Source organism: Ruegeria sp. BHSB056 (assembly GCF_059613305.1).
Window position 1 is genome coordinate 1 of record NZ_JBXWSG010000022.1, and the last position, 46,710, is coordinate 46,710.

A 46,710-nucleotide genomic window follows, 5' to 3' on the forward strand; every position below is an offset into this window, starting at 1 on the left:
TGCCGCCAGCCGCAATCAACAGGTAAGGGTTCCCCATTATCCTCGTCCGCGCAGAATATCGCCTAGTTCGCCCTGTGGGCGGTTTCGGGTGAAGGCCAGCAGCATGCCAACGGCAATACCGCCAGCAATCAGGGACGAGCCGCCATAGCTGACGAACGGCAAAGTCATGCCCTTGGCCGGCAGCAGACGTACAGCAACACCCATGTTGATCATCGCCTGAACGCCAAACATGCAGGCCAGACCGGTACCGGCCAGACGAATGAACATGTCGCGTTCGCGCATCAGCCGCAGCAGCGAGCGCACGACGATCAGCGCGTATAGCGCAATGATGATCATGACAAGGATCAGGCCGTATTCCTCGGCCGCGACGGCGATGATGAAATCGGTATGGGCATCGGGCAGCGACCATTTCACCTGCCCCTCCCCCACGCCGACGCCGAACAAGCCGCCCTCGCGGATGGCATTGGTGGCATAGCCCAGCTGGGTGGTCGGATCGACCTCTTGATTCAGAAAGCCGTCGATGCGGCGGGCAAAGTGTTCAGAATTCGAATAGGCCAGCATCCCGCCCAGAACGACAACACCGGCCATGCCCAGCAACAGCAGCATCGGGGCCCCGGCTACGAAATACATAACGCCCCAGCCGAACAGGATCAGGCAGGCCTGACCGAAATCGGGTTGCATCACCAGCATGGCCACAATGGCCATGCAGAGCGCAAAGGACCACAACCGCCCCGGAGGGCCATTGATTTCCTGTGAGGCCGCCAGCAGCCAAGCGGCCACGACGACAAAGCCGGGTTTCAGAAACTCGGACGGTTGCAGCGAGGCAAAGCCCAGCGAATACCAACGCACCGCACCCTTGCCGAAATCCGTTCCAAACACCGGCAGGAAGACCAGAGCGACGAAGGCCCCCAGAAAACCCAGAACGGCCAGACGCCGCACCAAGGTTGGAGACATCATCGAAGTCAGCAGCATCGCGATCAGCGCCAATCCGCCGAACAAGGCCTGACGCTCGACATAATGGAAGGGGTCGAACCCGTTGCGACCGGCCAGTGGCGGCGAAGAGGCCAGCCCCAGCAACAGCCCGATGGTAAACAGGATCAGAACGCAGGACATCGTCCAGCGATCGATAGTACGCCACCACTTCGGTAGAATCGGTTCTCCGCGCTGGTCCTGGACCGCGCCATACACCATCTCAGTCATGAGATACCGCCACTCTCTGCCTCGTTAACGCCCCGTTTTCGGGGTCTGGCTACGAGTCTACATGCAATTTGGCGATCAGGCCAGCCTGTTCGCGGGCAAATCGGGATTTCCCGCGCAAGACCCGCGCCGCAGACCCAGACCGCCTGTCAACCGTGTTGCGACGGCCATCGGGCGGGAGGCGGCGGGCTGTCAGACTTTGGTCAGCAGCAGCGGCACATCCAGCAGCCCCGCCACACCGAACAGTTCGGCCCTGGGGGGAGGCGTGTAACCGTTGATCGCATCAGCTTGCAGGGTTCCTGCGGCCGAGGACCAATACCAGTGGGCATTATTGAAACGCGTTGCAGATGTTTCGAGGTTCTTGAAGATGGCTTTGATCTGCACCCCATTGAGAACATTGGGCGACTTTCGTTGCATCATCGCGATTGCCCCGGCAACAAGGGCCGAAGCCCCCGAAGTGCCGCCGAATTCGGTATACAGACCAGCAGGATCGTCCACGGCCTTTTTTCGGGTTTCGACAGCCGCGGCAAGGCTGCCTTCGACATAACCCCGCGGGCCCGGCACATCCAAGGTCACCAACCGTTGAGGCGCGAATTCGACAATCGGGATCGCGTCACCACTGCCGTCGCGTTTCAGGTGATGTTTCGGGTTTTCCATATGGAAGTCAGTGGCCGAGGCTGCATCACGGTCCAGACGAATTTGATAGCGGTTGTAGATCTCACCGTCATCCGAGGGGGCGGACACGGTCAGATCAGCAGAGTGGTTCGAATACCCGGACCGGGTGCCATTGTAGTTGACGGCCCCCACCGAGATGATCCCGTTGGTTGGATCACCGGACAGGCTGGCAGGGTAAATCAATTCACTTCGACCGTCATTGCCAGCGGCACAGACCACCGGAATTCTCGTGCTGACCCATTTGATGATCTTGTCCAGCGCCGACCATGCCACCGAGATGTCGCGCGCGTCGCCGTCGGGTTCGTCGCGCCTCGTCTCGTGCAGGCGCGTCTTTTCGTGCGAGTCCAGACCCGGATAGAACGGCTCGGTGCCAGTGGCAGGGCGAAATCGATATCCCGGCCAGTGGTCCGGGTTCGCGGCATCGCGCGGAAACAGGATGACATGCGCGCCTTTGTGGAGGGCATAAAGAAACGCCGCAATCAATTCTTCCGGGCTGGGCGAGATAGACGTCGTGATCGGAATAATCCTGCTTTTGGGATCAACCCCATAATACGCCGCGATATTGCCGGTATTGCCGAATTGGTCGGTTGCAAAGCTGGTTCCGCAGGCCAGCCCGGCACAGCTGGTGCCGTGCCCGGCATAGCGATCGTCATAGGCATCGATGTAACGCTTGACGCCAAAACCCGACCTCAGCCCGGCAATCACCCGCCGTTCCTGAGAGGTCAGGCCCGGAATGCCCAAGGGGTCCTGAATGCCCGACAGATGTTGTACCTGCTCTTCGATATGCTCGGCCCCTGCCCCAACGGCAGACCGGTCGATGTATTTGACGCCGAATGGGTGGCTGGCCAGATCAAGGGCGTCGTCCCGAATGACCCTGTCCGCCGGAACCGGTCCGATATCCGGCGCTTTCAGGTTCGGGTGATGCGGGGCCACGCCCATGTCGATCAGGGCGATTTTCGCCTCGTCCAGAGCAGGACCTGTGAAATCCCAGATCGCGATATCGATTTCCGGGCAGGTCTCTCCGTCGGCGGGTGGGGGCGCCTTGACGGTCAAGGCTTTGATCGCGACCAGATGCCAGAGATAGTAATAGCGTGCGTAGTCTTCGTTTCCTGCGGTCATTTCGTCACCTCGCGTTGATCCTTAGCCCAGCCATTCGTCTTGTGCTTCGTCCATCAGTTCGTCCAGAACCTCGGTCAGGTAAGCCACGGTTTTTCTGGCCAGACTTCGCCCGGCGGCTGTGTCGCTTGGGTAATGCAGACCGGCCCATTCGCGGTTTTCAGCAATCCGCTGGGCGCGGTGGAACAAAGCGACAGTGCCCGGATGTTCGGGGATCAGCCGCGAGAACAGTTCGGCAATTGCGAAGGATTGGTAGGAATGGTTCGAGGGGTAAGCCGCATGAAAAGGCACCGGGATAAAGGGCCGGATCAGCGGCTGGATGATATTGGGTCTGGGCCGACTGAAGCGGTTCTTGTAGGTCAGGCCAATCTCATTCGTCAGTTCCAGCAGGATCGTCATCAGCGCACGTGTCGCATCAAAGCCACCCTGCTCGTCAATGCCCAGCGGGCTGAGATAGTCATCAATACCAAAGCCAGCCTGCGCCACGATTTCCTCGCGCCGTGTCGCCTGATTTGACCATTTGAGCCGACCTTGCAGGATCAGCAAGTATTCGGTTTCCTTCATGCTTTCGTCAGGGCCCGGGGGCGGCAGAAGGTCGATGTTTTCCCAGACCTTGCCCAGCAGACCGGATGCGGGCAGCATTCCGATCCGGCACAGATCGCGCATCTCGCGCCAGCCGAAGGAAGCATCACTACCGCCAAAGTCAAAATCGCTGCGGTTCCGGTTGCGATTGCGATTTCTGTTTCGGTTGCGGTTTCTGTTGCGATTGCGGTTTCTGTTGCGATTCCTGTTTCGATTCAATGCAAACGCCGAAGATGCGCTCATCGCTACAGACGCCGCGCCGAGGGCAGAACGTTTCCCGATCTCATCGTCTTTTGCATCTTTTACGCGGCTGTCGGATCTGAAGGGATCAATGAACTCTTCGTTCTCCATGAAATCAGTAAGGTCGCGCAGTTTCCTATTATCCACCAAATCGGGATTCAGTTCATGGATAACATTGAGGTATTCAATAAAGGTTTTCCGCTGCGCGTCGTAAATGAAGTTGTCCAGCGCTGATCGGTTCTCTCCCGATGTGGTGCTGAGGCCTCTGGAGTTTCTGGCAAGGTTCATCAATCTGATTACTTTGCACGAGATCAGCTCACCACGTCGGACCATCATGCCAAAACCGTTGAGCGTGGAAACGTAAGACATAAGTAAACCCCCTACTTTTACCCCTGCTTCAAGCGTGTTGCGGCAATCCGATCCTGGACAGGCCGCTTTCCATCAGTTGCGCGCTGAACCGTGTTGGCACCGGGAACCGGTCCTGCTGGATGCAGGCCAGCGACATGTCCGGTTCCAGATTGGTCAGCCGCTGCAAGGCGAACTCGCCTCGCTGCTGGTCACCTGCGTGCCCGTAAGCCGCAGCCAGATAGCGCATGACGGTCTTGAACTGCGGTTGAACCTCCATCACGGATTCGCCGAACCTGATGGATTTCTCGAACTCGCCATTGACCAGCGCGGCGACACATCCTGCCCCGTCAAACAGATGCCGGTACGGGCTGTGCCGTCCGATAAGCCGTGCCTTCTGCGCAGCTTCCACTGCCAGCGCCGGACGATCCGTGTAGCAATAGAGCATGGCGGCGGAATCCCAGCTCATCGCACGATACGGGCTGAGCTCGAGCGCACGGTCGACCAGATCCTGCGCCACCGAAAACTCTCGGAACACGTAGGAATGCACGTGGGCGACAAGGCCCAGAACAGTGCCGTTATCCGGGTCAGCCTCGACAGCGCGGCGGGCCAGATCGCGCGCCTGCGCTTCCAGTGTAGCATCCCAGGTTCCGTACCGTTCGCCGACCTTGAATGTTGTGACATAAGCCAGCCACGCAAGGTAGACCGGCTTGGGATCAAGCTCGTAAGCCGCCAGAATATCCGCCTCGAGCTGGTCCAGCCCCGGCCCAGTCATCGTCAGCAGGTGATGCACGGCGGCAACGGCGGTTTTCGCCGCGTGATGGGAGGCCGGGTCGCGCATGTGACGCCCGTTCAGCAAAGCCGTCAGCAAAGCGTCGGTGGCATAGCTGATGAACGATGTCAGACCCGAGCAGTTTTGCCCCAGAAAGTCACCCTGATCGGCCACCACATTCTGGCTCCAGATCACTTTTCTGTCTTCTGACCGCATTGCGGTGGCGGACACTTGCAACATGCTGCCACAGGTCGAAGCGCGACACTGAAGGAAAAGATCAGGTCCAGCCGACAGTGGTTCCTTTGGAAGCGCGACCTGCGGCACCCGGTAATCCTGAACCTCGAGCGCTTCGGTTTCGGTAAGGGATTTGGACAGCTGTTCCGCGACGATGTTGGACACGAATGTCGCGGTTTCGGAACTGCCACCGACATCCGGAGACAACAGACCTATCACGAAATTCGGGCGCGGTATGGAGAACGACATCTGCTCGGACCGGAAGGCCGTTGGTTTGGTGGGAACGGGAACCGGCTGTGCTTTTCCATCCTTCTCATAGGGGACGTCGATGGTTGCGCGGGCCACTTTGAACAGCTCAAGCGAGGCACCGATATTTTTGAGATTGGGCCGCCCGATCGAGTTGAACAGGAAATCCTGCCGCCCGCGCAGCGCATTACGCACAACGCTTGAGACCAGAACCTCGCCGGATGAGCCGACGCTTTCGATCCGGGCCGCCGTATTCACAGCGTCACCGATGATCTGCTGGTCAACCTCGAACGTGTCGCCCAGATGTATCCCAATTCGATACCCTTTGGCGTATCGGTCGGGGGCATGGGTCAGGATATCCTGCACCCCCAGCGCAGTTTCGACAGCGGCACGCGCGCTTGGAAAAACGGCGCACAGCCCGTCACCGGTCAGGCCGGTCACCCGGCCCCGAAAGCTGTTAACCAGATCGCTGACGCAGTTCAGATCGCGGCGGATTCTGGCCAGTGTTTCAAGCTCGGCCTCGCGGACGGCGGCAGAGTAATCACATGCATCAAGGAACAGGATCGCCCTGAGCCGCGCCTTGGGAAGGTCGCTTGGATTGTTCAAATTCAGAGTAATACCCATGATCGTGTCTCGGAACTCTTTAACTTGTTGAAATGTGCCACCCCGAAAACAGGCGGGCTGGCACGCATCAGAGGCGTGTTGTGATTGCAAATGCAGCCGACGGGTGTGAATGGCGCTGCATTGCGCGGGGCGGGCCACGGGCCTGAATGGAAATCACGAGGCATTAATCGGCCCGCTGATGAGATTTGGTTTCTAAAATGCGTTAAGTTCAAAATAATAAGGGTTATTGTATTGTTTTAGTGAACTTCCGTCGACATATTTTTATTTTTGAACATATTTTTCGGTGTAATTTGGCCAATTTACCCGGCACCTGTGGCGCTTGGTACTTGGCGGGAAAGACGGGCTGATGCGGCAAGACTTCCCGTTAGGAGTGCGCGAGGGCTGATCCCGGCCAAGCACTTGGTATTGAACCGGCCCGATACTTTTGAACCAAGCGGATGGCCCGACACAGTTGCGGCTAACTGACACCGGAAATCGATTCTCCAAAAAGTATCCGAACGTTGTAATGCATTCACCGTTTCTGCCAGACATGCCTGCCACCACCCTGTTCGGTGGCCCCACTTGTGGTGGGATCAGGTGCCTTGCACAACCTGAACGGTGCCGCATTTTGACCGGACCCGGGCATGGCTTTCTGCGATCTGCACCCTTCCAGCCCCGCCCCGCGACGCGCGCGCAAAATCCCGACAACCAGCCCAAACCGGCCCCCGTGCAAGGGTGTCACCGCCCGCAGGCCCCGATTTTCCGGGAATCATTCACCTGACAACTAAATCCTTTGCCTCGGGCCCGATGCGCCGGGTTTCACCCTTGTCATCGCCGAAAATCCACGCCAAGGGCGGTGCATGAGGTTCGATACGATTATATTGGGTGCCGGAGCGGCAGGAATGATGTGCGCGGCCCGTTGCGGTGGGCGGGTGCTGGTGATCGACCACGCCAAGGCGCCGGGCGAGAAAATCCGCATCTCGGGCGGAGGGCGGTGCAATTTCACCAATATGTATGCGGGGCCGGACAATTTCCTGTCGCAAAACCCGCATTTTTGCAAATCCGCGCTGGCGCGGTTTACGCAGTGGGATTTTGTCGATCTGGTGAACCGGCACGGCATCAAATGGCATGAGAAAACGCTGGGGCAGTTGTTCTGTGATGGCTCCTCAAAGCAGATCATCCAGATGTTGCTGGACGAGATGAGCCGCGCCGGCGCCGAGCTTTGGGTGCAGACCGCGCTGCGTGATCTGCGCAAGGAGGACGCCGGATTCGCGCTGGAGGTCGAGCGTGAGGGGCAGCGCCTGCATCTGACCTGTGCCAATCTGGTGCTCGCCACGGGAGGCAAATCCATCCCCAAGATGGGCGCGACCGGGCTGGCCTATGACATTGCCCGACAGTTTGGCTTGCGGGTGACCGACACCCGTGCGGCGCTGGTGCCGTTCACCTTTTCGGATGGCCGGTTCAAGGACCTGTCCGGTGTTTCCCTGCCCGTGCGGCTGTCGAATGACCGCACAAGTTTTGACGAAGCGCTGTTGTTCACCCATCGCGGCCTCAGCGGGCCGTCCGTTTTGCAGCTGTCCTCTTATTGGCGCGAAGGTGAGGAGATCGGCGTGAACCTGATCCCCGAACTGCCCCTGTTCGATCTGCTGCGCGCGCAACGGCAAAACGCTGGGCGCAGGGCGCTGACAACGGAACTGGCGCGGCATCTGCCGTCCCGGTTGGTTGAATACCTGAGCCAAGTCATCCCGATGTCCGGCAATCTGGCTGATCAGTCGGACGCGAAGCTGTCTGAACTGGTCGAGGCCCTGTCTGACTGGCGGCTGGTACCGTCGGGAACCGAAGGGTATCGCACCGCCGAGGTCACACTGGGCGGAATAGATACCGATGATCTGTCGTCGAAAACGATGGAGGCCAAGGTTGTCCCTGGCCTCTATGCGATTGGCGAAGCGGTGGATGTCACCGGGTGGCTGGGCGGCTACAACTTTCAATGGGCGTGGTCATCAGGCCATGCCGCAGGTGTCGCCATTGCCGCCAAGAATTAACCTACGACGTTATACCCGCGACCGCGCATGCAGTTGCGCACGATCACTTCCTGGTTCTGGGTGTTGCTGATCGCGCTGGCACCCACACCGACCAGAGCACCGGCGGCCGCCGCACGGCCCAGATCGCTGGCGCTGTTGTCGATGATCGCTGTGGTTGCCGCCGCACCAGCCGCGCCGATGGCGGCAGCGCCCGCGGTGTTGCTGTCCAGCGTCGGGCGAGACCGGGCCAGCGCCTGACAATTGGCCAGATCGGACTGGTAGTTCGGACCCACAGGCCCGTCGATGATAGGAACATAATTCGCCCCGCTATTGGCGCAGGCCCCGGCCAGCGCAACGACGGGAAGGATGGAGAGAATTTTGCGTGCAGACATTTCCGCTTCCTCTTTCTTGAACTGGAGGTGACGCAACCTCAATTCCAACAAAGTGTCAATCTGATTGAAAAATGTCCACATCGACCGGCGGTCTGTTGCAGGTGCGGCCTTAGCACAGCCGTTTTTGCACCTGCGCCGTGAAGTCGTCGCCACGCTGTTCGAAATTGTCATATTGATCGAAACTTGCCGCGGCCGGGGCCAGCAGAACGGTCTCGCCCGCCTGCGCATCCTCCATAGCCTGCGCCACTGCCGCCTCCATCGTGGTACAAACCTGTGCGTCGGACGTCAGCTGCATCGCAAAGCCAGCTGCCTCACGGCCGATGACATAGGCTTTGATCACCTGATCCGCTGCTGCGTTCAGGGCTGCGACACCGCCTTCTTTCTCAAGCCCGCCACAGATCCAGCGGATATTTTTGAACGCCATAAGCGCTTTCAGGGCGCTGTCGACATTGGTCGCCTTGGAGTCGTTGACATAGATAACTCCGCCCGCCTCGGCGATGATCTGGCTGCGGTGGGGCAGGCCCGGGAACGCGTGCAGCGCATCCTCGATCACGCGCGGCGCAAGGCCCAGCGACCGGCAGGCCGCATAAGCCGCGCAGGCGTTCTGGTGGTTATGGGCACCGGGAAGGCCCTTGATCGCGCGCAGGTCGATGGACCCGGCCTGCCGCCCCTTGCGGTATTCCGACAAAAACCCCTTGCGCGCGAAGACCTGCCATCCCGGCCCGGTCAGCTTTCGCGTTACCGAGATACGAATTACGCGGTCATCCGCTGGCCCTTCGGCCAGCTGGCCAGCAAGAAAGGCGCCTTCGGTTTCATCGATGCCGACGATCACACGGTCCGGGCCGCCTTCGGCAAAGAGGCGCCGTTTGGCCGCGAAATATCCCCCCATGCCGCCGTGGCGGTCCAGATGGTCGGGCGACAGATTGGTAAACACCGCCACATCCGGGGTCAGCGCACGGGCCAGTTCCGTCTGATAGCTGGAAAGTTCCAGCACCACGACCGAGCCATCACCGCCCGGACCGATATCCAGAACCCCGCGCCCGATATTTCCGGCCAGCTGCGCCTCGCGCCCGGCCTCGGTCAGGATGTGATGGATCAGCGCCGCGGTAGTGGATTTCCCGTTCGAGCCGGTGACGGCGATGACACGTGGCGGAGTGTCATAATTGCTCCATTCCGGCCCCGCAAAAGAGCGGAAGAACAGCCCGATGTCATTGTCGACCGGCACGCCTGCACCCAAGGCTGCGGCAACCACGGGGTTGGGTTCGGGATAAAGATGCGGAATGCCCGGTGAAACGATGAGCGTGGCAATCGTGTCAAACGCCCCCTGTTTGCGCAGGTCGGCACAGGAGAACCCTTCGCCCTCGGCGTTGGCGCGGGCTGTGGGGTTGTCATCCCAGCAGACCGGTTCCGCCCCGCCTGCGCGCAAGGCGCGTGCGGTTGCCAGACCGGACCGGCCCAATCCCAGAACCGCAACTTTCTGCCCTGAAAAGCCTTTGACCGGGATCATTCTACACACCTTCTTTGATTTGGATTTGGAGGCCACACTGCACTGAAGAAAATCACAATGACAAGGGGCGTGTCAGGCTTGCGCTGTGGCGCGAGCCGGGCCCAACAGGTGGCAGGAGGGCCGCAGGCCCACCGAACCTGGCGGGAGCCTTACCGCACCTTCAGCGTTGCCAGACCGATCATCGCCAGGATCAGCGAGATGATCCAGAAGCGGATGACGATGGTCGGCTCGGCCCAGCCCTTTTTCTCATAATGATGATGGATCGGGGCCATCAGGAAGACCCGCTTGCCGGTGCGTTTGAAGTAGAGGACCTGAATGATCACGCTCAGCGCCTCGACCACGAACAGGCCGCCAACAACGGCCAGAACCAGCTCGTGCTTGGTGGCCACGGCAATGGCACCCAGCGCGCCGCCCAGCGCCAGCGATCCGGTGTCGCCCATGAAGACCGCCGCCGGGGGGGCGTTGTACCAAAGGAACCCCAGACCCGCACCAAAGAGCGCTGAGGTAAAGATAAAGATCTCACCGGTGCCGGGCACGTAATGCACATCGAGATATTCGGTAAAGTCGACGCGGCCCACGGCATAGGCGATCACGCCCAGCGTCGAGGCGGCGATCATCGCTGGCATGATGGCCAGCCCGTCCAGACCGTCGGTCAGGTTTACTGCGTTGGCGGCCCCTACGATCACGACAATCGCAAACGGAATATAAAAGATGCCCAGATTGACCAGCGTGTCCTTGAATACGGGTACAGCCAGCTGGTTCTGCAACGCTTCGGGGTGGTGCAACGTCGCCCAAAGCGAAGCCAGCACGGCAATAATCACGCCCAATGCGAGGCGCATCCGCCCCGGTACGCCCTTGGTGTTCTGTTTCGACACCTTGGCATAATCGTCCGCGAACCCGATGGCCGCATAAGACAGGGTCACGAAAAGCACCATCCAGACATAAGGGTTATCCAAACGTGCCCAGACAAGGGTCGAGGTTACAAGAGCCCCGACAATCAGCAAACCGCCCATTGTTGGCGTGCCTGCCTTGGAAAAATGCCCCTCGGGGCCATCATTGCGGATCGGCTGGCCCTTGCCCTGCTTTCTGCGCAGCACGTTGATCAGCGGTTTTCCGAAGATGAACCCAAAGATCAGTGCCGTCATGAAGGCACCGCCTGCGCGGAAGGTGATATACCGGAAGAGGTTCCAGAAATCCCCGCCATCCGACAGGGCGGTCAACCAGTACAGCATGACAATACCTTTCTCACACGAGGCGCACGGGCGTGATCACCCATCAAGCGCGCCCCCTTGCCCCATTTTGCGCAGACCGTCAACAATCGAGGCCAATCCCATGCTGAGGGAGCCCTTGGCCAGCACAGTATCGCCATCCCTGACCAGCGAAGGCAACCGTTCGGCCATCTCGGTGCTGGTTTCAGACCAGAGGCCGCGTTTTGCCGGGGGCAGCGCGTGGTGCAGTGCCCGCATCAACGGGCCGATACAATGCACCTGATCAACATGTGCCATCGCTTTGGCATCGGCCATGGCGGCGTGCATCGCCTCTTCCTGCACGCCCAGCTCTTTCATATCGCCCAGAAAGGCGATGCGGCGTTTGCCTTGTGAGGCGGCGAGCACATCCAGCGCGGCCTCCATCGAGGTCGGGTTGGCGTTATAGCTGTCATCCAGCAGTTCGATCTGCCCGCCGCCGGGCAGAGGAATGCTTTCCCGAACGCCACGCCCCTTGACCGGGGACCATGCACGCAGCCCCGCGATAGCGTCATCCAGATCGACACCCAGTTCAACGCAGGCTGCCAAAGCCCCCAGCGCGTTCATGGCGAAATGCGTACCGGCAGAGTTCACCGCAAAGCGGAGTACCTGATCACCAACGGCAGCTTCGGCAATCACGGTGTTCGCCCCCTGCTGAACGTCGGTCAGCCGGTAATCCGTTGCGCCTTGGCCGAAATCCACGATCCCGGCCCCCTGCCCAAGTGCCGTTTGGCGCAGGATGTCCGCGTGGTCGATATCTGCGTTGACGATTGCCGCGCCACCGGGTTCGAGCCCTTCAAAGATCGCTGCTTTTTCATGGGCGATGCCAGCCACATTCTCGAAGGCTTCCAGATGCACCGCCGCCACGGTTGTAACCAGCGCCACATGCGGGCGGGCCTGTCGGGCCAGCGGGGCAATCTCGCCCGGATGATTCATGCCAATCTCGATCACCGCGAATTCAGTGTCGCGCGGCATCCGTGCAAGGGTCAGCGGAACGCCCCAGTGGTTGTTGTAACTGGCCACGCTGGCATGGGTTTTGCCTTGCGTTTCAAGGATCACGGCCAGCATTTCCTTGGTCGACGTCTTACCGACACTGCCGGTCACCCCTACCACACGTGCATTCGTTCTGGCGCGTGCTGCCTGCCCCAAAGCCTCGAGCGCCGCCTGCACATCATCAACGATCAGCAGTGGTGCGTCTGGCGATACGTTGTCGGGAATTTGCGAGACCAAAGCCGCGCTCGCGCCTTTCTCAAGCGCTTGGGCAACGAACTCATGCCCGTCCCGTACCGCTTTCAGCGCAACAAACAGATCACCGGGTTGAAGGGTGCGCGTGTCGATGGAGACACCATCAGCGGTCCAGTCGGTCGTGACCCGTCCACCCGTTGCCTGAGCGGCCTCGGATGCTGTCCAGAGCGTCATGCGACCCTCCCGTCCAGCGCGGCGACGGAAATGCTGGCCTGTTCGGCATCATCGAAGGGCAGCACCTGATCGCCAACGACCTGCCCGGTTTCGTGGCCCTTGCCCGCAATCAGCAGTGCGTCGCCGGGTTGCAGGGCATCGATGCCGCGCAGAATGGCTTCGGCGCGGTCGCCGACCTCGGTCACGCTGACGTCGCCCGCTGCCTCGAGCGCACCTGCCATGACAGCGGCGCGTATGGCGGCGGGGTCTTCGCTGCGTGGGTTGTCGTCGGTGACGAAAACCATATCTGCGTGGTTGGCAGCTGCCTTTCCCATCAGCGGGCGTTTCGTGGCATCGCGGTCGCCGCCCGCGCCGACAATGGCGATCAAACGACCCATCACATGCGGACGCAGCGCCTTGAGAGCGGTGGCCACGGCGTCGGGGGTGTGCGCGTAATCCACAAAAACCGTCGCGCCGTTTTCGCGGGTTGCGGCCAGCTGCATACGCCCGCGCACGGTGGTCAGATGCGGCAGCGTTTCAAAAACCCGTTCGGGGCTGTCGCCCGCGGCAATCACCAGCCCGCAAGCCAGCAGGATGTTTTCGGCCTGGAACCCGCCGATCAGGTTCAGGCGGGTCTGGAAGGTCCGGCCCTGCCACGCAAATCGCAGATCCTGCCCGGTGGCATCGAACCGCTGGTTGATCAGGCACAGATCGGCGTCGCCCAACCCGACGGTCAGCACCGATTGACCGCGCGCCTGGGCGATCCGGCGGACCCGAGACCCCTTGGGATCGCTCAGATTGATGACCGCGGTGCCATCCTGCGGCAGAACCCGGTCGAACAACCCAGCCTTGGCTGCGAAATACGCTTCAAAAGTCTCGTGGTAATCCAGATGGTCCTGCGTGAAGTTCGAAAACCCGGCAGCGGTCAGGTGCACGCCATCCAGGCGGCGCTGTTCGAGGCCGTGGGACGAGGCCTCCATTGCGGCGTGGGTCACACCGTTTTCGGCGGCATCCGCCAGACAGCGATGCAGGGTGATCGGCTCGGGCGTGGTATGGGCCAGCGGTGCGGTCCATGCCCCTTCGACCCCGGTTGTTCCAAGATTGACGGCCGCGTGGCCCAGTTCGGTCCAGATCTGGCGCACAAAGGTGGCAACCGAGGTTTTTCCGTTGGTTCCGGTGACCGCGACAATGGTCTGCGGCATCGCGCCGAACCACAACGCGGCGGCCCCGGCCAGCGCCTGACGCGGGTCTTCGACAACCACCAGCGCCGCATCCGACGCTGCAAGATCAGCTGCTGCGATTTTCGCCCCTTCGGCATCGGTCAGGATGGCGGCGGCCCCCATGCGCAGGGCGTATTGGATGAACGTGCCGCCATGAACCCGCGTGCCGGGAAGGGCTGCAAACAGGAAACCGTCTTTCACCTCACGGCTGTCAACGGCCAGACCGGTGATCTCGGGGTTTACCCCGCCTCGTGCGGTCAGGGCCAGTTGGCTGAGTTTCTTTGTCCTTGTGCCCATGACCCACCTCTTGCCGGACAGCCTAGTTTGAGGTCAGCGTTATAGCAGCGCCCGCCTCAGGCTCAAGCCGGGGACGCAAGCCCAGCAGAGGTGCCACGCGACCAATAAGTTCGGCAGCTACAGGCACCGCGGTCCAGCCTGCGGTGCGGCGTTTTTCGCCGTATGCCACGATTGAGGGTTCATCCAGCGTGACGATCAGCACATATTTCGGATCATAAGCCGGGAAGATCGTTGCGAAAGTAGCGATGACCTTGTCTTCGTAATACCCGCCGCGCGGTTTGGGCTTGTCTGCCGTGCCGGTCTTTCCAGCCACGTCATACCCTTTCACCTCGCCAAAGCTGGCAGTGCCATCCGTCACCACCTTGCGCAACATTTTCTGCGCCTGACGCGCGGTTCCCTGCGACATCACACGGGGGCCGTATTGCGGGCCGTTCTGGCGCAGGATGGTCGGGCTGACATAGTGCCCACCGTTGGCAATCGCGGCATATCCCGCCGCCAGATGCATCGGGCTGGTTGACAGGCCATGGCCGTAGGAAATGGTTACGGTGCTCAGCTCGCCCCATTTCTTTGGCTTCAGCGGCACACCTCCCGTGGCCTCGACAATCTCAAACGGGGTCGGGTCGAACATGCCGAGCGCATTCAGAAAATCCTGCTGCCGCTGCGCGCCGATCTGCAACGCCAGACGCCCGGTGCCACGGTTCGAGCTGTGGACGATCACATCCGCCACGCTGATCTTGCCGTAATTCTTGCCGTTGAACTCTCCGATCGGGAAGCGCCCGATCTTCATCGGGCCGGATGTATCGATGATGGTGTTCGAGTTTACCAGCCCAAGTTCAACCGCCTGCGCGGCGGTGAAAATCTTGAAGACCGATCCCAGCTCGTACACACCCTGCACATAGCGGTTGAACAGCGGGCTGTCCGAGGGATCAAACCCCGAGGTCGGCGGGCGTGGGCGATCATTGGGATCGAATGAGGGCAGCGAGGCGGCGGATAAAACCTCGCCCGTATGCGCATTCATCAGAACCGCCGACGCACCCTTGGCGTTCATGATCTTCATACCGCCATAGAGCACCTGTTCGACCGCGGCCTGAATGGTCAGGTCCAGCGACAGTTGCAGCGGCTTGTTGCCATTGGCCGGGTCGCGCAGATAGTCGTCAAACTGCTTTTCCACCCCGGCCACACCGATCACCTCGGCGGCGCTGACGCCCTCGCGGCCAAAACCGGACCCGCCGAGGATATGCGCGGCCAACTTGCCATTGGGATAGAGGCGCATCTCGCGCGGGCCAAACAGGATGCCGGGATCACCGATGTCGTGAACGGCCTGTTTCTGTTCGGGCGAAATGCGTTTCTTGATCCACAGGAACTTGCGCTTGCCAGTGAAATCCTTGACCAGACGCTCTTTATCCAGATCGGGGAAGATCGCGACCAGCTGATCCGCTGCCGCAATCGGATCGATCATCAGTGGCGGCTGCGCGTAGACGGAATAGGTATCCAGATTGGTGGCCAGAATGCGCCCTTCGCGGTCGACGATATTGGCGCGCTGCATGGCAATCGCGGCCCCCGGCGCATTGGCCAGTGGCTCCTGCACCTCGGACGTTGCCAACATGCCCATGCGGACGCCAACCACCGAGAATGCGCAGAAGAAGAACAGCCCCAGCACCAGCAGACGCCCTTCGGCGCGGGCGCGGGCGCGGTCTTTCATGTCTTCGTGACGTTTGCGGATATTTTCACGCTCGATCGCCTTTGGGTTTTCGCCACGGGCGCGGGCGTCAAGGATACGGGCCAGTGGACGAAGGGGCGTGCGTGTCATGGGATCTGCACCTCGCCCAAGGCCTGAATGTCGGTGATGGCCTGCAATTCAATCGGGTCAACGATGGGCAGGTCCGGGTCTTCGGCAAAGGCGATCTGATCGGCGCGCCCGAACTGTTCGGCCCGCAGAGGTAGCAGACCAAGGCGTTCAAAATTCAGGTCCGCCAGCTCTCGCAGCCGGTCGGGGCGGTTCAAATAAGCCCATTCGGCGTTCAGGACCGCCAGCCGCACCTGCGCCATGCCGATCTCGCGTTGCAGGGATTGCGTTTCCTTCACCACCTGTTGGGTGCGATAATTCTCCTGATAGGCCCAAAGCGCCAATCCGAACACGGACAGAGCAGTCAACACATACAAAACACTCTTCATCTTGCCCTTCCCCCAAGTTGAGGCATTCCAATGGCGCGGGCCTCAATTTCCCCCGCCGGAGCATCGGTGCGGATCGCGACACGCAGCTTGGCCGAGCGCGCGCGCGGGTTTTCCTGCAATTCCTGTTCGTCGGGTCCTACGGCCTTGCGGGTCTTCAGCGTGAATTGCGGCTGGTCCTGTTCCATCTCGGGCGCATAGCGGTTCGCACGCCCTGTTTTGCCCGCGCGCGACTGAAAGAACCGTTTGACCATCCGGTCCTCGATGGAATGGAAGGTGACAACAGCCAGCTGCCCACCGGGTTTCAGCGCACGTTCGGCGGCCATAAGGCCCTGAAACAGCTCTTCATATTCGGCATTCACCGCGATCCGCAGACCCTGAAAACTGCGCGTTGCGGGATGCGATTGCCCCGGTTTCGGGCGCGGCAGACAGGATTCGACAATCTCGGCCAGACGCAGGGTGGTTGTGATCGGCGCCTCGGTTCGCGCCCGGACAATCGCCTTGGCAATCCGGCGGCTGGCGCGTTCTTCGCCATAGTGGAACAGGATATCGGCCAGTTGCGCCTCGGTCGCCGTGTTTACCAGATCGGCGGCGCTTTCGCCTTGCTGGCTCATCCGCATATCCAGCGGACCGTCCTTCATGAAAGAAAACCCGCGCTCGGCCTGATCCAACTGCATCGAGGACACGCCAAGATCCAGTACAACGCCATCCAGATCCTGCGCGTATTCGTCCATGCGTGAGAATACGCCGGGCTGCATCACCAGCCGGTCGCCGTAATCCTGCGCCCAATCTGCCGCCATTTCAAAGGCCAGCGGGTCACGGTCTACACCGATGACCTTGTGTGCCCCGGCCTCCAACAGCCCGCGCGTATAGCCGCCCGCGCCAAACGTGCCGTCCAGCCAGATGCCCGTGACCGGCGCAACCGCAGCCAGCAAGGGGCGCAGCAGAACGGGGATATGTGGTTTTTCAGATGAGGACGCAGCGCCGGCCATGCCGTTACGCATCCCCGGTGCCGTCTAGGAACTGCATCGGATCAAAATCGTCCGGCAGATCATCCATCCATTCTTCGGTCTTGGCCAGTTCCTCGACCTCGTAGGTCTCGGGCTTCCAGATCTGAAAGGTGTCGCCTGCGGCAATAAAGAACGCCTCGCCTTCGAGACCGATCTTGCTGCGCAGCTTGGCGGGCAGCACAAGGCGCCCGGTTTCGTCCACGTTGGTCGGGAAGGACTGACCATGGAACATGCGCTGCAACATCCGCCGCTGCATCGAGCCGCGCGGCAGGGCATCGATCTTGGCATCAACCTCGTCAATCGCCTGCATGGTATAACATTCAAGGAACTTGCGGCGGTGGTCGCCATAGACAATCACCAGTTCGGGGTTGTCACCGGGCTGCCAGTTGGGATCGGACGATTCAAGCACACGGCGAAACGAGGCCGGGATCGATACCCTGCCCTTCGTATCCACCTTATGGTGGCTTTCACCTCTAAACCTGCGCGCCAAGACGACTGTCCCTTTCGCTTGCGCCCCACCTTGAATTCACGTTCCCCCCGGATGAAAAACGGCGGGTTGATCTGCTGCCACTGATCAACCCGCCGCATTGACCCGCTTTGCGGGATGTCCAGCTGCGCGCGCCACCTGGGGGGATGTCTGCTCGCCCGCGCGCCGGATCTCTTGGTTGATGAAAGCGAGATGCCTGTATGAAACCTGAATATTTTTGGTCGGGGTCGTTTGGTGCCCCTGCTGCCTCGTCCTCATCGGATGTATAAGGGATGACATGGGAATTCATGGAAATCAATAGGAATTTTGCGCAACGTGTCATGAGGAACACGGCCAGACTGGATTGTCACTGAAGGATTCGAGCTTCGTGACACCAGTTTTAGCGGGTGGCGAATAACACACCCCTATATATTGGGAAATTCATCGGTCGAAATTTTTCCCGCGATTTCCCAAGAATTTTGCCCACTTTTCTTTTGGACTGGAAATATTGGCCTCAAATGCACAATCAGCCCTTCGAATCGTTCAGAATTTCGGGTCGTTTTCCAGCAATCTCCCCCACGCGACCACATCGCCCCATGATTTCCCACGCGCGATTCACCCAAGCCTTGTCAACATCGGAACGGATATGTTTTGCCCAATTTCCCGCCGAGTGCGCTCAATTCAGAGGCAGGCCATCGGGAAGGGCCAGATGCCGCCGACAAAGCTGACCTAGGGTCGACCCCATATTTTCAAGGCGCATCGCGGCAAGAAGAAAAAACTGAGCCAATCTATGCATTTGCTGCATAGCAGCATTGATGTCGTGACCTATTGTGCAATTGCAGCATTTGCCTATCTTCAATCTCAAGTAAGGGCCGGACGATACCGGCAAGACAAAAAGATACGGATGATGAGCATGGCAGTCGCAAGCACGCATACAGCAGTAAAGAACGCACCGGCGTTTGGTTTTGGCGCAGTTCTGGAAAACGCAAAGACCCGGTTCGTACGCTATCGCCTGTACCGCCAGACCGTCAATGAACTGTCCGCTCTGTCGAACCGCGAGCTGGCCGATCTTGGCCTGCACCGCTCGATGATCCGCCGTGTTGCGCTGCAGGCGGCAAACGAACAAACCGCGCGGTAAGCGCGAAACGCATACTGAGATCAGGCCCTTCCTCCTCCCTTAGGGTCTGTAATCAGCGGCAACGTCTTCCTCCTCCCTGACGTTGCCGCACCTTATACCGGCCTCAACCTGCCGGACACGGATACATCGGGGCGTCCTCCTCCCTGCCTTGATGTTGAAAGCGCGCGGCGATGTCTTCCTCCTCCCTGACATCGCCGCGTCTTCCTCATACCGGGTTCAAACCCGGGCTCGCATACATCAGGGCTCTCCTCCTCCCTGCTCTGATGTTGACAAGACGGCGGTTCCCTCTCCTCCTCCCTGGGAACCGCCGTTTTTTGTTTTTCGGACACTGGTGTAGGATGGCGTCCTGACTTCTGATGCGGAGGATGCCATGGCCGCCTATTTCATTGCACAGATCAACATTCACGACCCGGACGGGTACCAGGCCTATCTGGCGGGTTTCATGCCGATCTTCGACCGCCACGGCGGTCGCCTGCTGACGGTCTCATCCAAACCGGTCGAACGGATCGAAGGCGATTGGCCCGAATGCGGGATTGTGTTGATGGAGTTTCCGGATCTTGCAGCAGCGAAAGCCTGGAAGGACGACCCGGATTACATTGTGCTGGCGAAGATCCGACAGGCCACCGCAACCACCAATCTGGTTCTGGTCGACGGGATATGACGGTTCAGAACGGGACGTCATCCTTGTTGGTCAGAAAACGCGAGACCACTTTCTTGATACCCGCCTTGTCAAAATCGACCTCGACCTTGTCGCCTTCGATCCCGATCACCGCGCCATAGCCGAATTTCTGGTGAAACACCCGCTCGCCCAGCGTGAAACTGGCCAGTGCGGTGGCGTCGATCACCGTATTGCGGCTTTCGCGGGGTTGCGACATGCCATATTGGCCCTGCCGCGCCTGCAGCCGCCTCCAACCCGGCGAGTTATACACGTTGGCTTCGGCCGCGCGGGTTTCTATGCCCGCCGTCTGATGACCGCCGCCATAAAGACCCGGAGGTGTCAGCACATCGACATGGTCCTCGGGCAACTCGTCAATGAAGCGCGAGGCCATTGAGTTCTGCCATTGCCCAAATACCCGCCTGTTGGCGGCGAAGGAAATCGTACAAACCTCTTCGGCACGGGTGATGCCGACATAGGCCAGACGGCGTTCTTCCTCGAGCCCCTTGAGGCCGGTTTCGTCCATCGACCGTTGCGAGGGGAACAGCCCGTCTTCCCAGCCTGGCAGGAAGACGACGGGAAACTCCAGCCCCTTGGCCGCGTGCAGGGTCATGATCGAGACCTTGGCCCCGTCACCGTCCTGTTCATTGTCCATGACTAGGCTGACATGTTCCAGAAACCCTTGCAGGTTTTCGAAATTATCCAGTTGGTTGACCAGTTCCTTGAGGTTTTCCAGACGCCCCGGCGCTTCGGGGGTCTTGTCGTTCTGCCAAAGGGCCGTGTAGCCGGATTCGTCGAGGATGATCTGGGCCAGCTCGATATGGGTATGCTCGGGCGCGCCATAGCGGATCGGCGAAACCCCATCATCGATAACCGTGTCATCATCGACCTCGATCCGGGGACCGCGTGTCATCGCATTCCACCGGGCCAACCCGTCGATCAATTCGCGCAGGGCTTTGCCGCCCTTGCCCTTAATCAGCCCGTTTTCGACTGCAATCCGCGCACCTTCGACCAGAGACACGCCATTCTCACGCGCCACAATCTGAATGGTCTGCTGCGCCTTGTCGCCCAATCCGCGTTTCGGCGTATTCACGATCCGCTCGAAGGCCAGATCATCTTCGGGGCTGACCACCAGCCGGAAATAGGCCATGGCATCGCGGATCTCCATCCGCTCGTAGAAACGCGGGCCGCCGATCACCTTGTAGGGCAGACCGATGGTCAGGAACCGGTCCTCGAACGCGCGCATCTGGTGGCTGGCGCGGACGAGAATCGCCATCTCATCAAGGTTCATCGGACGGATACCGCGCGTCCCGCCCTGCATGGCGTCGATTTCCTCGCCGATCCAGCGGGCCTCTTCCTCGCCATCCCAATGACCGATCAGGTTGACCTTGTGGCCGTCTTTGGCATCGGTCCAAAGTTCTTTACCCAAACGGCTTTCGTTCCCCCGAATGACGTTCGATGCAGCCGCCAGAATATGCGGAGTCGAGCGATAGTTCTGCTCCAGCCGCACCACATAGGCTCCGGGAAAGTCCTTTTCGAACCGCAGGATGTTGCCGACCTCGGCCCCGCGCCAGCCATAGATCGACTGATCGTCATCGCCCACGCAGCAGATGTTCTTGTGCCCCCCGGCCAGCAGGCGCAACCACAGGTATTGGGCGACGTTGGTATCCTGATACTCATCCACAAGGATGTAGCGGAACCAGCGCTGGTATTGCTCCAGAACATCCGGGTGGGTCTGGAAAATCGTGACCATGTGCAGCAGCAGGTCGCCAAAATCCACCGCATTCAGCTCGCGCAGGCGGGTCTGGTACTGAGCGTAAAGCTCAATGCCCTTGTTGTTATAGGCCCCGGCATCCGCCACAGGCACCTTGTCGGGCGTCAGCGCCCGGTTTTTCCAGTCATCGATAATTCCCGCCAGCATCCGCGCGGGCCAGCGTTTGTCGTCGATGTTGGCAGCCCGAACCAGTTGCTTGAGCAGGCGCAGCTGATCGTCGCTATCCAGAATGGTGAAGTTCGATTTCAGATCGACCAGTTCCGCGTGGCGGCGCAGCAATTTGACGCAAATGGAATGGAAGGTGCCCAGCCATGGCATCCCCTCGGCGGGCTGGCCAAGCAGGCGGCCCACTCGTTCCTTCATCTCGCGCGCGGCCTTGTTGGTGAAGGTCACCGACAGAATCTCGTTCGGGCGCGCGCGCGCCGTGTTGAGCAGATGCGCAATCCGGGCCGTCAGCGCCTTGGTCTTGCCGGTCCCCGCCCCGGCCAACATCAGAACCGGGCCGTCCAGACGTTCGACCGCGTCACGTTGCGCCGGGTTCAGCTCATCCAGATAGGGCGAAGGGCGCACGGCCATAGCCCGCGCCGACAGCGATGCGCCTTCGAAGGCGTCCATTTCGTCAAAACTGCTCATGACCCCAAACTACGCCGGATAGAGGCCGAGGGAAAGAGTTTGTTCACGGCTTGTTCGCAAGGATTTTTCACGTCTTTTTGCATTCAATTCTAAACAAAGATGCCGCTGCCCTGTGGGGCTGTTAACCCTCTGTCAAGTCCTGGCCCGGATGCTGACCCCAATGCTGCGGGAGTGGAACAGATGGAAGCGAAGGAACTGACGGGCGGGTCGTCACGGCTGAAACTTGTGGGCGTTACCCTGATTCTGATCGCGCTGACAGCGGCAGCGGGATGGGGCATCTATGCGGCCCCTGCCCCGGTTGTGGACCGCATGTTGGAATCGGATTTGCGAAAAGACGCCATGCAGCTAAGCCGTCAGGTCGAAAGCCATCTGGACGATCTGGATGCAACGTTTCGGTACCATGAGCTGCACGAGCATGACGCGGAATTCCTGATGCTGCTGCCCGAAACCTCGGACATCTACCGGTTCAAACTGTTTGATGCGTCCGGTCAGGTGTTCTGGTCGACCCGTGCCAGCGATGTGGGGGCCGTGAATACAAAACCGTACTTCCAGTCGGTCGTCGCCGCCGGAAGCATTTATTACAATCACGCGGAAAAACCCGCGGCAGAGGTTGACTCGATCGACAATGACCCAGCCGGACATGCAAGCCCAAACACCAGACATGTGGCCGAGGTTTATACACCAATCGTCAGGGACGGCGTTTTCCTTGGCGCTATCGAATTTTATTCGGACATCACCAATGTCAGAACCCTGTTCATCACGCGCGTGCGCCTGTCGCTGGCGTTGCTGAGCAGTGTCGCATTGCTGGCGCTGACCACGGTCATCCTGATTGTCCACCGCACCAACCGCCGTCAGATGCGTGATCTACACAAGCGCGCCGTGAAAGAACGCGAACTGATGGGAGAGCAGCTTCGCCTGGCGCGCGAGGTGCGCCTGCTGGGCGAGTTGAACGAGTGGCTGCAATCAAGCCGCTCACTGGATGAGCTTTTCGACATGGTGGCGCGCTTTATGACCCATATCCTGCCCGAGGCCGAGGGAAGCGTGTACGTCTATTCCAACTCGCGCGATGTGCTGGACGGATGTGCCAGCTGGAACGGGGGAACGCATAAATCTCATATCCATCCGGAAGGATGCTGGGGTTTGAGGCGCGGCCGGACTTACGAGTTCGGTGCATCCGAGATCGATTTTGTCTGCGAACATGCCGAACCGCATGACGGGCGGCCCTATTTCTGTTTTCCCATTCTGGCCCACGGGGAAACCGTTGGTCTGTTGCATCTGCGCGCGGCTGAGGGGCGCGAGGCCTGTTTCCATAAAAGCCGCAAACTGGCGCAGCTGTGCGCCGAACAGATCAGCATGGCAATCGCCAATGTCCGTATGCGCGATCAACTGCATGACCAATCGGTGCGCGACCCGCTGACCGGGCTGTTCAACCGCCGCCACATGACCGAGACATTGCGCAAGGCCATCAGCCGTAGCCAGCAGACCGGCGCCGCGCTGAGCCTGATTGCCGTGGACGTCGATCACTTCAAGAAATTCAACGACACGCATGGTCATGACGCCGGAGACATGGTGTTGCGCGCGGTCGGCGCGGCGCTGGAACAGGGCTGCGACCGGGACGAGATCGCCTGCCGCATCGGCGGTGAGGAATTCATGCTGATCCTGCCCGACAACAGCCCCGAAGATGCCATGACCCGGGCCGAGCAGTTACGCCAGTCGGTCGAGGCGGTCATTGTCCGCTATGGCGAAAAGGCCCTGCCCCGTATCACAATCTCGGTCGGGGTCGCGCATTACCCCGCCCACGGCACCATGCCGCAGGATCTGATGCGTGCCGCGGATGATGCGCTGTATGTCGCCAAGGACAAGGGGCGCAATCAGGTTCACGTCGCCGCCGGAGCGCTGGAGCAGGCCGGGCGCGTTCCCGCAACGGATAAACGCCCATCGCCGGAAGCCGCTTGAAAACCTTGCCGAATCGCCCCGCAGGTCGGATCAAACCTTATGGACCTGCACAGCACTTATCCCGGTATTCCCGATCTGAAACGCCGCGCACGCCGTCGGCTGCCGCACTTCGTATGGGAATACATCGACAGTGGCACCGGGATAGAAACGGCGCGGCATCGCAATCGAAAGGCGCTGGATGATGTCCGTCTGAGCCCCTCGATCCTGCATGGGGAGCTTGAATTCGATACGTCAGTGAAAATCCTGGGCGGCACCTGTCCTTTGCCCTTCGGTATTGCGCCGATCGGGATGTCCGGGCTTGTCTGGCCTGATGCAGAGCGGTTGCTGGCACAGGCCGCCGCCAAGGCAGGCATTCCCTATTCGCTATCGACGGTGGCCAGTCAGAGCCCCGAAGACCTGGCCCCCTATCTGGGCGAGAACGCGTGGTTCCAGCTGTACCCGCCAAGGGACCCAGAAATTCGCATGGACATGCTGAACCGGGCGCGCGGGGCCGGATTTCGAACTCTGGTTCTGACCGCTGACGTCCCTGTCGCCTCGCGCAGGGAGCGGCAGACGCGCTCGGGCCTGCGGCAGCCGCCGAAACTGACACCGCGCCTGCTGGCACAGATCGCCCAAAGACCTGCATGGGCCCTGGGCATGCTGCGCAGCGGCGTTCCGCACATGCGCACACTGGACAAGTATATCGATGACCCTGGTGATCTGCCGCCGACGGCCCATGTCGGATACCTGCTGCGGACCTCGCCGGATCTGGATTACGTCAAATGGCTGCGCGATCATTGGGATGGACCGTTCGTCGTGAAAGGCATCCTGCGCCCCGAGGACACGGACAGGCTGGAACAGGTGGGTGTGGACGCCCTGTGGGTGTCGAATCACGGGGGCCGACAGTTCGACGCGGCCCCGGCCAGCATCGAGGTTCTTCCCGCAATCCGGAGCGCGACCCGCCTGCCGCTGATTTTCGACAGCGGTGTCGAAGGCGGGCTGGATATCCTGCGTGCGCTGTCGCTGGGCGCGGACTTTGTCATGCTGGGGCGTGCTTTTTTGTACGGTCTTGCGGCACTTGGCGCCAAAGGCCCTGCTCATGTGATCGATATCCTGAGGCAGGATCTGCACGCGAATATGGGCCAGATGGGACTGGCCGATCTGTGTCAGTTTGAGACGAAACGCTAAATTATTGATGCTGCAACGCGGCATCCCTATAAGTGTGCCGAGGCCAAAGGGCGTTTGCGAGCGATAACATGCCGGTTCTACCCAGAAGAACGGATGTACCTGTGCGTATTCTCCGCCCAATAAGACGCCCAAACACCAAAGACCGGGACCTGATATGACAGACTTCAACAAGATCCTGATCGCCAATCGCGGCGAGATTGCCATCCGCGTCATGCGCGCAGCAAACGAGATGGGCAAACGCACCGTCGCTGTTTACGCTGAAGAAGACAAACTGGGCCTGCACAGGTTCAAGGCGGATGAGGCCTATCAGATTGGCGAGGGCATGGGTCCGGTCGCGGCGTACCTGTCAATTGACGAGATCATCCGCGTGGCCAAGCATTGCGGCGCGGACGCGATCCATCCGGGCTATGGCCTGCTGTCCGAAAACCCGGATTTCGTGGATGCCTGTGTCAAGAACGGCATCACCTTCATCGGCCCCCGGGCCGAGACCATGCGCGCATTGGGTGACAAGGCCAGCGCGCGGCGCGTGGCCATCGCGGCCGGTGTGCCTGTCATTCCGGCCACCGAGGTCCTGGGTGATGACATGGACGCGATCCGCAAGGAGGCCGCCGAGATCGGATACCCGCTGATGCTCAAGGCGTCCTGGGGTGGCGGCGGACGCGGGATGCGCCCGATCCAGTCGGAGGATGAGCTGGAAGAAAAGGTTCTGGAAGGCCGCCGCGAGGCTGAGGCCGCCTTTGGCAATGGCGAAGGCTATCTGGAAAAGATGATCACCCGTGCCCGCCATGTCGAGGTGCAGATTCTGGGCGACAAGCATGGTGAGATTTATCACCTTTATGAACGCGACTGTTCAGTCCAGCGCCGGAACCAGAAGGTCGTCGAACGTGCACCTGCCCCTTACCTGAGCGAAGAACAGCGCGCTGAGATTTGCGAACTGGGCCGCAAGATCTGCGCCCATGTGAATTACGAATGCGCGGGCACTGTCGAGTTCCTGATGGATATGGAGACCGGAAAATTCTACTTCATCGAGGTGAATCCCCGGGTCCAGGTCGAACACACGGTCACCGAAGAAGTCACCGGGATCGACATCGTTCAGGCGCAGATCCTGATCGCCGAGGGCAAAACGTTGGCCGAAGCCACCGGCGCCGCCAGCCAGGCCGAGGTGCATCTGAACGGTCACGCGCTGCAAACACGGATCACCACAGAAGACCCGCAGAACAACTTCATCCCCGACTATGGCCGGATCACCGCTTATCGCTCGGCCACGGGCATGGGCATTCGTCTGGATGGCGGCACGGCCTATGCGGGCGGTGTCATTACGCGGTATTACGACTCGCTTCTGACAAAGGTCACCGCCTGGGCGCCGACGCCCGAGAAGGCGATCAGCCGGATGGACCGCGCCCTGCGCGAGTTCCGTATTCGCGGCGTCAGCACCAATATCGATTTCGTCATCAACCTGCTGAAGCACCCGACTTTCCTGTCGAATGAATACACCACCAAATTCATCGACACGACGCCGGATCTGTTTGCCTTCAAGCGCCGCCGCGACCGGGGCACCAAGGTTCTGACCTATATCGCCGATATCACGGTGAATGGTCATCCCGAAACCAAGGACCGCCCCGAGCCGCGCGCCGACCTGAAAGTCGCCAAGCCCCCCGCGCAGAAGGCCGAGCCGCGGATGGGCACGCGCAACCTGCTGGAGCAGAAAGGCCCGCAGGCCGTGGCGGACTGGATGAAAGCGCAGCGGCAGCTGCTGATCACCGACACAACCATGCGCGACGGGCACCAGTCGCTGTTGGCGACCCGGATGCGGTCGATCGACATGATCAAAGTGGCGCCGACCTATGCCGCGAACCTGCCGCAGCTGTTCTCGGTCGAGTGCTGGGGCGGTGCGACGTTCGACGTGGCCTACCGGTTCCTGCAGGAATGCCCATGGCAGCGTCTGCGCGACCTGCGCGAGGCAATGCCGAACCTGATGACACAGATGCTGCTGCGGGGCGCAAACGGGGTTGGTTACACCAATTATCCCGACAACGTGGTGCAGGAGTTCGTGCGCCAGGCATCGAAGAACATCGACGTCTTCCGCGTCTTCGACTCGCTGAACTGGGTCGAGAACATGCGCGTTGCGATGGATGCTGTTATCGACAGCGGCAAGATCTGCGAGGGTACCGTTTGTTACACTGGCGATATTCTGGACCCTGACCGCGCCAAATATAACCTGAAATACTATGTCGGAATGGCCAAAGAGTTGCGCGACGCAGGCGCGCATGTTCTGGGTCTGAAGGATATGGCGGGCCTGTTGAAACCTGCCTCGGCCAAGATTCTGATCCGGGCGCTGAAGGAAGAGGTTGGACTGCCGATCCACTTCCACACCCATGACACGGCCGGTATCGCCAGCGCGACCATCCTTGCCGCCTCTGAGGCGGGCGTGGACGCGGTGGATTGCGCGATGGACAGCTTCAGCGGCAACACGTCCCAGGCAACGCTGGGCACCGTGGTCGAGGCGCTGCGCCATACCGACCGTGACACCGGGCTGGACATCAAGGCGATCCGCGAGATCAGCGATTACTTCGAGGCTGTGCGCGGTCAATATGCGGCCTTCGAATCAAGCCTGCAGGCCCCGGCGTCCGAGGTGTATCTGCACGAAATGCCGGGTGGTCAGTTCACCAACCTCAAGGCGCAGGCGCGCAGCCTGGGTCTGGAAGAGCGCTGGCACGAGGTCGCGCAGATGTACGCCGATGTGAACCAGATGTTCGGCGATATCGTAAAGGTAACGCCCTCGTCGAAGGTTGTTGGCGATATGGCCCTGATGATGGTCAGTCAGGGACTGACCCGCGAGCAGGTCGAGGATCCGGCGACAGATGTGGCCTTCCCCGACTCGGTCGTCGACATGATGCGCGGCAATCTGGGTCAGCCTCCGGGCGGCTTCCCGAACACCATCATCAAGAAGGTGCTGAAAGACGAGGTTCCCAACACGCAGAGACCCGGCAAGGATGTGCCCCCGGTCGACCTTGAAGCCACCCGCGCCGAGCTGTCCAAGCAGTTGGAAGGCAAAGAGGTCGATGACGAGGATCTGAACGGGTACCTGATGTATCCCAAGGTGTTTCTGGATTACATGGGCCGTCACCGGATTTACGGCCCGGTCCGCACCCTGCCCACGCGCACCTTCTTTTACGGTATGGAGCCCGGCGAAGAGATCACGGCCGAAATCGACCCCGGCAAGACGCTGGAAATCCGGTGTCAGGCTATCGGCGAGACGGATGAAAAAGGCGAGGTCAAAGTGTTCTTCGAACTCAACGGCCAGCCGCGTGTGATCCGGGTGCCGAACCGGATGGTCACATCAACCACTCAGGCGCGCCCCAAGGCCGAGGTCGGCAACCCCGATCATGTCGGTGCGCCGATGCCCGGTGTTGTGGCCACAGTCACTGTGACCGCGGGCCAGCAGGTCAAGGAAGGTGACATGCTGCTGACCATCGAGGCGATGAAGATGGAAACCGGCATCCACGCCGAGCGTGATGCGACCGTCAAAGCCGTGCACATCCAACCCGGCGGCCAGATTGACGCAAAGGACCTTCTGATCGAACTGGAATAAGCCATAAAACAATCTAATGTTCATCAGGCCGTGTGGGAGACCACACGGCCTTTTCTATGATTGAGCGGAGACCCATTATGCTTGCAATCACCCCGATCTATGCGGCCCTGATCGCAATTCTCTACGTCGCACTCAGCGTCAAAGTGATCCTGCAACGACGCAGCGACAAAATCTCGGTCGGGGACGGCGGCAGCAAGCTAATGATCAAGGCGATACGGACACACTCGAACTGCGCCGAATACGCCCCGATTTCCCTGCTGCTGATTGCTATGGTCGAGTTGCAGGGCGCGGCCGGGGTTTTGGTCCATCTGCTGGGGCTGATGTTGCTGGCGGGGCGTCTTTTGCATGCGTACGGATTTGGACGGACGCCACAGATCGTCATCCTGCGGCAGGCCGGCATGAGCCTGACATTCCTCGCCATTCTGGGTGCGGCCTTGGCAAACCTAATACTGGCGCTTTAGGCCGTCTGGCGGGTGTTACCCTGCCAGAACGGTTGTTTCGATCTGCGGTGCGCCCAGCAGAACCGGTGTGAACCGGTCATGTTCATGCCGGTCCGGTTTCAGGATGGCAGCGCCGATCAGAATCATCGCGGCAAGCATCACGATCTTCAGGTCTGCAACGGATATCATGACGGCACCTCCTGCCTGTGTTTTGTTGATTTGAGTTACGGGTTGAACGGGTCACGGGCCGGATTCCGTCGAAAAGATTTTTCCCGCTTTTTGTGTTTTTCCGCTTGCAGCCCCGCGTGGGAATTTATACATCCCTCCTCACTCAACGGCGCGGGCGTAGCTCAGGGGTAGAGCATAACCTTGCCAAGGTTAGGGTCGGGCGTTCGAATCGCCTCGCCCGCTCCATTGAGAGGTCTTCGGACCACATATGTATCTGATGCGGGCGTAGCTCAGGGGTAGAGCATAACCTTGCCAAGGTTAGGGTCGGGCGTTCGAATCGCCTCGCCCGCTCCAGATACCAAACCTTCCGAACATGCTGGTTCTTCTGCCCCCGTTGCGGCATTCTGAATGCAATTTGCAACACGGGATGTTCGCATGTCTGATTATGTTATCCGCCCCTTGACCGCTGATGAGTTGCAGGAGGCTGTGGATTGGGCCGGGCGTGAGGGGTGGAATCCGGGCCACCACGATGCCTTGTGTTTTCGCAGTACTGACCCTTACGGGTTCCTGGGCGGTTTTCTGGATGGCGAAATGATCGCGTCTGTCTCGGCGGTGAATTATGACGATGATTTTGCCTTTTTGGGCTTCTACATCGTCAAGCCGGAATACAGGCACCATGGTCACGGGCTTGAGATTGCGCAGCATGCGCTGGCCCATTGCACCGGGCGCAACATGGGTCTTGATGGCGTGGTCGAGCAGCAGGACAACTACCGGAAATCCGGATTCGCCTTTGCCTATAACAACTACCGCTTTTCGGGGCGGGTTGCAGATATCCTGCGCGCGCTGGCACCGACCGCTGGTGTTGACGTGCTGAGCACGGTTTCTGATGCGTTAAGGGACTATGACCGTCAGCTTTTCCCAGCCCGGCGCGATGCGTTCCTGCATGGTTGGCTGAGCGCAAGCGGCCATGTGTCCCGCGTGTTTTCCGAAGACGGGCAGATCAAAGGCTATGCCACGCTGCGCCCCTGTCAGACTGGATACAAGGTCGGGCCGCTGTTTGCGGACCGCACCGACATTGCCGAAGCGCTGCTTGCAAGCGTGTTAAAGGCTCTGCCCGAAGATCAAAGCGGGCAAGAGGTGTTCATCGACATGCCACAACCCAACAACGCCGCCTTTGCATTGGCCGACAGGCTGGGGCTTGTGAAAGTGTTCGAAACGGCCCGGATGTATTCCGGCGATCAGCCGGATATCGACCTGAGCCGCATCTATGGCGTGACAACGTTTGAGTTGGGTTAGAACGCCTTGAACGTCATCGTCGTCAGCGAGCGTTCGATATCGGGAATCACCAGCAGGTGTTCGTTGATGAAATGGCCCACATCCTCGGTTTCGGGGATGTAGAGCTTGAGCATCAGATCAAACTCACCGCTGGTGGAGTAAAGCTCTGAATGTATTTCGCGCAGGGCGATTTCCTCGGCGACCTTGTAGGTGGTGCCGGGTTTGCAGCGGATCTGGATGAATACGCAGGTGGACATGGCTTGGCCCTGTTGGTTCATGTTGTCTGCAAGCTGACATGGTGCCGGGCCGGGTGCAATCCCTTGCAACAGTTTGCAGCGATTGCAACGCATGGTCTGGATCAACCCGCCCCACCCCGTCTATAAGCGCGCCTGTAGCAAAAGGATTTCGCCCATGCGCACCGCTTCGATCAGCCGCAAAACCGCCGAAACCGATATTTCGGTCGAGGTCAATCTGGACGGCACCGGCACCTATGACAATCAGACCGGCGTCGGGTTCTTTGACCATATGCTGGACCAGCTGGCGCGCCACTCGTTGATCGACATGACGATCCGCGCCAAGGGTGACTATCACATCGACGATCACCACACGGTCGAGGATACCGGCATCGCGCTGGGGCAGGCTTTGACACAGGCCCTGGGCGACAAGAAGGGTATCCGGCGCTATGGCGAATGCCATCTTCCGATGGATGACGCGCAGGTGCGCTGTGCGCTGGACCTGTCGGGCCGCCCGTTCCTGATCTGGAATGTCGATCTGCCGACGCAAAAGATCGGAGCGTTCGACACCGAACTGGTGCGCGAGTTTTTTCAGGCGCTCAGCACCCATGGCGGCATCACCCTGCATATCGACCAACTGCACGGCTTCAACAGCCACCACATCGCCGAGGCCGCGTTCAAGGCTGTTGCGCGCGCGTTGCGCGACGCCGTCGAAACCGATCCGCGCAAGGCGGATGCGATTCCGTCGACCAAGGGCGCGCTGTAAATGCTGACAGCCATCATCGACTATGAAAGCGGCAATCTGCATTCAGCGGAAAAGGCGTTTCAGCGCATGGCGCAAGAAGTCGGCGCAGGTGACGTTGTTGTCACCTCGGACGCGGATGTGGTTGCGCGTGCGGACCGACTGGTTCTGCCCGGAGATGGTGCCTTCCCGGCCTGTGCTGCCGAGCTGCGCGGCCACAAGGGTATTTATGACGCGATGGTCGAAGCGGTCGAACAGAAGGGCCGCCCGTTTCTGGGCATCTGCGTTGGCATGCAACTGATGGCAACCAAAGGCCATGAATACACCGAGACCGATGGTCTGGGCTGGGTGGCAGGCGATGTTGTTCGAATCGAACCGTCAGATGCCGCTTTGAAAGTGCCGCATATGGGCTGGAACGATCTGGTTCTGGAAAGCGATCACCCGATCTTTGCCGGGGTGAAATCAGGCGATCACACCTATTTCGTCCATTCCTACCATTTTCGCGTGTCCGACCCGGCGCAGCGATTGGCTTATGTGGAATACGGGCAGGACGTCACGGCCGTGATTGGCCGCGACACGATGGTTGGGATGCAGTTTCACCCCGAAAAAAGCCAGGATGTTGGCCTGCGTATGCTGGGCAACTTCCTGACCTGGAAGCCCTGAGGCTTACTGAACCCGCGTCCAGGTTTGCCCGCGACAGATCAGACCGCCCGCCACGCAGCCCTTGACGGTCAGCGCATTCTGGCCGTCCAGAGACATTTTCGAGTTGTAGGTTTTGTCCCGGTCGGGGGCCCAGATCTTACCGCTGTCATAGCTGCCGCCCCCTTCGGGGACCATGTCCCAGATGATCTTTTTGCCAAGGTTCTCATATTCCAGCTGCTGGTTGCCATCCGCGTCAAACGCGCTGTCGATGGTGCCGCAGATCGCACTGCCGCATTCGGAAATCGTCACATGCAGATAGCCACCCGTGTCGCCCGGCGCGGTTTTCCACAGGCCGTCAACCGGATCGTCTGCAAAAGCAGCTGTAGCAAGCAACATCAAGCCCGCTGAAAGAGTAGAAGTCTTCATGATTTTCTCCCTGTTTTGTGGGCAGTCTGACCCGCTAATGGGCGGCGGGCAAGAATGACCCAGCGTCGCGTTGCATCCCCTGCCCTGCTTGTGCGATATCCCGCGCGTGTAACAGTGATATAGGGCCGCCCGACATGATCCTCTACCCCGCCATCGACCTCAAAGACGGCCAGGCCGTACGCCTGCTGCGTGGTGAAATGGACAAGGCCACCGTGTTCAACGAAGACCCGGCCGCTCAGGCCCGTGCCTTTGTCGAGGCGGGGTGCGAATGGCTGCATCTGGTCGACCTGAACGGTGCATTCGCAGGCGAGCCGGTCAACGCAGCACCGGTTGAGGCAATTCTGAAAGCGTGCAAGGTGCCTGCGCAACTGGGTGGTGGCATCCGCGACATGGCCACGATCGAAACATGGATCGAGAAGGGGCTGGCGCGGGTCATTTTGGGCACTGTCGCTGTCGAAAATCCAGATCTGGTGCGCGAAGCAGCCAAAGCCTTTCCCGGCAAGGTCGCTGTCGGCATCGACGCACGCAATGGCATGGTGGCCACCAAGGGCTGGGCCGAAGAGACCAATGTTCAGGTCACCGATCTGGCCCGTAGTTTCGAAGACGCGGGCGTTGCGGCAATCATCTACACCGATATCAATCGCGACGGTGCCATGCAGGGCCCGAACATCGAAGCGACCGCTGCCCTGGCACAGGCCGTTTCCATCCCTGTGATCGCCTCGGGCGGTGTCAGTTCGCTGGACGACCTGATCGCCCTTCGCGATTGCGGCGTTGCGCTGAACGGCGCGATTTCAGGCCGGGCGCTTTATGATGGCGCAATTGACCTGGCCGAGGCCATCCGCGCCCTGTCGTGATCGGTTATTGCGCGGCTGCGGCGGTCAGCTTGGCCAGCGCACCGCGCATCTTTTTGATGACCGGTGATTTGTCGACATCGTTCAGGTCGTCCAATGTCTCTTTCGGGTCTTCATAGATCAGCCAGACCTGGCCATTGGAGTCTTCGTACGCCTGCACCTTGAGAGGCAGAAACAGCCCGGCGCGCGGATCGATCTGCATGGCTGGCGTACCCAGCGCCGGGTTGCCGAAGATCAGCACCTGATTGGCAGGAATGGACGTACCGATCTTTTCCGCCCCGGCCGCGTGGTCGATGCGGGCGAACACGGTTGCACCTGCATTTCCGACGGCGGCTTCCAGCGCGTCCAGCGCCTCGGCCACGGATTTGTCGGTTTGAACCTTGATCAGATCATCTGCCATTGCGGTCAGCGCGCCTCCGATTGAAAAAACACAAGCCAGTATCAGTCTACGCATATCGATATTCCTTCTGTGAAATTCACCCCAGTTTTCACAGAATTGAGACCTCTCACAATCACAAGTCTGGCATCGGCAGGGCTTTGCCGCTAGAGGTGCGCCCATAAAGGATATCCTATGCTGAAAACCCGGATCATTCCCTGCCTTGATGTTGCCGATGGCCGAGTGGTCAAAGGCGTGAATTTCGTGGGACTGCGCGATGCAGGCGACCCGGTGGAATCGGCCAAGGCCTATGATGCTGCCGGAGCGGACGAGATCTGCTTTCTCGACATTCACGCGACCCACGAGAATCGCGGCACCATGTTCGATGTGGTGCAGCGTACGGCGGAACAGTGTTTCGTGCCGCTGACCGTGGGCGGTGGGGTGCGAACAAAAGACGATGTGCGCGCCTTGCTGCTGGCGGGGGCGGACAAGGTCAGCTTCAACTCGGCCGCGGTTGCCAATCCGGATGTGATTGCCGAAGCGGCAGATCAGTTCGGCAGTCAGTGCATTGTCTGCGCCATCGACGCCAAGACCGTCAGCCCCGGCAAGTGGGAGATCTTTACCCATGGTGGGCGCAAACCCACCGGCATTGATGCGGTTGCCTTTGCAAGAACCGTGGTCTCCAAGGGGGCCGGTGAAATCCTGCTGACCTCGATGGACCGCGACGGCACCAAATCCGGGTTCAACCTGCCGCTGACCCGCGCCATTTCCGACGCGGTGGATGTGCCCGTGATCGCCTCGGGCGGTGTTGGTACTTTGGACCATCTGGTCGAGGGCGTCACCAAGGGCGGTGCAAGCGCCGTGTTGGCGGCATCGATTTTCCATTTCGGCGAATACACCATCCGCGAGGCCAAGGAACATATGGCCGCCGCTGGCATCCCCATGAGGCTGACATGAGCATCTTGCATGATCTGGCCGCCACGATCGAGGCACGCAAGGGGGCTGATCCCGAAGGCAGCTGGACGGCCAAGCTGCTTGCGAAAGGCCCTGAGAAATGCGCCGAGAAATTCGGTGAGGAGGCCATAGAGGCCATCATCGAAGCCGTAAAAGGGGATCAGGTTAAGCTGACCTCGGAAGCGGCGGACGTGTTGTATCACCTTCTGGTCATGCTGGCCGCGCGGGACGTGGCGCTGGATGATGTTCTGGCCGAGCTGGACCGCCGTCAGGGCACCAGTGGTGTCGCTGAAAAAGCTGCCCGCCCCAAAGGGTAAGGTCCGGGTTCCGCACTGGCTCCTGGGCCGTTATACTCGGATGCCAGACTGTCAGGGCGAAGGCGCGATATGATCCGAATTTTGATGCTTGTGGCAACCTTTGCCATCGTCGCTGGCTGCGCCGCGCCGCCGCGCTCGACCGGGGATGAGGTACAGCGGCTCGCCACGGAGATTCAGGGCCTTGGCCCGGATATCGACCCTGAGGAGGCCCGACGCGCGGCGGGAATTGCCTACGCCTATACCGCTCAGCTGGTCGAGGAATACCAGATCACGGACCCGCCCCTGATCCATAACATGAAGGTCAACAAAGGCCTGCGCCCGCGTGGGCTGTGCTGGCACTGGGCCGAGGATATCGAACGGCGGCTGAAACAGGAAAACTTCCGGACGCTGGAGCTGCACCGTGCCATAGCAAACGCGGACAACCCGACGCGGATCGACCACAGCACCGCAATCATCAGCCGTAAAGGCGCGACGCTGTATGATGGCGTCGTACTGGACCCGTGGCGTTATGGCGGCGTGTTGTTCTGGTCTCCGCTGGTCGAGGATACCCGTTATAACTGGGTCCCGCGCGACGTGGTGCTGGAAAAGCGGCGGAAGGAACAGGTGGCGCGGCTGAAACCTTACGTCCCCGCCAAACCCTAAAGCTTGGACGAAATGATCCCGGTCGAAAATCCGCCCATGCGCAATTCGCCAAACAGGCGCTGATATTCGATCTTGGGGCAGCGGTTCATCACCACATCCACGCCACGGGCCTGGGCCTTTGCCGCCGCTTCAGGGTGTTCCACGCCAATCTGCATCCAGATCGTACCAAGCGACGGAAACGCATCCAGCGCCTCGTCCACAATAGGTGGCACAGCCTCGGACCGCCGGAAAATATCCACCATGTCCACAGGCTCGGAGATCTCTGACAGGTTGCCGCGAACCGTCTGACCAAACAGGTCTTTGCCCGCGTGGCCCGGATTGACGGGAATCACCTTGAAGCCTTTCAGCGACAAATAGCGCGCCACGTAATAGCTGGGTCGCACCGGGTTCATGGAAACACCGACAACGGCCACCGTCTTGGTGCGTTGCAAAATGGCCTTGAGGTACTGATCGGAATAGTCTGGCATGCCCTATCCTTAACAGGGTTCCAAAAAGAAAAAAGCGCCCAAGAATGCTTGGGCGCCAGTTGTTGGAACGAGGGACAGTGAAATGACCCGCGGCAGTTCCGTTCCGCGGTCACTGTGACATTTAAGCATGACTTGATTAAAAAAAAGAGGGCGGGCGTATTTTTGTGATGACTTTTCACAATTTTCTGAAGGTTGCCTACTTTCCGTAGAGAATTGCGGGCCAGTTTTCCTCTGCCATCGCAATGTAACCTGCCCGATCCTGCTGCCAGATTTCCTCGACCTCGGGCGAATGCGTCAGATAAAGGCGCCCGTCGACCACCTGCCACGCTTTGGGATCCGTGCTTTTCAGCACGCCCATCGCCATCCCGTACGAGCAATAGCCACCGAACTGCGGCGCAAAAGCGCGCGGATTGCCTTCGAAGAGCTCACGATTTGCTTGCGATTTGAAATGCCACCGGGCACCCTTCCACATGACCGCATTTTCGGGCACCCCTTTTAAGGGCGCGTCGCTGTCAAAAAAGGACACAGGATCATACCCCGCCAACGCCACACCGTCAGTGGCGTAATACACGGGGTTGTCCTGCGCTAATACGGCAGGGGCAAGCAACACAGTGCTCAGCGAGCAAAGAAGAGTACGTCGGTTCAGCATCGTCATATGGGAATCTGCACATTCAAGACCATCAAAATGCAACTTTTGGCGCTTTTCGAAACCCCTGTTGACAAGGATGTGAACGCGTGCCCGCCAGTTGAAACTTAGTCAAAGATGTCTTCGATCACGTCCCAGGCTTCGTCGAACACGCGCGCCAGCATGGTCTTCTTCCTCTTTTTGCGCTTTGTTTTCCGCGGGGCGGCATGAGACACAGCTACGCGCACCGGTTCGGGTTTAAGTACTTTCCGAGCGGGCAGCATCTTCAGGTTGTGCAGCGGCGCTCCGCAGCTGGAGCAGCTAAGCTCGTGCCGTTCCTTGCCTTTCAGGATCAGGGCAGCCCGGGTGCCGCAATAGCAGCAGGTCGCGATTTTGGCAGGGCCGGGAATGACGCTCTCCTTTTTTCAGGGTCGCGATGCATATAAGGCGATTGCCGCGGCATTTGAGACGTTCAGCGAACCAAATCCCCCGGCTGCGTCAATTTTAACCAACTGATCCACGGTTTCCTTTGTCTTCTGCCGCAAGCCCGGACCTTCCGCACCCAGCACAAGCGCGACGGGGCGGTCCCCGCCAGTGCCCAACGCGCCTTCGATTGTCACATCGGCTTCTCCGTCCAGCCCAAGGACCAGAAAGCCCATGCTCTGAAGCTCGACAATCGCGTCCGCAAGGTTGCGCACCCGCAGATAAGGCTGCCGCTCAAGCGCGCCGCTGGCGGTTTTTGCCAGTGCTCCGGTCTCGGGTGCGGAGTGGTGGCGTGTGCCGATCACCGCACTGGCCCCCAGAACTTCGGCCGAGCGCAGAATCGCCCCGACATTGTGCGGGTCTGTGACCCGGTCCAGCAGAATGACGCGAGGGTTTTCGCGACCGATGCAGTTATCGGCCAGACTGCCCCATTCCAACGGCTTGACCTCCAGCGCTGCGCCCTGATGCACGGATCCAGCATCGATGGGCGCAGAAAACTTGCGCGGGTCGACCATCTCGGCCTCGATCCCCGCAAATTCAATAGCTTCCGCCAGTTTGTCACACGCATTCCGCGTCACCATCAGGCGTAGTTTTTGCCGTTTAGGGTTCATCAGCGCATCGCGAACCGCGTGCAGGCCAAACAGCCAGACTGTTTCCGCAGCAGCTGCTTTGCGCGCCTGTTCCTTTTCGACGACCCATTTGGGTTTCTTCATTTTACGGGCCTCCGGGCCGGGAATTCGGTTTCCTGCGCCAAAGGGAAATTTTCCTGTTGACGCTCCTTTGGTGCGCTAGTAATCACGCCTCCACGTCAGGTGCAACGCCTGACAGTGGGCGACAGGCCGCAAGGTGTGGCAGGGGACTGTAACTCCCTCGCGGAGACGCACGCCTGGTTCGATTCCAGGGTCGCCCACCACTCTCATAAACATCAGAAAACATGGTGAAAAACTTCCGCTGCGGGATTTCCCGTTTCGGGCTCGTGGTCAACCACGGTACTCATCGGGTACTCAAGTTGGTACTCATATCCGGTGATTTGTTCGCCAGCCGTTCCTTTTACCAAGCTTGAAAAAAATATTTTCCCCTGTAGCCTGACCTTCTTTACTGGGGGAAATTGCTATGAAACTGATTATTGCGGCTCTGGCCGTGTGCTTTGCGAGCGCGGCCAATGCGCTGACCGTTACTTTCGACCATAATAACTTGGGGTTCAATCCGGCCACCGGAGGTCAATTCGGGGAAAGTCAGGGCTTCCTCTATGATTTCAGCTATCTCTATCTGTACGACAATCACCTCGCCCTGCACGATGATAGCGGGATCACCACGTCAACGATCAAGGCGCAGAACGGGACGCGATTTTCCGTTCAATCAGCCGATGTACGTGGGTTTAGCAGGGTATTCATGACGGGAAGCGATCCAAACCCCGCAGATCCGTTTGGGCCATGGCTGACAGCAGGCACAGCACCACCGGTCACACTGGTATTCCAAGGCATTCGGGGCGGCAGTATTGTGGCTACGCAGTCTGTCTCAGCCACTCAGTGGGTGTCGCCCTGGAGTACGCTTGCATTTTCTCCAGGGTTTACAGCGATTGATCAACTATCCCTTACGCTGAGCTTGCCAAACGCGATTAAGCATCAGGTCACATCCGGGGCCAACACCGTTTGGTGCCAGCAATATTGTGGGGAGTTTTGGGTCGACAATCTAGTCGTCGCACCGGTCCCCCTGCCGGCAAGCGGACTGCTTTTGATCGGGGCCGTTCTGGGCCTGTTCGGGTACCGCAGGCTTAAGACAACCTAGTTGAACCCAACACTAATAATAGCGGCGCTGATTGTTGGTCAGCGCCGTTTCTTTGTCTCTTAACCAACTGTTTCGAAGGTTCTATTCCGCCGCTGGGCGCAGTTCTGAGACCTTGTTGAACCACGCCTCGATTGCATCCAGATCCGCCGGGAGGGCTTCCGCTGCGCCTTCGGCGAAGGTGTTGAACTTTTCGGCGTTCAGCCCGTTCACGCCGACCAGCACCGGAATATCCAGCGCCAGTGCTTCGCCGATTACGGGGCGAAAACCGCGCCCATCGGATTCATGCTTGCCGAATTTGTTGATAATCAACAGGTCCGGTGCGTTCGCAAGCGAGGCGGTCACATACCCAACCGCCTGTTCCAGCGCTGCGGGGTCCAGACGGCAGCCGCGCGACTGCGTGCCCAGCGATTGCGAGATACGGATGGTTTCCCCATCCGGCAACACGCGGACATCCATGTCGCATTTGCTGCTGTCGGTACATTCCGTGTTCGTTTGCACGACACCGGCCAGTTTCGCGCCAGACGCCAGCAGACGTTCAGCAACAGCGCTGAGCAGGCGATCCGTCGCGCCGCGGTCGGTGGTGGTGACATAGGCCAGATGCATCTTGGACCTCTTGTAATTCGATTGTGACGTTTCAAATAGCACGCAAGGTGCTGCCCGACCACTCCCCCAGTCAAGGCAGCGGCGACAGACCGATCACAGGTGCGTGCAGGTGAAGAAGAACCGCATAAGCGGCCAGTGCGGTTAGCCAGATCCAAGGGCGTGGCCATGGACGCGGAAAGCGCAGTGAGAACCGCGCCGTATTTCGCGACAACCGGACCCATTCAAAGCCAATCTCACGCGATTTTCGCCTGTCGATCAGGGCCATGCCCATAACAGAAAATCCGGCAAACAGGCCGAACAGGATCACATGTGACAGGCTTCCATTGGCCAGAAGATGCGCCAAGGACCACAATAGCAGCGCAGCAAGGATCGGGTGGCGAGTGGAGCGCAGAATACCGGGGTGTTCGGGGTCAAAAGGCCTTTTGCCCATCCCACCGAAAGAAAACGGGTTCTGGATCGCAAGCCCGGACACAGCCAGCCAGCACACCACGGGCATGATCAGTATTGGCACCCAGCGCAAGACTGCGAACGGCGGGATGACCTCGACATAGGGGGCGTTTGCAGCGGCGACAATCAGCCAGGCCAGCACGGCCAAAGACAGAAGTGAATAGGCCGAGAAATACCCCCGGCGCCCGAGTGTGCCGATCAGCCATCCCCGCACGGTGGGCCGTACAGGAATTGCATGGCTGAGCAGGAAAACGATGAGTGCTGCAAGAAATAGGCCCCAACCAGTCATGATATTCTCCAAACGTGTTGGGGTCGGTCTAGACTGGGAGGACAGCGACTTCCTTGCCCGAAATCAAGTTGGGTCGCAGGGGCGGACGCACCGCCCCTGCGCTGTATTACAGCCCAAGCGCCGCGCGGCGTTCTTCGGCAAAGCCCTGCACGATGCGGTCGGCAATCAGTGCCAGAATCGCCATCGCGGCCCCGGCCGAAATACCAAGCCCCACATCCGCCTGGCCCAGCGCCAGATAGATCGACTGGCCCAGACCGGTGGTCCCGATCAGTGCCGCGATGACCAGCATGGCAAAGGCATAAAGGATGGTCTGGTTCAGCCCCAGCAGGATGGTCGGGGCCGCATAAGGTGCCCGCACATCGCGCATGATCTGCCACTCGGTCGCACCGCTTGAAATTGCGGCCTCCATCATCTCATCCGGTGTATTGACCAGCCCGTGCCGCGTGTAGCGGATCATCGGGACAATCGCATAGGCACAGATGGCCAGAAAGGCCGAGAACTCGCCAATCTGGAACACCATCAGCACCGGGATCAGGAACACGAAAAGGGGGATCGTCTGCAACATGTCGCAGATCGGGCGAACCACGTTCCACACAGGCTGCCATACCGCGCTGGCAAGGCCGATCAGCACACCTGCCAAAGCGCAGGTAAACACCGCTGCACCGCTGAGATAAAGCGACAGCAGCGCCCTTTCCCACAGGCCTGAGACGAGGATGGTGCAGAGCAACCCCACGCAGAGCGCGGCCAAGCGCCAGCCCCCGGCGACCCACCCCAGCGCAGCAGCGCCGGTCAGGACAAAGGGCCACGGCAGGTTCGCGATACCGGTTTCCAGCATTCCGATCAGGATCATAACAACCAGCCCGCCAGTCAGCTGCCCGCGCAACGCCATCAAAAGCGCAATCCCGGCACCGGCTGCGAACAGAACATAGCTCATGCTAGACGTCCACTGGAAACCCCATGTGAAGGGCAGCACCGCCTGATCCAACCCGATCCGCAGCGGCAGCAGAACATAGAACAGCGAGTTGTTCTTGAGCGCGTCCAGCCACTGGCCGTTGGCCTGCGTGAATGCGGTCAGGCCGCTGTCCACGGCTTCGGCCATCGGGTCCAGCAGGGTCAGTTCCGCAGGGTTTGGCAACCACGCCCAGAAGGCCGCCGTGAAGACAACAGCAAAGCCCAGCATCGCCCAGACAACACGGCTGTCATAGCGTTTACGCTCGGTCGCCAAAGTACCGCTCATCCGGTCGATCACAACGGCAAAGACCACGATAACCAGACCCGCCATCAGCGATTCGCCAAACTGCGCCTTGCGCATGGTCAGCAGAACCTCCCAGCCGATATCGTTGAACCCACCGATGACGGCGGCGATGATAACCATCGACAGAGCAGCCATCAGACATTGGTTCACACCGACCATGATCTGAGTGGTGGCGGCAGGGATTTCGACCTGGAATAGCTGCTGGAACCGCGTACCGCCGGACATGATGGCCGCCTCTTTGATCTCGGGCTCTACCCGTTCCAACCCCAGCATCACGTTGCGCGCCATGGGCGGTGCGGCATAGATGGCCGAAGCAATCAGACCAACAACAGGACCAAATCCAAACAGCAGCAGCAGCGGTGTCAGATAGGCAAAGGTCGGCACCGTCTGCATGATGTCCAGCACGGCCTGTACAAAGGTTTTCACCTTTGGCACTTCGTTGGCGAGGATGCCGATGCCGCCCCCAATGACCAACGCCACAGGGACAGAGACGGCAACAAGCGCCAGCGTATTCATGCTTTCGGCCCAATAGCCCGAGGCCAAAACAAAGCTGAGGCCCAGAAAGCCAAGTGCGGCCATGGACAAGCCGCCCAGATACCAGCCCAGTGCGGTCACGATCCCGATCAGGATGGGCCATGGCGTTTTGCCCAGCACGAAATTCGCCCAGTTCATTGGGTGGGTCATCAGGTCCGAAAACAGCCGCATTGCCGGTTTGATCAGGTTCAGAAACCAGTCCAGAAACGCGCCAACCCATTGGGTTGCAGGCAATTCCCACGCGGCGGGCCACTTGACCAGCCACGGGGCGACACCTTCGAGCGCAAGGCAAACTGCACCGACGACAACCGTTATCAGGGCGGCCTTCGCACCTGCCGTCAACTGCGCACCACGCCGTGCCGGAAGGTCGGTTATGGCGGTCATGTCTCGTCCACCTGAAGAGCTGCGGCCAGATCGGACGGATGCACCGTGCCGACGACATTGCCTGCCTCATCCCGTACGGGCACAGGTTCATACAGCTCCATGCAATGCGCAAGGGCTGCGTCCAGCGTCATCGAGGTGGTGAGGCCGGGATCATCCGGGCCATATTCCGCCTCGCTCCGCATGACCGAGGCGACCTTGGCGTGCTGACCTTTGGCGACATCCTTCGAGAATTCGCGCACGTAATCATCCACCGGGCGCAACACGATATCTGTGGGCGTTCCGATCTGAACAATCTTGCCGTCGCGCATGATGGCGATGCGGTCGGCCAGCTTCAGCGCCTCTTGAATGTCATGGGTGATGAAGACGATGGATTTCTTCAGTGTCGCCTGAATGCGCAGGAATTCATCCTGCAACTGGCGGCGGATCAATGGGTCGAGGGCCGAGAACGGTTCATCCAGAAACCAGATATCGGGATTTACGGCAAGACTGCGGGCAATGCCCACACGCTGCCGCTGCCCGCCGGAAAGCTGTCGCGGGAAGCTGTCTTCGCGCCCTTCCAGACCGACCAGCGAGATCACTTCCTGCGCGCGGTCCAGCCGTTCCTTTTTGCCCACGCCCTGAACGCGCAGAGGATATGCGACGTTTTCAGCAACGGTCATGTGGGGGAACAGGCCGAAATGCTGGAACACCATGCCCAGTTTTTTGCGGCGCAACTCTGTCAGCGCCTTCTTTGAGGCTCCGATGACGTTTTCGCCGTCCACCCGAATCTCGCCGCCCGTGCCGGGCAGCAGCTGCGAGATGCAGCGGATCAGCGTGGATTTGCCCGAGCCCGACAGGCCCATGATGACAAAAAGCTCGCCCTCCTGAACCTCAAAATTGGCATCCTGAACAGCGGGGATCAGCCCCTGTTCGCGAAGGGCGGCGGCAGCCTTGTCGGCGTCATTCCCTGACCGAGACAGCGCGTCGGTCAGGGCTTTGTCAGCGCCGGGGCCAAACACCTGCCAGAGATTCCGGCAGGCGATGGCTGGCATGGTCGTGTCCGTCACTTACGCGGGCTCACTGGGTTGCCGCGTCAACAACCGGACGCCATTTGCCTTCGTTTTCAGCCATCCATGCGGCGACAACTTCTTCGACCTTTCCACCGTCAACGTCGATCGCGCCCATCATCGGCTGCTGGTCTTCAACCGCCAGCTGATAATTGGTCAGGATTTCAAAGGCTGCTGGCCATTTCTCCTCCATTCCGCTCCAGCCAGCTTTGAAGATGCGCGAGGGCGAGAAGTCGCAGTCATTGACAGCGTTCGGATTCGGGCCCCAGGCCGGATCACTAAAGCACGCCTCTTCACCGGCGGGCAGTTCAACGAATTGAACGTCGTAGGCCGACATCGCCCAATGCGGCTGCCAGAAGGTTATCAGCAGTGGCGATTTGCGTTCGGTCGAGGCGCGCAATTCCGCGATCAGCGCCCCTTCGGACCCTGCTGGTACGGCTTTGAACGGCAATTCCAGACCGGTCATGCGATCCGCGCCTGGAGTACCCCAATCGGCCGGGTAGTCGACCAGACGACCACCGGGCAGAGTTTCCGCCGTCGCAAAGACCTGCGCGCAATCTTTCAGCGCTTCCCATGCGGGCAGGCCCGGGCACAGATCGGCCACATGCGCCGGGTATGCGATGCCTTCCTTGGCATCCAGACCCAGATCACCGATTTCGACCACAGTACCTTCACCGATTTTCTTGGCGTATTCATCGGAAACGTTGGAAGACCAGATTTCCAGTGTCGCGTCGATGTCGCCATCGGCCAGCGCCTGGAACTGGTTCATCATACCCGCGGTCACATATTCGACGTTGTACCCGGCTGCCTTGAGCATCTCACCCGCCACATGCGTGGTCACGTGCTGGCCGGTCCATTCGTTGATCGCCAGTTTGATCGGTTCATCCACGGCACCCATATCCGCCGCCTGCGCTGCGCCTGCAACGCTCAGAGCCATTAGGCTTACACTTAGTTTTTTCATGGACTTAACTCCCTGTCATATTTGTTTTGCCCATCCCGGCAAGGTTTTCCCCGCCGGTCTTTCTGTCTGATGACAATGCCATGCCGCAGCATGCACAAATTTGGCTGGAAAAGAACAGTGATCCGTTTCCAAATTGTGGAAAAGATCTTGCTGCCAGTTTGTTTCCCCCTCCCGGCTCTCTTTATGCATCCAACCCGGCTTGCCCTTGTTCCATTTCGCTAAGACGGGACGTTGACTGACGAGTCAATCAGAAAACATTTTGCCACCTTTTGTCGAGAACTTCTTTCAAAAATCCGCATTTTTCTGCGAATCCGATTATTCGGGGGACTGCATCAAATCTGGGAGAGGTCAGATTTTTCGTTGCCAAACAAGAACAAAAGATAAACATTCAATGTCGGGCAACATCAAGGTTAGACAGATGCGAACGTTTGACGAAATCTTTGAAATCGCAGCCGCGCGCCACGGCGGTCCAGAAGCACTGGACGCAAAACTGAGCAAACCGAAAACCCCCGCGGAACTGGCAGCGATGCCTGAGGACCGCTGGCTGTCGGTCATCACGAAATGCATCTTTCAGGCCGGTTTCAACTGGAAAGTCATCGAAAACAAATGGGACGGGTTCGAAACAGCCTTTGACAGGTTCGACGTGGGGCGATGCGCGTTCATGGATGATGAGAAGTTTGACACCCTGTTGCAGGATACGCGCATCGTCAGGAATGGAACCAAGATCGCGGCTGTACGGGATAACGCTGCGTTCCTGCTTGAGCTGCGCGAGGAAGGCGGCGTGGGTAAAGTGCTGGGCGGCTGGCCATCTGATGACTACGTCAATCTTCTGGCCATGTTGGCCAAACGCGGGGCCCGACTGGGCGGCGCTTCGGCGCAATACGCGATGCGGTTTGCCGGGCGGGACAGTTTCATTCTGTCCCAGGATGTCACCGCCCGCCTGATTGCCGAAGGTGTGATCGACAAGCCTGCCACCTCGAAGAAAGCGATGGAGGCGGTTCAGAACGCCTTTAATACATGGATGGGTCAGTCCGGGCGATCATTAACGGAAATCAGCCGGGTTCTGGCCATGAGTCTGTGAAAACGGTTTGCGGAATACCCGCAGCGGAATAAGATTCAACTTATGGTTCTGCGTTTATTCTTTGCTTCTCTTTTGTTGCTGGCCGCCTGCGGTCGAGAGTTGACCGAGCAGGAGCGCGATTTTGCGGAGACCATCCAGGGGGGAACCCTGAATCTGGATCACATCCGTCTGGTCGAAGGTGCCCCGGTTACCAACGTGACGTATTTCCGCGAAGAACGCCCGCGACTGGCCTGCCGCGAGCGCATTCTGCCCCCGGTGGACCCCGGGCCGGTGACGGGCAAACCTGCCGCCGTGGCCCTGTTCAACAAAGTCTATTTTACCCGCGACTGGTATCTGGAGGACTATATGTCCGACTTTCCGGATCAGATGAACCTGCTGGCCGCGATGCTTTTGGCCCATGAGCTGACGCATGTCTGGCAATGGCAGAATCGCCGGACCACCGGTTACCACCCCCTGCGCGCTGCGGCGGAACATGGGGGCCGGAGGGATCCGTATCTGTTCGACCTCGAAACCTCTCCGGATTTTCTGACCTACGGGTTCGAACAGCAGGGCGCAATCGTAGAGGAATACGTGTGCTGTCGCGCGCTGGCCCCTCAGGCCAAGCGCACCAAAAGACTGCATGACATGCTGGGTGCCCATTTTGATCTGTCACCCTTGCCGGAACAGGGGCGCGAGCGCCCGGTCCTGATCCCGTGGAGCGAAGCCAGGATCGAGGGGATTTGCAGTTAGTTCCGGGCGCGCTGCAGGGTTTCCAGATATGCCACCAGATCAACGATCGGCTGGCTGGTCAGGATCGGCTGACCTTCCGGTGTTTTCATGGATGTGTCCTGCCCGTCGAAATAAGGGCCATAGACCGGCATCGGGCTGCCATGGCTGACCAGCGGGTCCCTGCCGTCGATGCGGGCAACAACGCGGGCGGTCGGAAACACCCCGCTTTCGCCGGACAATGCGGTCAGATCGGACGGCTGAACAACCAGCACGCTGGCCATCGGCCCCTGCCCCGTTGCGTCAATCCCGTGACAGGTCGCA

General features: G+C 59.8%; 44 protein-coding genes and 3 tRNA genes. 20 read left to right on the forward strand and 27 right to left on the reverse strand.

The features are described 5' to 3' along the window. Positions 1-36 precede the first annotated feature (36 nt). The 4 genes from ftsW to AC2FND_RS07905 all read right to left on the reverse strand — a co-directional run bounded on the left by ftsW (position 37) and on the right by AC2FND_RS07905 (position 6,031). A complete protein-coding gene (ftsW, locus tag AC2FND_RS07890; protein WP_209504524.1) occupies positions 37-1,200 on the reverse strand; it encodes a putative lipid II flippase FtsW in 1,164 nt (387 codons plus the stop codon). Between the two features lie 189 nt (positions 1,201-1,389). After that, positions 1,390-2,991, reverse strand: coding sequence for a S8 family serine peptidase (locus AC2FND_RS07895; RefSeq protein WP_496768978.1), 1,602 nt, complete (start codon positions 2,989-2,991; stop codon positions 1,390-1,392). Between the two features lie 21 nt (positions 2,992-3,012). Continuing rightward, entirely contained in the window at positions 3,013-4,179 is a 1,167-nt protein-coding gene (locus tag AC2FND_RS07900) for a phosphatase PAP2 family protein (protein WP_496768980.1), read from the reverse strand. A gap of 28 nt (positions 4,180-4,207) precedes the next feature. Beyond that, positions 4,208-6,031 (reverse strand): adenylate/guanylate cyclase domain-containing protein, encoded by a 1,824-nt coding sequence (locus tag AC2FND_RS07905; RefSeq protein WP_496768982.1) that lies wholly within the window; start codon positions 6,029-6,031, stop codon positions 4,208-4,210. 839 nt (positions 6,032-6,870) lie between these two features. On the opposite strand from AC2FND_RS07905, the gene AC2FND_RS07910 reads away from it, so the two are divergent. Further along, positions 6,871-8,052, forward strand: coding sequence for a BaiN/RdsA family NAD(P)/FAD-dependent oxidoreductase (locus AC2FND_RS07910; protein ID WP_496768984.1), 1,182 nt, complete (start codon positions 6,871-6,873; stop codon positions 8,050-8,052). Here AC2FND_RS07910 and AC2FND_RS07915 read toward each other — a convergent pair. The 9 genes from AC2FND_RS07915 to mraZ all read right to left on the reverse strand — a co-directional run bounded on the left by AC2FND_RS07915 (position 8,049) and on the right by mraZ (position 17,761). Beyond that, on the reverse strand, positions 8,049-8,423 hold the full coding sequence (locus AC2FND_RS07915; protein ID WP_480475937.1) for a glycine zipper family protein: 375 nt from the start codon (positions 8,421-8,423) through the stop codon (positions 8,049-8,051). The two genes, AC2FND_RS07910 and AC2FND_RS07915, sit on opposite strands and share 4 nt — an antisense overlap. Before the next feature lie 109 nt (positions 8,424-8,532). Beyond that, on the reverse strand, positions 8,533-9,930 hold the full coding sequence (gene murD / locus AC2FND_RS07920) for a UDP-N-acetylmuramoyl-L-alanine--D-glutamate ligase (RefSeq protein ID WP_496768985.1): 1,398 nt from the start codon (positions 9,928-9,930) through the stop codon (positions 8,533-8,535). Between the two features lie 149 nt (positions 9,931-10,079). Then, positions 10,080-11,162, reverse strand: coding sequence for a phospho-N-acetylmuramoyl-pentapeptide-transferase (gene mraY, locus AC2FND_RS07925; protein ID WP_267363338.1), 1,083 nt, complete (start codon positions 11,160-11,162; stop codon positions 10,080-10,082). A gap of 36 nt (positions 11,163-11,198) precedes the next feature. Continuing rightward, positions 11,199-12,593, reverse strand: a complete 1,395-nt coding sequence (locus AC2FND_RS07930) for a UDP-N-acetylmuramoyl-tripeptide--D-alanyl-D-alanine ligase (protein WP_496768987.1) — start codon at positions 12,591-12,593, stop codon at positions 11,199-11,201. Beyond that, positions 12,590-14,089 carry a UDP-N-acetylmuramoyl-L-alanyl-D-glutamate--2,6-diaminopimelate ligase gene (locus AC2FND_RS07935; protein ID WP_496768988.1) on the reverse strand — a complete coding sequence of 500 codons (1,500 nt, stop codon included), beginning with the start codon at positions 14,087-14,089 and terminating at the stop codon, positions 12,590-12,592. The genes AC2FND_RS07930 and AC2FND_RS07935 overlap by 4 nt, the downstream gene beginning before the upstream one ends. Positions 14,090-14,111: 22 nt before the next feature. After that, complete coding sequence (locus AC2FND_RS07940; RefSeq protein WP_480486299.1) at positions 14,112-15,899, reverse strand: peptidoglycan D,D-transpeptidase FtsI family protein; 1,788 nt, start codon at positions 15,897-15,899, stop codon at positions 14,112-14,114. Further along, positions 15,896-16,264 (reverse strand): cell division protein FtsL, encoded by a 369-nt coding sequence (ftsL, locus tag AC2FND_RS07945; RefSeq protein ID WP_209504535.1) that lies wholly within the window; start codon positions 16,262-16,264, stop codon positions 15,896-15,898. Before ftsL ends, AC2FND_RS07940 begins: the two co-directional genes overlap by 4 nt. Beyond that, the gene (gene rsmH / locus AC2FND_RS07950) at positions 16,261-17,253 is read right to left on the reverse strand and encodes a 16S rRNA (cytosine(1402)-N(4))-methyltransferase RsmH (RefSeq protein ID WP_496768991.1); all 993 of its coding nucleotides are present in this window, start codon (positions 17,251-17,253) and stop codon (positions 16,261-16,263) included. Before rsmH ends, ftsL begins: the two co-directional genes overlap by 4 nt. A 4-nt stretch (positions 17,254-17,257) precedes the next feature. Beyond that, positions 17,258-17,761 (reverse strand): division/cell wall cluster transcriptional repressor MraZ, encoded by a 504-nt coding sequence (gene mraZ / locus AC2FND_RS07955; RefSeq protein WP_209504537.1) that lies wholly within the window; start codon positions 17,759-17,761, stop codon positions 17,258-17,260. 889 nt (positions 17,762-18,650) lie between these two features. Here mraZ and AC2FND_RS07960 point away from each other — a divergent pair. Both AC2FND_RS07960 and AC2FND_RS07965 read left to right on the forward strand, forming a co-directional pair. Further along, positions 18,651-18,875: a DUF1127 domain-containing protein gene (locus AC2FND_RS07960; protein WP_209504538.1), complete on the forward strand. Its 225-nt coding sequence runs from the start codon at positions 18,651-18,653 to the stop codon at positions 18,873-18,875. A 370-nt stretch (positions 18,876-19,245) separates the two neighbouring features. Continuing rightward, a complete protein-coding gene (locus AC2FND_RS07965) occupies positions 19,246-19,536 on the forward strand; it encodes a DUF1330 domain-containing protein (protein WP_496768993.1) in 291 nt (96 codons plus the stop codon). Positions 19,537-19,540: 4 nt separating this feature from the next. Here AC2FND_RS07965 and AC2FND_RS07970 read toward each other — a convergent pair whose 3' ends face one another. After that, the gene (locus AC2FND_RS07970; RefSeq protein WP_496768995.1) at positions 19,541-21,937 is read right to left on the reverse strand and encodes an ATP-dependent helicase; all 2,397 of its coding nucleotides are present in this window, start codon (positions 21,935-21,937) and stop codon (positions 19,541-19,543) included. Between the two features lie 180 nt (positions 21,938-22,117). Between AC2FND_RS07970 and AC2FND_RS07975 the strand changes: the two genes are divergently transcribed. The 4 genes from AC2FND_RS07975 (at position 22,118) to AC2FND_RS07990 (ending at position 29,113) form a co-directional block, all read left to right on the forward strand. Next, on the forward strand, positions 22,118-23,893 hold the full coding sequence (locus AC2FND_RS07975; RefSeq protein WP_496768997.1) for a sensor domain-containing diguanylate cyclase: 1,776 nt from the start codon (positions 22,118-22,120) through the stop codon (positions 23,891-23,893). Positions 23,894-23,932: 39 nt separating this feature from the next. Then, entirely contained in the window at positions 23,933-25,060 is a 1,128-nt protein-coding gene (locus AC2FND_RS07980; protein ID WP_496768999.1) for an alpha-hydroxy acid oxidase, read from the forward strand. A gap of 154 nt (positions 25,061-25,214) precedes the next feature. Next, on the forward strand, positions 25,215-28,652 hold the full coding sequence (locus tag AC2FND_RS07985) for a pyruvate carboxylase (RefSeq protein WP_496769001.1): 3,438 nt from the start codon (positions 25,215-25,217) through the stop codon (positions 28,650-28,652). Positions 28,653-28,729: 77 nt separating this feature from the next. Then, positions 28,730-29,113 (forward strand): MAPEG family protein, encoded by a 384-nt coding sequence (locus AC2FND_RS07990; RefSeq protein ID WP_496769003.1) that lies wholly within the window; start codon positions 28,730-28,732, stop codon positions 29,111-29,113. Positions 29,114-29,128: 15 nt separating this feature from the next. On the opposite strand, the gene AC2FND_RS07995 is transcribed toward AC2FND_RS07990, so the two are convergent. Beyond that, a complete protein-coding gene (locus AC2FND_RS07995; RefSeq protein WP_209597812.1) occupies positions 29,129-29,281 on the reverse strand; it encodes a hypothetical protein in 153 nt (50 codons plus the stop codon). A 150-nt stretch (positions 29,282-29,431) separates the two neighbouring features. Here AC2FND_RS07995 and AC2FND_RS08000 point away from each other — a divergent pair. The 3 genes from AC2FND_RS08000 (at position 29,432) to AC2FND_RS08010 (ending at position 30,556) form a co-directional block, all read left to right on the forward strand. Continuing rightward, a tRNA-Gly gene (locus AC2FND_RS08000) sits at positions 29,432-29,506 on the forward strand. A gap of 33 nt (positions 29,507-29,539) precedes the next feature. Further along, positions 29,540-29,614, forward strand: a tRNA-Gly gene (locus AC2FND_RS08005). An 81-nt stretch (positions 29,615-29,695) separates the two neighbouring features. Continuing rightward, complete coding sequence (locus tag AC2FND_RS08010; protein WP_496769004.1) at positions 29,696-30,556, forward strand: GNAT family N-acetyltransferase; 861 nt, start codon at positions 29,696-29,698, stop codon at positions 30,554-30,556. Here the strand turns inward: AC2FND_RS08010 and AC2FND_RS08015 are convergent. After that, positions 30,553-30,792 carry an Lrp/AsnC family transcriptional regulator gene (locus AC2FND_RS08015; protein WP_209504547.1) on the reverse strand — a complete coding sequence of 80 codons (240 nt, stop codon included), beginning with the start codon at positions 30,790-30,792 and terminating at the stop codon, positions 30,553-30,555. The two genes, AC2FND_RS08010 and AC2FND_RS08015, sit on opposite strands and share 4 nt — an antisense overlap. A 154-nt stretch (positions 30,793-30,946) precedes the next feature. On the opposite strand from AC2FND_RS08015, the gene hisB reads away from it, so the two are divergent. Continuing rightward, positions 30,947-31,534, forward strand: coding sequence for an imidazoleglycerol-phosphate dehydratase HisB (gene hisB / locus AC2FND_RS08020; RefSeq protein ID WP_496769006.1), 588 nt, complete (start codon positions 30,947-30,949; stop codon positions 31,532-31,534). Beyond that, positions 31,535-32,173 carry an imidazole glycerol phosphate synthase subunit HisH gene (gene hisH / locus AC2FND_RS08025; RefSeq protein ID WP_480537406.1) on the forward strand — a complete coding sequence of 213 codons (639 nt, stop codon included), beginning with the start codon at positions 31,535-31,537 and terminating at the stop codon, positions 32,171-32,173. It begins immediately after the preceding gene. A gap of 3 nt (positions 32,174-32,176) precedes the next feature. Here hisH and AC2FND_RS08030 read toward each other — a convergent pair whose 3' ends face one another. Beyond that, complete coding sequence (locus tag AC2FND_RS08030; protein ID WP_267363296.1) at positions 32,177-32,578, reverse strand: DUF2147 domain-containing protein; 402 nt, start codon at positions 32,576-32,578, stop codon at positions 32,177-32,179. A gap of 134 nt (positions 32,579-32,712) precedes the next feature. Here AC2FND_RS08030 and hisA point away from each other — a divergent pair, with 134 nt between their 5' ends. After that, positions 32,713-33,432, forward strand: a complete 720-nt coding sequence (hisA, locus tag AC2FND_RS08035) for a 1-(5-phosphoribosyl)-5-[(5-phosphoribosylamino)methylideneamino]imidazole-4-carboxamide isomerase (protein ID WP_480773177.1) — start codon at positions 32,713-32,715, stop codon at positions 33,430-33,432. A gap of 4 nt (positions 33,433-33,436) precedes the next feature. Here the strand turns inward: hisA and AC2FND_RS08040 are convergent, their stop codons facing one another. Continuing rightward, on the reverse strand, positions 33,437-33,883 hold the full coding sequence (locus AC2FND_RS08040; protein ID WP_496769009.1) for a DUF302 domain-containing protein: 447 nt from the start codon (positions 33,881-33,883) through the stop codon (positions 33,437-33,439). Between the two features lie 117 nt (positions 33,884-34,000). Between AC2FND_RS08040 and hisF the strand changes: the two genes are divergently transcribed. The 3 genes from hisF to AC2FND_RS08055 all read left to right on the forward strand — a co-directional run bounded on the left by hisF (position 34,001) and on the right by AC2FND_RS08055 (position 35,718). Further along, on the forward strand, positions 34,001-34,762 hold the full coding sequence (gene hisF, locus AC2FND_RS08045) for an imidazole glycerol phosphate synthase subunit HisF (protein WP_209504552.1): 762 nt from the start codon (positions 34,001-34,003) through the stop codon (positions 34,760-34,762). Then, a complete protein-coding gene (locus AC2FND_RS08050; protein ID WP_209504553.1) occupies positions 34,759-35,076 on the forward strand; it encodes a phosphoribosyl-ATP diphosphatase in 318 nt (105 codons plus the stop codon). Before hisF ends, AC2FND_RS08050 begins: the two co-directional genes overlap by 4 nt. A gap of 69 nt (positions 35,077-35,145) precedes the next feature. Next, positions 35,146-35,718 carry a hypothetical protein gene (locus AC2FND_RS08055; protein ID WP_496769012.1) on the forward strand — a complete coding sequence of 191 codons (573 nt, stop codon included), beginning with the start codon at positions 35,146-35,148 and terminating at the stop codon, positions 35,716-35,718. On the opposite strand, the gene AC2FND_RS08060 is transcribed toward AC2FND_RS08055, so the two are convergent. The 3 genes from AC2FND_RS08060 to rlmB all read right to left on the reverse strand — a co-directional run bounded on the left by AC2FND_RS08060 (position 35,715) and on the right by rlmB (position 38,006). After that, entirely contained in the window at positions 35,715-36,185 is a 471-nt protein-coding gene (locus AC2FND_RS08060; protein ID WP_480919279.1) for a CoA-binding protein, read from the reverse strand. The genes AC2FND_RS08055 and AC2FND_RS08060 overlap by 4 nt on opposite strands. A gap of 196 nt (positions 36,186-36,381) precedes the next feature. Further along, positions 36,382-36,840: a YHS domain-containing (seleno)protein gene (locus AC2FND_RS08065; RefSeq protein WP_209504556.1), complete on the reverse strand. Its 459-nt coding sequence runs from the start codon at positions 36,838-36,840 to the stop codon at positions 36,382-36,384. A gap of 395 nt (positions 36,841-37,235) precedes the next feature. Further along, on the reverse strand, positions 37,236-38,006 hold the full coding sequence (gene rlmB, locus AC2FND_RS08070; protein WP_496769014.1) for a 23S rRNA (guanosine(2251)-2'-O)-methyltransferase RlmB: 771 nt from the start codon (positions 38,004-38,006) through the stop codon (positions 37,236-37,238). A 116-nt stretch (positions 38,007-38,122) separates the two neighbouring features. Between rlmB and AC2FND_RS08075 the strand changes: the two genes are divergently transcribed. Then, positions 38,123-38,206: transfer RNA gene (locus tag AC2FND_RS08075), tRNA-Tyr, on the forward strand. A gap of 200 nt (positions 38,207-38,406) precedes the next feature. Then, positions 38,407-39,081, forward strand: a complete 675-nt coding sequence (locus tag AC2FND_RS08080; protein ID WP_496769016.1) for a hypothetical protein — start codon at positions 38,407-38,409, stop codon at positions 39,079-39,081. A gap of 81 nt (positions 39,082-39,162) precedes the next feature. On the opposite strand, the gene AC2FND_RS08085 is transcribed toward AC2FND_RS08080, so the two are convergent. From AC2FND_RS08085 to AC2FND_RS08105, 5 genes are all read right to left on the reverse strand, one after another. After that, a complete protein-coding gene (locus AC2FND_RS08085) occupies positions 39,163-39,684 on the reverse strand; it encodes a DUF2478 domain-containing protein (RefSeq protein WP_496769018.1) in 522 nt (173 codons plus the stop codon). A 70-nt stretch (positions 39,685-39,754) separates the two neighbouring features. Continuing rightward, positions 39,755-40,420, reverse strand: a complete 666-nt coding sequence (locus AC2FND_RS08090) for an NnrU family protein (RefSeq protein WP_496769019.1) — start codon at positions 40,418-40,420, stop codon at positions 39,755-39,757. Between the two features lie 106 nt (positions 40,421-40,526). Further along, the gene (locus tag AC2FND_RS08095; RefSeq protein ID WP_496769021.1) at positions 40,527-42,593 is read right to left on the reverse strand and encodes an ABC transporter permease; all 2,067 of its coding nucleotides are present in this window, start codon (positions 42,591-42,593) and stop codon (positions 40,527-40,529) included. Beyond that, on the reverse strand, positions 42,590-43,639 hold the full coding sequence (locus tag AC2FND_RS08100) for a quaternary amine ABC transporter ATP-binding protein (protein WP_496769022.1): 1,050 nt from the start codon (positions 43,637-43,639) through the stop codon (positions 42,590-42,592). The genes AC2FND_RS08095 and AC2FND_RS08100 overlap by 4 nt, the downstream gene beginning before the upstream one ends. Before the next feature lie 10 nt (positions 43,640-43,649). Beyond that, positions 43,650-44,600: an ABC transporter substrate-binding protein gene (locus tag AC2FND_RS08105; RefSeq protein WP_209504562.1), complete on the reverse strand. Its 951-nt coding sequence runs from the start codon at positions 44,598-44,600 to the stop codon at positions 43,650-43,652. 418 nt (positions 44,601-45,018) lie between these two features. On the opposite strand from AC2FND_RS08105, the gene AC2FND_RS08110 reads away from it, so the two are divergent. Continuing rightward, positions 45,019-45,681, forward strand: a complete 663-nt coding sequence (locus tag AC2FND_RS08110; protein ID WP_480506232.1) for a DNA-3-methyladenine glycosylase I — start codon at positions 45,019-45,021, stop codon at positions 45,679-45,681. 42 nt (positions 45,682-45,723) lie between these two features. After that, positions 45,724-46,410 carry a hypothetical protein gene (locus AC2FND_RS08115; RefSeq protein ID WP_480506231.1) on the forward strand — a complete coding sequence of 229 codons (687 nt, stop codon included), beginning with the start codon at positions 45,724-45,726 and terminating at the stop codon, positions 46,408-46,410. Here the strand turns inward: AC2FND_RS08115 and AC2FND_RS08120 are convergent. After that, positions 46,407-46,710 (reverse strand): c-type cytochrome (locus AC2FND_RS08120; protein ID WP_496769025.1); only part of this gene is annotated, 304 nt, incomplete at its 5' end. The two genes, AC2FND_RS08115 and AC2FND_RS08120, sit on opposite strands and share 4 nt — an antisense overlap.

What these genes read in the sequence shown, in the direction of transcription:
- AC2FND_RS08055 (WP_496769012.1), top strand. Translation starts at nt 35,146, where the DNA reads ATGATCCGAATTTTGATGCTTGTGGCAACCTTTGCCATCGTCGCTGGC.
- AC2FND_RS07915 (WP_480475937.1), bottom strand. Translation starts at nt 8,423, where the DNA reads ATGTCTGCACGCAAAATTCTCTCCATCCTTCCCGTCGTTGCGCTGGCC.
- AC2FND_RS07930 (WP_496768987.1), bottom strand. Translation starts at nt 12,593, where the DNA reads ATGACGCTCTGGACAGCATCCGAGGCCGCTCAGGCAACGGGTGGACGG.
- AC2FND_RS08040 (WP_496769009.1), bottom strand. Translation starts at nt 33,883, where the DNA reads ATGCGTAGACTGATACTGGCTTGTGTTTTTTCAATCGGAGGCGCGCTG.
- AC2FND_RS07895 (WP_496768978.1), bottom strand. Translation starts at nt 2,991, where the DNA reads ATGACCGCAGGAAACGAAGACTACGCACGCTATTACTATCTCTGGCAT.
- AC2FND_RS07975 (WP_496768997.1), top strand. Translation starts at nt 22,118, where the DNA reads ATGGAAGCGAAGGAACTGACGGGCGGGTCGTCACGGCTGAAACTTGTG.
- AC2FND_RS08105 (WP_209504562.1), bottom strand. Translation starts at nt 44,600, where the DNA reads ATGAAAAAACTAAGTGTAAGCCTAATGGCTCTGAGCGTTGCAGGCGCA.
- AC2FND_RS08060 (WP_480919279.1), bottom strand. Translation starts at nt 36,185, where the DNA reads ATGCCAGACTATTCCGATCAGTACCTCAAGGCCATTTTGCAACGCACC.
- AC2FND_RS07965 (WP_496768993.1), top strand. Translation starts at nt 19,246, where the DNA reads ATGGCCGCCTATTTCATTGCACAGATCAACATTCACGACCCGGACGGG.
- AC2FND_RS07900 (WP_496768980.1), bottom strand. Translation starts at nt 4,179, where the DNA reads ATGTCTTACGTTTCCACGCTCAACGGTTTTGGCATGATGGTCCGACGT.
- AC2FND_RS08010 (WP_496769004.1), top strand. Translation starts at nt 29,696, where the DNA reads ATGTCTGATTATGTTATCCGCCCCTTGACCGCTGATGAGTTGCAGGAG.
- AC2FND_RS07990 (WP_496769003.1), top strand. Translation starts at nt 28,730, where the DNA reads ATGCTTGCAATCACCCCGATCTATGCGGCCCTGATCGCAATTCTCTAC.
- AC2FND_RS07935 (WP_496768988.1), bottom strand. Translation starts at nt 14,089, where the DNA reads ATGGGCACAAGGACAAAGAAACTCAGCCAACTGGCCCTGACCGCACGA.
- hisA (WP_480773177.1), top strand. Translation starts at nt 32,713, where the DNA reads ATGATCCTCTACCCCGCCATCGACCTCAAAGACGGCCAGGCCGTACGC.
- AC2FND_RS08050 (WP_209504553.1), top strand. Translation starts at nt 34,759, where the DNA reads ATGAGCATCTTGCATGATCTGGCCGCCACGATCGAGGCACGCAAGGGG.
- mraY (WP_267363338.1), bottom strand. Translation starts at nt 11,162, where the DNA reads ATGCTGTACTGGTTGACCGCCCTGTCGGATGGCGGGGATTTCTGGAAC.
- AC2FND_RS08080 (WP_496769016.1), top strand. Translation starts at nt 38,407, where the DNA reads ATGAAACTGATTATTGCGGCTCTGGCCGTGTGCTTTGCGAGCGCGGCC.
- AC2FND_RS07970 (WP_496768995.1), bottom strand. Translation starts at nt 21,937, where the DNA reads ATGAGCAGTTTTGACGAAATGGACGCCTTCGAAGGCGCATCGCTGTCG.
- AC2FND_RS08110 (WP_480506232.1), top strand. Translation starts at nt 45,019, where the DNA reads ATGCGAACGTTTGACGAAATCTTTGAAATCGCAGCCGCGCGCCACGGC.
- hisF (WP_209504552.1), top strand. Translation starts at nt 34,001, where the DNA reads ATGCTGAAAACCCGGATCATTCCCTGCCTTGATGTTGCCGATGGCCGA.
- AC2FND_RS07910 (WP_496768984.1), top strand. Translation starts at nt 6,871, where the DNA reads ATGAGGTTCGATACGATTATATTGGGTGCCGGAGCGGCAGGAATGATG.
- AC2FND_RS07960 (WP_209504538.1), top strand. Translation starts at nt 18,651, where the DNA reads ATGGCAGTCGCAAGCACGCATACAGCAGTAAAGAACGCACCGGCGTTT.
- AC2FND_RS08085 (WP_496769018.1), bottom strand. Translation starts at nt 39,684, where the DNA reads ATGCATCTGGCCTATGTCACCACCACCGACCGCGGCGCGACGGATCGC.
- AC2FND_RS07940 (WP_480486299.1), bottom strand. Translation starts at nt 15,899, where the DNA reads ATGACACGCACGCCCCTTCGTCCACTGGCCCGTATCCTTGACGCCCGC.
- ftsL (WP_209504535.1), bottom strand. Translation starts at nt 16,264, where the DNA reads ATGAAGAGTGTTTTGTATGTGTTGACTGCTCTGTCCGTGTTCGGATTG.
- AC2FND_RS07985 (WP_496769001.1), top strand. Translation starts at nt 25,215, where the DNA reads ATGACAGACTTCAACAAGATCCTGATCGCCAATCGCGGCGAGATTGCC.
- AC2FND_RS08030 (WP_267363296.1), bottom strand. Translation starts at nt 32,578, where the DNA reads ATGAAGACTTCTACTCTTTCAGCGGGCTTGATGTTGCTTGCTACAGCT.
- AC2FND_RS07980 (WP_496768999.1), top strand. Translation starts at nt 23,933, where the DNA reads ATGGACCTGCACAGCACTTATCCCGGTATTCCCGATCTGAAACGCCGC.
- AC2FND_RS08065 (WP_209504556.1), bottom strand. Translation starts at nt 36,840, where the DNA reads ATGACGATGCTGAACCGACGTACTCTTCTTTGCTCGCTGAGCACTGTG.
- AC2FND_RS08090 (WP_496769019.1), bottom strand. Translation starts at nt 40,420, where the DNA reads ATGACTGGTTGGGGCCTATTTCTTGCAGCACTCATCGTTTTCCTGCTC.
- ftsW (WP_209504524.1), bottom strand. Translation starts at nt 1,200, where the DNA reads ATGACTGAGATGGTGTATGGCGCGGTCCAGGACCAGCGCGGAGAACCG.
- murD (WP_496768985.1), bottom strand. Translation starts at nt 9,930, where the DNA reads ATGATCCCGGTCAAAGGCTTTTCAGGGCAGAAAGTTGCGGTTCTGGGA.
- AC2FND_RS08015 (WP_209504547.1), bottom strand. Translation starts at nt 30,792, where the DNA reads ATGTCCACCTGCGTATTCATCCAGATCCGCTGCAAACCCGGCACCACC.
- AC2FND_RS08115 (WP_480506231.1), top strand. Translation starts at nt 45,724, where the DNA reads ATGGTTCTGCGTTTATTCTTTGCTTCTCTTTTGTTGCTGGCCGCCTGC.
- rlmB (WP_496769014.1), bottom strand. Translation starts at nt 38,006, where the DNA reads ATGAAGAAACCCAAATGGGTCGTCGAAAAGGAACAGGCGCGCAAAGCA.
- AC2FND_RS07905 (WP_496768982.1), bottom strand. Translation starts at nt 6,031, where the DNA reads ATGGGTATTACTCTGAATTTGAACAATCCAAGCGACCTTCCCAAGGCG.
- hisB (WP_496769006.1), top strand. Translation starts at nt 30,947, where the DNA reads ATGCGCACCGCTTCGATCAGCCGCAAAACCGCCGAAACCGATATTTCG.
- hisH (WP_480537406.1), top strand. Translation starts at nt 31,535, where the DNA reads ATGCTGACAGCCATCATCGACTATGAAAGCGGCAATCTGCATTCAGCG.
- rsmH (WP_496768991.1), bottom strand. Translation starts at nt 17,253, where the DNA reads ATGGCCGGCGCTGCGTCCTCATCTGAAAAACCACATATCCCCGTTCTG.
- AC2FND_RS07995 (WP_209597812.1), bottom strand. Translation starts at nt 29,281, where the DNA reads ATGATATCCGTTGCAGACCTGAAGATCGTGATGCTTGCCGCGATGATT.
- AC2FND_RS08095 (WP_496769021.1), bottom strand. Translation starts at nt 42,593, where the DNA reads ATGACCGCCATAACCGACCTTCCGGCACGGCGTGGTGCGCAGTTGACG.